Origin of the sequence: Arthrobacter sp. Leaf337 (genome assembly GCF_001423745.1) — a bacterium.
Taxonomy (GTDB): Bacteria; Actinomycetota; Actinomycetes; order Actinomycetales; family Micrococcaceae; genus Arthrobacter.
Genome location: NZ_LMPC01000012.1, coordinates 566,486 through 622,932, shown reverse-complemented (window position 1 = coordinate 622,932; position 56,447 = coordinate 566,486). Strand labels below are relative to the sequence as shown.

Below are 56,447 nucleotides of genomic sequence, written 5' to 3'. Positions count from 1 at the left end.
GGGCCGGGCAGGTTTCCGGGAAGCCCGACGGCGAGTGGCTGCGGGTGCATCCTGCGTCGCCGTTCATCCGGGGCTGGGTGGCGCTGGCCGCCATCGGCTTTTTCTTCGGCCGCGACACCTTTGAGCGGCTCCTGCAGGGCCGGCCCCTGATGGATGACATGTATGCCGGGCGCGTGCCGTTCCTGCTCGCCGGCGGCGGCCTGGTCCTGCTGCTGTCCGTACTCGGGTTCATCATGACCTGGTACTTCACCCGCTACCAGGTGGCCGAAGGCTACGTCCGGGTGAACACGGGCTTCCTGTTCAAGCAGCAGCGGCAGGCCAGGCTGGACCGCGTGCAGGCCATCGACATCGTGCAGCCCCTCCTGGCCCGGGTCTTCGGCCTTGCCGAGCTCAAGTTCGAGGTGGCCGATGCCGGCGAATCGGCGGTCCGCCTGGCCTACCTCCGGATCGACGACGCCCGCCAGCTGCGGGCCACCATCCTGGCCCGCGCGGCCGGGCTGGAACCTGACCCCGAGCGGCCCGAAGCAGCCCTGCCGGAGGCGCCGGAATACCCCGTCCTGGCCGTCCCGCCGTCACGCCTTGTCGGTTCGCTGCTCCTGAGCGAACAGAGTTTCTTCGTGGTGCTGGGCGCCGTGGCGTCCGTGGTGCTCTCAGCCATCACCGACAACCGCAGCTTCTACTTTTATCTGATCCCCGCCGTCCTTGGCCTGGCCGCCGCCTATTGGGGGTCCTTCAACAAGGGCTACAACTTCACCGCCGCCATTTCACCCGACGGCATCCGGCTCCGTTACGGGCTGCTGGACACCCAGGCGCAGACCCTTCCGCCCGGCAGGATCCAGGCCCTGAAAGTTACGCAGCCGCCGCTGTGGCGGATCTTCGGCTGGTACCGGATGCAGGTGAACGTTGCCGGCTACGGCGGCCCCGGCAGCAACGGCGAAGCCGCCTCACGCACCACGATTCTCCCCGTGGGCGTCCTGGCGGACGTTATGAGGATGCTCGCCCTGGTGCTCCCCGACCCCGGAACAGCAGACCCCGCCCGCGTCTTTGGTGCCGGCCTGAGCGGCCTCGCCCCCGGGGGAGCGGTCTCCAAGGGAGGCGTCCCCGCCGGGGAGGGTCCCGCGGCCGGGTCTTCCACCGGAGCGCCCGACGGCGGTTTCGTCACCAGTCCGCAGCGCGTGCGGCTGCTGGCTCCGATGGGCTGGCGCCGCAACGGCTTCGCCGCTACGGACACGGCGCTGCTCATCCGTTCCGGCCGGCTGTGGCGCGAGCTGGTGGTGGTTCCGCACCAGCGCACGCAGTCGATGGCCCTGCACCAAGGACCCCTGGCGCGGCGCTTCCGGGTGGCGGACCTGGTCCTTCACACCACGGCCGGTCCGGTGTCGCCCCGGGTCATCCAGGCCGGGCTGGATGAAGCCCGGGCCCTGTTCGATGCCCAGGCCGCCCGCGCACGGGAAGCCCGCAAGCGCCAGACCAGCGAGCAATGGCTCGCGCAGGTCGCTCCGGCCACGGCGGCTGAGCCTCCGGTGGTCAGGGAGCGGCCGGGGAGCGAAACCCCGTATCTCCACACAACCGATCTCCGGCGTGAACCCGTCGACCTGCAAACCCGCGAGGAAGGCCCCCAACATGGCTAAGCCAGGACGCCTCGGCATCGGAATCATCGGTGCAGGCAAAGTCGGAGCCGTGCTCGGTGCAGCACTCCGCGCAGCCGAGCACGCCGTCGTCGGGGTTTCCGCCGTCTCCGACGCCAGCCGCGAACGCGCCGAAACCCTGCTGCCCGGCGTGCCGGTCCTCGACGTGCAGGACATCGTGGAACGGTCCGAGCTGGTGCTGCTCGCCGTTCCGGACGATGCCCTGGGCGACCTCGTGCAGGGGCTTGCGAAGCTGGGCGCCTGGCAGCCCGGACAAATCGTGGCCCACACCTCCGGCCGCTTTGGCGTTGGCATCCTGCATCCGGTGCGGGCAGCCGGTGCCATCCCGCTCGCGCTGCACCCCGCCATGACCTTCACCGGCATGAGCCTGGACCTCACCCGGCTGCTGGACTGCACCTTCGGAGTCACGGCGGACGCCGCGATGCTGCCCATCGCGCAGGCCCTGGTGGTGGAGATGGGCGCCGAACCGGTGGCCATTGCCGAGGGCGACCGTACCCAGTACCACGCGGCCCTGGCGCACGGCTCGAACCACATGGTCACCCTGGTTGCCCAGGCCTCTCAGCTGCTGCGCGAGGTGGGCGTCGAATTCCCTGAACGGATGCTGGGTCCGCTGCTGCGGGCAACGCTGGAGAACGCGCTTGCCTCCGGCGAGGCCGCCCTGACCGGGCCGGTGGCCCGGGGTGATGTCGGCACGGTTGCCGCGCACGCCGAGGCCCTGCGCGAACACGACGCCGGTGCAGGCGGCGATATTCTCGAGGCATACCTGGCCATGGCGCGGGCCACCGCCCGCCGCGCCGGGAGCCGGGGGCTGCTGAAACCGGACCAGCTGGACGCTATCCGGAAAGCCCTGGCCGGCATAGACGGTCTGGATGACGACGGACCGGACAACAGCGGACCGGACAACAGCGGGCCGGACAACGACGGGCCGCAGGCCACTGGAGGTAACTGACTTGGCGATCAAACTCGTGACCACGGCGGCGCAGCTGCGCGCCGAAAGCGCCCGGCTGCTGGCGGAGAAACAGGGTTCGTCACAGGGCCTCGTTCCCACGATGGGCGCCCTGCACGAAGGCCACGCGAGGCTGGCGGGCACCGCCGTCGCACAAAACGACGTTGTAGTGGCCAGCATCTTCGTCAATCCGCTGCAGTTCGGCGAGGCCGTGGACCTGGACCGGTACCCCCGGACCCTTGAAGCGGACATGGAACTCCTGGACGCCGAGGGCGTGGACCTGGTGTTCGCGCCGTCCGTGGACGAGGTCTACCCCGGCGGCGAGCCCCTCGTCCGCGTGACGGCAGGACGGCTGGCCGAGAAATGGGAGGGCGCGTCCCGCCCCGGCCACTTCGACGGCGCACTCACGGTGGTGGCCAAGCTGCTGCACTACGGGATCCCGGGGACAGGGCTGCCCGGCGGAGGCGCGTTCGTGACCGGCGCCGGCGCGGGCCTGCCCGCGTACCGCGCCTACTTCGGCCAGAAGGACGCCCAGCAGCTGGCGCTGGTGCGTCGCATGGTGGCGGACCTGAACTTCCCCGTGGAGATCGTGGCCGTGCCGACCGTCCGTTCCGCTGACGGCCTGGCCCTGAGCAGCCGCAACAGGTTCCTGTCCGCGGAGGAACGCGGCGCAGCCCTGGTCCTCTCCCGGGCGCTGCGGCTCCTCGAAGAGCGGGCCAACGCCCACGAACCGCTCGACCTGGAATCCGCCCAGGCCCTGGTGGAATCGCAGCCCCTGGTGGGACTGGACTACTTCGACGTGGTGGATCCGGACACGCTCGAACCCCTGGCCGAGAACTGCAAGGAGACACCGTTCCGCGGCGAAGGCCTGGCCATCATCGCGGCGAAGGTGGGCCCGGTCCGGCTGATTGACAACGTGCCCCTCAGCTCCTGAACTTTTTTCCAATGACGGGAATTACCCCGGCGGATACACTGTTGGAATCTGCAGCGACGAAGCTCGCCGGAAACCACTTCACATCTCCCTGAGGGAATCCCCATGTCTACAGACGTCTCTTCCAACGCCCACGGCGACCCCGTGGCCCCCGCCGCGCCTGCGTCTGAGACGGTAACGGCGACCGGCCCGGTCAAGATGTCCCGCGAGTCCGTCACCATCATCGTCACCCTGCTGGTTGCCACCTTCGTGGTCATCCTCAACGAGACCATCATGAACGTCGCCCTCCAGCGGCTCATGGTGGACCTTGGCGTCGACGCCCCTACGGTGCAGTGGCTGTCCACGGGCTTTATGCTCACGATGGCCGTGGTCATCCCCACCACCGGATTCATCCTGCAGCGGCTGTCCACCAGGGCCGTCTTCATGCTGGCCATGGGGCTGTTTTCGGGCGGCACCCTTCTGGCGGCGCTTGCTCCGGGATTCGAAGTCCTCCTGCTGGCCCGCATCGTGCAGGCCGGCGGCACGGCCATCATGCTTCCGCTGCTGATGACCACCATCCTGACGCTCGTGCCCATCGAACGGCGCGGTGCCGTCATGGGCAACGTGAGCATCGCCATTTCGGTGGCCCCGGCCATGGGCCCCACGGTGTCCGGGCTGATCCTCGAGCACTTCACGTGGCGCTTCATGTTCGTATTCGTGCTGCCGATCGCCCTGGCAGCCTTCGCCATTGGAGCCCGCTACCTCACCAACATCGGCGAATCCGAGAAGACCCGGCTGGACATCCTGTCCGTGCTGCTGACTGTGCCTGCCTTCGGCGGCCTGGTGTACGGGCTTAGCCAGGTCGGCGGTGGCCACGGCGGGCAAAGCGGCCCCGGAACGACAGCCCTGGCTGCGCTGGCAATCGGCCTGGTGGCCATGACGGCGTTCGTCTTCCGCCAGCTGAAGCTGCAGAAATCCGACGGCCCGCTGCTGGACCTGCGCGCATTCAACTTCCGCATGTTCACCGTGTCCGTGCTGCTCCTGGTCGTGGCCATGATCGCCCTGTTCGGTGCCGTCATCCTGCTCCCGCTGTACCTTCAGGAAATCCGCGGGCTGAAGTCCTTGGAGACCGGTCTGGCGCTCCTGCCCGGCGGCCTGGCCATGGGCCTTTTGGGCCCGTTCATCGGCCGCCTTTTCGACAAGGTTGGCCCCCTTCCCCTGACCGTTACAGGATCCGTCATGATGGTGCTGTCCCTGTGGCAGTTCTCCATGCTGAATGCCGAAACAGCCGTCTGGTGGATTGTGACGCTGCACGTGGTCCTCAGCCTGGGCCTGGCGCTCCTGTTCACCCCCGCGTTCACCACCGGACTCAACCCGCTGCCGCCGCACCTCTACTCGCACGGTTCAGCCATTATGAGCACCCTGCAGCAGGTTGCCGGTGCGGCCGGAACCGCGCTCCTGGTCTCGATCTACGCGGTCGTGTCCGCAGGATCGGGCATCGTCGCGGGCATGCACGCAGCGTTCCTGACTGCGGCAATCATCGCCGTGGCCGCCGTCGTGCTTTCCGCCATGATGCGCAAGACCGCCGGTGCGGAACACCCGGTGCCGGCAGCGCACTAGCTCAACCTTCTAGCGCGAAGACTTAAGCGCGAACGGACACTTGAGGCCCCCTTTCCGAGGGCCCCAAGTGTCCGTTCGCGTTTGCCGCAGGGAAACCGGGGTCAGCCGGCGAAGAATTCGCTGAGTTCGGTGATCAGCTTGTCCGGGGCGCGGTTGACGCCGTCATGGCCGGAGCCGGGCAGGATGGTGTAGCTCGACCCGGACAGGACGTCGTGGATCTGGCCGCACGCGATGCCGAAGTAGGCGGGGCTCTTTTCGCCCACAATAATGAGGGTCTCCAGGGGCAGGGCCAGGAACGGCTCGGCCGGCATGTCCGCCGCGATGATCGCCTTGATCTCCCGGACCCCGGTCTTCATCAGCTCGCGCTGCTGCTTGCCGATTGGTGTCCCGGCAATGAGCTTGTTGGCCAACGTCAGCATCGAGAGCGGCATCCGTGAGGACAGGGCCCCTCCCGTTTCGAGTCCCCTGACCAGCACGGCGAGGGCGCGGTCGTCGTCGCCGGTAGCGGTGGCGCGTTCGTATTCGGCAATCCAGTCAGCCTTCACGCTGTGGTTGACGGAGACGGCGGGATCGTAGACTGCGAGTCGTTCCACCGGCAGCGTGCGGGCGGCGTGGAGTGCCACGGCGCCGCCGAAGCTGTGGCCGAAGACGTCCGTGCTGGACGTGTGCCGCATCACGGCATCCAGGTCGCGGATGTCCACGTCCAGGGTGTAGTCCTCGGGCTGCGGTGACGATTCACCCCGGCCGCGCCGGTTGAACGTGTGCACTGGCCGGCCCAGCGAGGCACTCAGTTTCTGGGCAAAGCGCGTGTAGTCCGCGGCGGTGACCATGGAAGCCTGAACGACGACGACGCCCGAGCCCGCCGAAGCCAGCTCGGCCCCCGTGGTGTAAAGCTCCAGCGTTCCGCCGTCGGGTGTTTTGATGTTCTCGCGCGTCATGTTCCGAGCCTACCCGGGGCGGCCGGAACCGCGCAGCAGCTTCGGCCCGGCACGCAGTGCGTCAGCCCCTGTAATACGCGGAGATGTCCTCAACCAGTTCCTTGACGGCCGCGGGAATGGAGGCATGGACGCACTTGGGTGAAACCTGGAGGGCGCTGCCGGGCACGGCACGGTGCAGCAGTTCCGCCGTTACCTTGTAGTACCGGGGGCTCTTGGCTCCCACCATGAACCGCGTGTTCGGCGGTAGGACGGAGAAGTCGCGGACGTGGTCGGCCTCGTCGAACACCGCCTTCAGCTCGCCCACCCCGCTGGGCATGAGCTCCTTGAAGAGACGGTTCACCTTGGTCCGCGATACCAGCGCCATCAGCCCGGCGAGGACCGGCTCCGGAATCCTGGCCAGCGCCGCGTTTGGCTGCATGCCCTTCTTGAGCTTGGCCAGGGCGTGCGGGACGTTCCCCTCGTTGACTGAGCGTTCGAAACCGTCCAGCCAGGAGGTATCCACGCTGCCGTCGATGTTTACTGCGGCGTCATAGACCGCAAGCTTGTCCGGCTGGTGGGCGGTGCCGATGAACTCCTGCACCGCGTTGAGCGCCACGGAGCCGCCCAGGCTGTGGCCGAACAGGTTGCGGGCGCCGGTGGCATCCATGATGGTCCGGACGTCGGCAATCTCGGTGGCCATGGAGTAGTCCGCCGGCTGCGGCGTGGAATCCCCGCGGCCGCGCCGGTCATAGACGTCCACCGCCCAGCCGTCGCCGAGGCCCTTGGACAGTGCCTCGGAAAACGGCCGGTAGATCGATGCCGTGAGGAAGGCTCCGCCGATCACCACCACACGGCGCTCGCCGGGGGCATCGACGGTTCCGTAGCTGTACATAGCCAGCCGTCCGCCGTCGTGCGTGGGGATGACCTGCTGTTTGACTGTTCCCTCACGGGCGCGGGTTTCCTTCACCGGCCCATCCTAAAACGGTTACCCAGGGGAATCCCGGCGGCGCGGAGGCGCTGGAGCCGCAGCCCGGCGTCGTCGGCCAGGAACCGCGCGGTGGTGAGGGCCAGTCGCGCCCCCGGACGGAGCGGGCCTTCGTGCAGCTGCCCGGGTACAAGGGCGAAGTCGATTGCTGGGACTGCCGCTGCGAGCTGCCGGCCTGTTTCGGCGAAGTACGCCGGGCTCCAGCCGCCGCTCAGCATCAGGGTGGGGGTGGTGACGCCGGCGAAATCCCCAAGTTCGGCGTCGGCCTGGAGCACCGCCCGCATTTCGACGACGGCGGTGGGCAGCAGTTGCCGCATTTCCGCGCCGAGGCGGGTCCGGGCCGACAGGATGCTGAGCATGCGCAGGGCCCCGAGCGGGAGTTTCGACACCGGCCCGGCGGTCTCCAGGCCCTGGACAAGGTGCGCCCACGCCTGGTCGAGCTGCCCGGCCGCCATGGAGTGCTCCAGTTCCGGCCGCCACCGGCGGCTGAGGCTGCCGGACAGGGAAACCGCGGCGTCGTACGTCACGAGCCGCCGGATGGGCTCCGTCCTGGCGGCCTGCAGTGCCACGAAGCCGCCGTAACTGTGGGCCACGACGTCGGCGGCCCCGGTTGCCCGCATGACGGTACGGAGGTCGCTGACCTCCGTCGCGGCCGAATAGTCTTCCCGCTGCTCCGAGGAACCTGCCCGGCCGCGGCGGTTGTACGTGTGCACCGGCCGCCGCAGCAGGCGTGCGATCTTCAGCGCGAACGGCCGGTACAGCGCGTCGGTCACCAGGGTTCCGTGAATTACGACGACGCCGGGTCGCGCCGCGCCGTCCGCTGCGGGAGGTGCCGGGACGGGAAGTGCGGTGGCGGGAGCAGGACTGAAGGAGTGCACCTGAAGGTGGCCTTCGCCGTCGTCCGTCCTGATCGTCCGAGTTTCCACAGCCCCGAGTCTATGCCCCGCTCTTCGATGCGCTCCCGCGGGAGGGGGGATCGAAGTGTGGTCGGAAAACATGCCGGAGAACTCCCGGTAAACTTAGGGATTGTGACTTCCCAAAACACCCCCACCCCGACCAATGCTGCCGAACCGGCGGACGCCAGCGAGCAGATGCGCATCCGCATGGAGAAGCGCGCCAAGCTGATTGAACGCGGCGTCGAGGCCTACCCGGTGGGTGTTGAACGCACGCATTCCCTGAGCGAAATCCGGGAGAAGTACGCGCACCTCCAGGCCGACGAGACCACCGGGGACACCGTGGGCGTCACCGGCCGCATCGTCTTCATCCGCAACACGGGCAAGCTGTGCTTCGCCACGCTCCAGGAAGGCGGCACGGACGGCAAGGGCACCCGCCTCCAGGCCATGCTGAGCCTCGCCAACGTGGGCGAAGAAGCACTGGCTGAATGGAAGGCCCTGGTTGATCTGGGCGACCACGTCTTCATCAAGGGCGAGGTCATTTCCTCCCGCCGCGGCGAGCTGTCCGTGATGGCCGATTCGTGGTCCATGGCGTCCAAGGCGCTGCGCCCGCTGCCGGTGCTGCACGCCGGCCTGAACGAGGAAACCCGCGTCCGCCAGCGCTACGTGGACCTGATGGTCCGGGACGAGGCCCGCGAAATGGTGTACACCCGCGCGGCGATCACCCGCTCCATCCGGGAAAGCCTGCACCGCCGCAACTACGTCGAGGTGGAAACCCCGATGCTGCAGCTGGTCCACGGCGGCGCCCTGGCCCGGCCGTTCGAGACCCACATGAACGCCTTCGACCAGAAGATGACCCTCCGCATCGCCACCGAGCTGTACCTCAAGCGCGCCGTGGTGGGCGGCATCGACCGCGTCTACGACATGGGACGGGTGTTCCGCAACGAAGGCGTGGACTCCACGCACAGCCCGGAATTCACCACGCTGGAATGCTATGAAGCCTGGGCCGACCAGTTCGTCATGGCGGACCGCATCAAGGAGATCATCCTCGACGCCGCCGACGCCGCCGGTGTGGGCCGCACCCTCCAAACCGAAGCCGGGGAGATCAACCTCGACGGCGAATGGAAGTGGCTGGCTGTCTACCCCGGACTTTCCGACGCCGTGGGCCAGGAAATCACACCGGACACCACTGTGGAGGAACTGCGGGCTGTTGCGGCCAAGCACGAGGTCAAGGTGGATCCCAAGTGGGATGCCGAAAAGCTGGCCGTTGAACTGTTCGGCGAAATCGTGGAACCCACGCTGCTGAACCCCACCTTCGTGTACGACTACCCGCCCTCCGCGCAGCCGCTCGCACGCCAGCACCGCGACGACGACCGCCTGATCGAGGCCTGGGACCTGATCATCGGCGGCATGGAGCGCGGCACGGCCTTCTCCGAGCTCATCGACCCCGTGATCCAGCGGGAGCGCCTCACCGAACAGTCCATGCACGCCGCTGCCGGTGATGTCGAGGCCATGCAGCTGGATGAGGATTTCCTCCGCGCGCTGGAGTACGGCGCTCCGCCCATGGGCGGCATCGGGCTGGGCATCGACCGCCTGGTGATGCTGTTCACCGGCGCAGGCATCCGCGAGACCATCCTCTTCCCGCTGCTGAAGCCCGAAGGGCACTGACCGTGGAGTACGTTGCAGTCCTCCTGCCGTCCCTTGTGGTCGGGTTGCTGTTCTGGTTCGCCATGAAGTCGATCTTCAACGCGGATAAGTCGGAGCGCCAGGCAGAAGCGCGCGCCCAGGCCGAGGCGGACGCCCGCGCGGCTGAAACCAATCACGGACCCAATGGCGCGCCGAATACCGGGACGAATGCCGGCAACGGGAACGGCACAAACTAATACTCCCTGTATATTCCTGCCCACCATTCACAGGAACCTTTTGGCGCTTTGACGCGTTGCCATAAACCGGGGGATACTTTTTACAGATACATCCTGCTTTTCTGCATACCCGTCCTTTCCAAAAGAGAGAATTTATATGGCACAGAAAGTAAAAATCATCCTTGTCGATGATCTGGATGGGGGAACCGCGGACGAAACTGTCCGATTTGGCCTTGACGGTGTCAGTTACGAAATTGACCTGTCGGGTGCCAATGCTGCAGAACTCCGCTCCTCCTTGGAGCGGTTTGTTTCAAGCGCCCGCAAGACGTCCACCGGCCGCGCCACCCGCACCAAGGTCTCAGGCGGCAGGAACCAGGACTCTGCACAGATTCGCCAGTGGGCCAGGGAGAACGGTTACGCGGTTAACAGCCGCGGCCGCATCCAGGCTGAAATTCAGGAAGCCTACCAGAAGGCAAATTCCTAGCACTGCCGCAGTTTTGCGTGGAAAATCAATGCCCCTGCCAATCGGCGGGGGCATTGCCTTTTGAATACCAGTGCCTGCCGACGAAGCTGCTCGGGTAAAGCGGTACCCGCTATTCCGGGGATATTGCGCCCGGGAACAAGGCAGTTGCAAGCCAGGGGCGAGTTCCGCGTTCAAGTTCGGGGCGGCCGAGCTGCAATAAGAGTCGTGCAAGTGGCGGGATTCCGGACTGAAAACAAAGCCAATAGGCGCGGAGTTCGGGGGCTCCTGCTGCCTTGATGACCTGCGCTGTCAACCCGGGAGGACGACCCCGGGTTTCCCCTGTGGCGAACACGCTCCACAAGTCCGGGTCTGCCACGTAGCATCAAAGTACGTCGTAGCTAGGAGTGTGGCGAAATGTTTGAGCGATTTACGGACCGTGCCCGTCGCGTAGTTGTGCTTGCCCAAGAAGAGGCACGCATGCTGAACCACAATTACATCGGTACCGAACACATCCTCTTGGGTCTGATCCATGAGGGTGAGGGCGTTGCCGCCAAAGCTCTGGAGTCCTTGAGCATTTCGCTCGACGGCGTACGCGAGCAGGTGCAGGAGATTATCGGCCAGGGCCAGCAGGCCCCGTCCGGCCACATCCCCTTCACCCCGCGCGCCAAGAAGGTGCTGGAGCTCTCGCTCCGCGAAGCCCTTCAGCTGGGCCATAACTACATCGGCACGGAGCACATCCTGCTGGGGCTCATCCGCGAGGGCGAAGGTGTGGCTGCCCAGGTGCTCGTGAAGCTCGGAGCGGACCTCAACCGCGTCCGCCAGCAGGTGATCCAGCTGCTCTCGGGCTACCAGGGCAAGGAGACCACCGGCGCAGGCGTCGGCACCGGCCAGCCGGAGGGAACTCCTGCAGGTTCCGTGGTCCTGGACCAGTTCGGCCGCAACCTGACCCAGGCTGCGCGCGAGAACAAGCTGGACCCGGTCATCGGGCGCGAACAGGAAATGGAACGCGTCATGCAGGTCCTTTCCCGGCGCACCAAGAACAACCCCGTCCTCATCGGCGAACCCGGTGTCGGCAAGACCGCCGTCCGGAGACCATCAAAGACAAGCAGCTCTACACCCTGGACCTTGGGTCCCTGGTGGCAGGCTCCCGCTACCGCGGTGACTTCGAAGAGCGCCTGAAGAAGGTCCTCAAGGAGATCCGGACCCGCGGCGACATCATCCTGTTCATCGACGAGATCCACACCCTGGTGGGTGCGGGTGCCGCCGAAGGCGCCATCGATGCCGCGTCCATCCTGAAGCCCATGCTGGCACGAGGCGAGCTCCAGACCATCGGTGCCACCACGCTGGATGAATACCGCAAGCACATTGAGAAGGATGCAGCGCTTGAGCGCCGCTTCCAGCCGATCCAGGTCAAGGAGCCTTCGGTGGCGCACGCCATCGAGATCCTCAAGGGCCTGCGCGACCGCTACGAGGCGCACCACCGTGTGACCATCACCGACGGCGCCCTCGCCTCGGCAGCCAACCTGTCCGAACGCTACATCTCGGACCGCTTCCTGCCGGACAAGGCCATCGACCTCATTGATGAAGCCGGCGCGCGCCTGCGCATCCGCCGCATGACCGCTCCGCCGGAGCTCAAGGCCATGGACGAGCGCATCGCCGAACTCAAGATGGAGAAGGAGTCCGCGATTGACGCGCAGGACTTCGAAGGTGCCGCCTCGCTGCGCGACAAGGAGCAGAAGCTCATTGCCGAGCGGGCCGAGAAGGAACGCCACTGGAAGACCGGCGGCATGGACGACATCTCCGAGGTGGATGAGGATCTCATCGCCGAGGTGCTGGCGAACTCCACCGGCATTCCCGTCTTCAAGCTGACCGAGGAAGAGTCCTCGCGCCTGCTGAAGATGGAAGGCGAACTGCACAAGCGCGTCGTCGGCCAAGACGAGGCCATCAAGGCCCTGTCCCAGGCAATCCGCCGCACCCGTGCAGGCCTGAAGGACCCCAAGCGTCCGGGCGGTTCGTTCATCTTCGCCGGGCCCACCGGCGTAGGCAAGACCGAGCTCGCCAAGGCCCTCGCCGAATTCCTGTTCGGTGAAGAGGATGCCCTCATCACGCTGGACATGTCCGAATACTCCGAGAAGCACACGGTGTCTCGCCTCTTCGGTGCCCCTCCGGGCTACGTCGGCTACGAAGAAGGCGGACAGCTAACCGAAAAGGTCCGCCGCCGTCCGTTCTCCGTGGTGCTGTTCGACGAAGTGGAAAAGGCCCACGCGGACCTCTTCAACTCACTGCTGCAGATTCTGGAAGACGGCCGCTTGACCGACTCCCAGGGCCGCGTGGTGGACTTCAAGAACACTGTGATTATCATGACCACCAACCTTGGAACGCGGGACATTTCCAAGAGCGTTGCCACCGGCTTCCAGTCCGGCACGGACACGCAGACCGGCTACAACCGGATGCGCGCCCGCGTCACCGAGGAGCTCAAGCAGCACTTCCGCCCCGAGTTCCTGAACCGTGTTGACGACGTTGTGGTGTTCCCGCAGCTGACCCAGGACGAGATCATCGAGATCGTGGACCTGTTCGTCGGCCGCCTCGAAAAGCGCCTCAAGGACAAGGACATGGGCATCGAGCTCACCAAGGCTGCCAAGGTGCTCCTGGCCACCCGCGGCTACGATCCCGCCATGGGTGCACGGCCGCTGCGCCGCACCATCCAGCGCGAGATCGAAGACCAGCTGTCCGAAAAGATCCTCTTCGGAGAGATCCACGCGGGCGACATCGTAGTGGTGGATGTGGACGGCGAAGGCGACGACGCCAAGTTCACGTTCGAAGGAAACGCCAAGCCGCGCATCCCGGAAATCGCTCCGAGCGTCTAAGCATTACCGCCAAGGCCCGTCAGCTCCCGAAAGGAGTCGGCGGGCCTTTTGCGTTGTCCCGGTGCCCGTTGCTGGGTCCGGCGCTGTCCCTCGCCTCCAGCTCGGCGCCGGCAAATGTCTCGGCCGACGGTGCCAAGCCAACCCCGCGCCCTTCGGCTCATGAAGGGAAGGCGGTGGCCGGGGCGTTTCGCCGGTAGTGAAGTGGTTGTGACGGAAAGCACAACTCGGGTTGAATCTCTTCATGGCTTCCCAAGACTCAGCGATCCTGAGCGAGCAACCGGCGACCCCTTTCCACGACATTGACCACTATCTCGCCATACCCCGCGTGAGCGGCCTGGCGCTGAGCCCGGACGGAAAGCGCCTGGTGACCACTGTCGCCACGCTCAACTCCAAGGGCACCGAGTACGTCACCGCACTGTGGGAACTGGACCCCGCGGGTGAGGGGCACGCCCGGCGGATCACCCGCAGCGCCAAGGGCGAGGCGGGCGCTGCCTTTGCCTCCACGGGGGATCTCTACTTCACGTCCGCGCGCCCCGATCCCGAGAGCCCCGACGATGAACCTGTCAGTGCGCTCTGGCAGCTGCCCGCCGACGGCGGCGAGGCCCGGGTGGTCCTTTCGCGGGCCGGCGGGATCGGCCAGGTGATGTCGGCCCGGGATACCGGGGCCACGTTCGTCACGGCGTCCGTCCTGGCGGGTTCCGCCGACGAGGAGGCGGACGAAGCGCGGCGCAAGAGCCGCAAGGACAACAAAGTGTCCGCCATCCTCCACAGCGGCTACCCCGTGCGCTACTGGGATGCAGACCTGGGCCCGGACCAGCCGCGAATTTTCGCTGTCGAGCCGGGGGAGCAGAAGGAGCGCGGCAAACCTGCGACGGTTGACGCCGCCGCGCCGCTGAAACTCCGGAACCTGACGCCGGACGCGGCGGGCTTGTTGCGCAACGCAGATTCGGTGGTCAGCCCGGACGGCAGGACGATCTACACCAGCTTCGACAAACCCCTCGCCAAGGCCGATTCGCGCTCCATCCTGGTAGCCATTGACGTGGCCACAGCGACGCATAGGGTCCTGCTGGACCACGAAGGCATGAGCTACTTTGCGGGGCCGGTAAGCCCTGACAATCGCACGCTGGTGGTGATGAGCGAATCCGACACCACTCCCTTCGAGGCTCCGCAGGTCAAGCTCCACCTGCTGGACGTCAGTGCGCCGGGGGAACCGGAGCCGACCCTCCGGCCGCTTGCCCGCGACTGGGACCGCTGGGCCATCAAGGCGGCGTGGTTGCCGGACGGCACCGCCCTCCTGGTGACGGCCGACGACGACGGCGCGTCGCCGGTTTTCCGGATCACCGTTCCGGCGCCTGCCGCTGAAGGGAGTGTCACCCGGGTGACCCGGGACGCCGCCGCCTACACCGACGTCGTGGTTTCCCCGGACGGGCGGAGCGCCTACGCACTGCGGAGTTCGTACGAATTTCCGCCCGAGGCGGTCCGGATCGACCTGGCGAGCGGGGACGTCACCCGCCTTCAGGCTCCGGCTGAGCGCCCGCATATCCAGGCTTCCCTGGAGCGCATTGACGCGACCGTCGCCGACGGCACGCGGGTGCCTGCCTACCTGGCCCTGCCGGATGGCGCCTCCGCGCAGGAACCGGTGCCGCTGCTGCTCTGGATCCACGGCGGACCCTTGGGTTCGTGGAACGCGTGGACGTGGCGCTGGAACCCGTGGCTGCTGGTGGCCGAGGGCTACGCCGTGCTCCTGCCGGATCCGGCCCTGTCCACCGGCTACGGACAGTCCTACATCCAGCGCGGCTGGGGTGAATGGGGCAAGGCGCCCTTCACGGACCTCATGGAGATTACGGACGCCGTCGGGGAGCGCCCCGACATTGACGCCGGCCGGACTGCTGCCATGGGCGGCTCGTTCGGCGGTTACATGGCGAACTGGGTGGCGGGCCAGACGGACCGCTTCGACGCCATCGTGACCCACGCAAGCCTGTGGGCCCTGGACCAGTTCGGCCCCACCACCGACGCGTCGCAGTACTGGCTGAAGGAAATGACGGCCGAGATGGCCATGGCTAACTCGCCCCACCTGCACGTCGAGAAAATCGGCACGCCCATGCTGGTGATCCACGGCGACAAGGACTACCGCGTGCCCATCGGCGAAGGCCTGCGGCTCTGGTACGAACTGCTGTCCAAATCGCGGCTGGCAGCGGACAGCAATGGCCGGACGCCACACCGTTTCCTCTACTACCCGGACGAAAACCACTGGATCCTTCAGCCGCAGCACGCCAAGGTCTGGTACGGGGTCGTCGAGCACTTCCTGGCGAAGAACGTGCTTGGCCGTGACCTGCCGTTGCCGCCGGAACTGGGGCTCTAGCCGGACCAGGTGCGGCCGTAAGATGGGGGCTGTGACTGAGACCTTCCGCATCCGCCCTGCCCGCACCAGCGATGTAGCTGCCATCAAGCGCCTGGTGGCTCCGCTGGCGGACAAGAGGATCCTGATGGCCAAGGAGACGGTGGCCTATTACGAAAGCCTGCAGGAGTTCAGGATCGCGGAGTCGGCCGACGGCGAGGTGATCGGCTGCGGCGCCCTGCATGTCATGTGGGAGGACCTCGCCGAGGTGCGAACCCTGGCGGCCTCGGACGCGTGGCGGGGCAAGGGCGTGGGCCACGTCCTGGTGGAAAGCCTGCTGGAAGAGGCAAGGGCATTGGGCGTCTCGCGCGTGTTCTGCCTGACGTTCGAGGTGGATTTCTTCAAGAAGCACGGCTTCGACGTCATGGCTGACCAGACGGCCGTTGACCCTGTCGTCTATTCCGAGCTTCTGCGCTCGCATGACGAAGGTGTGGCGGAATTCCTGGACCTTGCCCGGGTGAAGCCGAACACCCTGGGCAACACCCGGATGATCAAGGCCCTCTAGCCCCGTCCCGGCACCGCCCATAATGTCGTATTTCTAAACTCTTCCCATATATCGAATCGATGTATAAAATTAATCACGCCTGCCAGTACCACCAGAATCCCGAAACCACTTCAGAGGACAGAAATGCGCGAACAAGCCATTTTTCCGGATTTTTCGGCGTTTCAAATGGACCTGCCGACAGTACTGACTCGAAGGGATCCCCTGAGTCAGCCCAGTGAGTCGTCGGCATTCCACATAGGCGCCGCGGCGTGGCCGGATTTCCTCCCGGCCTCCTGGGGGAAGCGCTGAGCCCGGCCGGGGGACACAAACCTGGAAGGGGAAGGGACAGTCTATTGGGGGCTGTCCCTTTCTTTTGCCCTCGCCGAACGGTCTCTGGCGCAAGCTGAACCAGCCGAATCGACAGAGCGCTACCGTTGCCCGGGCCGCGGTAGTACTGTCAAGACAAAGCCGCCAGGACACTCCAGGGAGCACTCCAATGAAGAAGCTGATCAACGATCCCCGCGCTGTAGTGGACGAGTCCGTGGAAGGCTTCGGCCTGGCCCACGCAGACCTCGTGACCGTCAGTGCCGAGCCGAAATTCATTACCCGGAAGGACGCCCCGGTGGCCGGGAAAGTGGGCCTCGTCAGCGGCGGCGGCAGCGGCCACGAGCCACTTCATGGCGGATTCGTGGGCCTGGGAATGCTTGACGCCGCTGTGCCGGGTGCCGTCTTCACCTCGCCCACGCCCGACCAGATCATTCCGGCCACCCTTGCCGTGAACTCCGGCGCCGGCGTGGTGCACATCGTCAAGAACTACACCGGCGACGTGCTGAATTTCGAAACAGCCGCCGAAATGGCGGAAGCCGAAGGTGTGCAGGTCCGCACCGTCCTGGTCAACGACGACGTCGCGGTGGAGGACTCACTTTATACGGCCGGCCGGCGCGGCGTGGGCGGCACCGTCCTGGTGGAGAAGATCGCCGGCGCGGCCGCAGAACGCGGGGATGACCTGGACGGCGTCGCCGCCATCGGGGACCGCGTCAACCAAAACGTGCGTAGCATGGGCGTGGCACTGACTGCCTGCACGGTCCCGCACGCAGGGGTGCCCAGCTTTGACCTGGAAGAGAACGAAATCGAAATCGGCATCGGCATCCACGGTGAGCCCGGGCGGCACCGGATCCCCATGGAAAACGCCGATGGCATCACCGACCGCCTCCTGGAGCCCATCCTGTCCGACCTCGGCATCGCCTCGGGCGACAAGGTCCTCCTGTTCGTGAACGGCATGGGCGGCACACCGCAAAGCGAGCTGTACATCGTGTACCGCCGCGCGGCGCAGGTACTCGCGGAGAAGGGCGTTACGGTGGAACGGTCCCTGGTGGGCAACTACATCACCTCCCTCGAGATGCAGGGCTGCTCCATCACGGTGCTGCGGCTCGACGACGAACTCACCACGCTCTGGGACGCGCCGGTCCACACCGCGGCGCTGCGATGGGGCATCTGACAGTGGGACTGGACGTTGACTGGGCGGTGCGGTGGCTCACCCTTTCCGCGCAGGCCATGGCGGACCACCGCGTGGAACTGATCGAACTGGACCGTGCCATCGGGGACTCCGATCACGGTGAAAACATGGACCGCGGCTTCAAGGCCGTGATGGAGAGGCTCGCAGACGCGCCGCCCGCCACGCCGGGAGCGGCGCTGAAGCTCACTGCCATGGCATTGATGTCCAAGGTTGGCGGAGCGGCGGGACCCCTGTACGGGACGGCCTTCCTGCGTGCCTCCACCTCGCTGGGCGAAACCACGGATATCGACCCCGGGGCACTTGCCGCTGCCATTGAGGCCGCCCGCGACGGCATCGTGGCCCGCGGTAAGGCCGAATCCGGCGACAAGACCATGGTGGATGCCTGGACCCCCGCCGTCGACGCTGCGGCAGCGGAAGCCGCCGCAGGGGACGGGGACGTCCTCAAGGTCCTCCTGGCGGCGGCAGAAGCCGCCGAGGCGGGTGCCGTTGCCACTGATCCGCTCATCGCGCGCAAGGGGCGCGCCAGCTACCTCGGGGAGCGGAGCGCGGGCCACCGCGATCCCGGCGCCGTGTCCACCGCCCTCATCCTGCGCGCTGCGGCCGGGGCGGCCGAGTGACGGTCCGGCTGGTGGTGGTATCCCATAGCGAAAAGATCGCCGCCGGCGCGGTGGAACTGGCCGCCCAAATGGCACCCGACGTCGTGATCCTCCCGGCTGGCGGGACCGACGACGGCCGGATCGGAACCAGCCTGGAGAAGGTCATGGCCGCCCTCGAACAGGCGGCCGGCGACGACGGAATCGTGGTGCTGACGGACCTCGGCTCCGCCGTGATGACGGCCGAAGCAGCAGTGGAGTTCCTGCCCGACCCGGACTCGGTACTCCTGGCCGACGCGCCGCTGGTGGAGGGGTTGGTGGCGGCTGCCGTTGCCGCGCAGGCGGGGGCGGACGCCGCCGGAGTAAAGCAGGCGGCGGAAGCGGTCCGCCGGGCGGCTGCAGCGGAGATTCCGGCCGAGGCGGAAACACTCGGGCCGCCCGACGCTTCGGGCGATTTTGAGGTGGTCAACCAGGCCGGCATGCACGCACGGCCCGCAGCGAAGATCGCCGGAGGGCTCTCGGGGCTGGAGGCCGAGGTGACCGTCAACGGCGTGGACGGCGCGTCCATGACCGGCCTCATGACCTTGGGCGCGGGCAGGGGATCGATCCTCCACGTCGAGGCCTGGGGGCCGGACGCGGCCAAAGCTGTGAAGTACGTCGGAGGCCTGGTGGAGGCCGGGTTCGGCGAGCCCTGACTGCTCGGCAAGCCATGACTTCGAGCCTCTGTTTACGGTGACTGCCTGAGGCCGTCGGCATCCAGCACTGCGCCTGCCGTGATGAACTTTCCGCACTGTTCGCCGTACGGATACTCAGCCCTGGGCAGGAAGCTCAGCTTGCGCTCGGGCAGCGGCGTCCCCGCCGTGGACGTGCCGGTGGCCGTGGCGTCGATGCGCGATTCAGTCAGGACGTCCATCATCAGCATGCCCGTCAGCGTGCCGTCCGGGGAGGACGTTGCGGAACACGTGCCGTCCGGGCCGGCCGAGGGTTCGCAGCCCTGGTCCACCGTGGTGCTGCCCCGCATCAGCTCAAGGTCGGCTTCCCGGCAGGTTCCGTCCTGGCAGGCTTTAAGATGGATGGCCTCGACCACGGGGGCGTAGCTGGAAGCCACGGTCAGCGCCACCACAGACGCCTGCGCGATTGCCGGGCACGGCACTGCCTCGGGCATGCAAGCGGACGGGATCAGCGACGTCGTGACCGCTGCCAGAAGTACCCCCAAGCTGCGCATGCTTCAGGGTAGATCCGCCGGCGCCGGCCGCACCAGCACAGGGTGATTCCAGTTCCGGAACGAATGTGTAACGGACGTCAGGCGGGGAGCCTCAGGCCGCCCAGGTGCAGCTCGGCCAGGCCGTCCCTGAGCAGGCCAGCCAACGCGCGTTCCAGCTGTTCCGGCGCGGAATTCAGCCGGTGCAGGGCCGCAAGCGGGACGCCGATGCCGTCGGCTTCGAAGCCAAGGTCCGCGGCGGGCTGATGGAACATTTCCGGTGCCACCGGTGAGTCCGCCAGGCGTAGGACAGCCATCACGGCACCCCGTACCTGCCGGTCGGTGCCGTGCCAGGACTGGCCTTTCGGGGTGTACGACGGCGGCGGTTCGCCGGCCGCCAGCCACGCGCACGCGCTGCGCACCGGGCATTCGCCGCATTTCGGCGCCCTTGCCGTGCAGACCAGGGCGCCCAACTCCATGACCGCCGCGTTCCAGCGGACTGAAAGTCCGACGTCGGCCGGCAACAGTTCGGTGGCGAGCCGCATCTCGGCGGCTGTCAGCGACTGTGACGGCAGCGCCGTGCCCGAAAAAAGCCGTGCGTGGACGCGGCGGATGTTGGTGTCCACCACTGTCTCGCGGCGGCCGAAAGCGAACGCGGCGACGGCGGCCGCCGTGTAGCTGCCCACCCCTGGAAGTTCCAGCAGTTCCGCGTACGTTCCAGGCACACCGCCGTCGTGCTTCTCCACGATGGCGACGGCGGCGGCATGCAGGCGCAGTGCCCGCCGGGGGTAGCCCAGGCGGCCCCAGTGCCGGACAGCCTCACCGGACGGTTCCGCAGCGAGGTCTGCCGGTGACGGCCAGCGGCGCAGCCAGTCTTCCCACACGGGCAGCACCCGGACAACCGGCGTCTGCTGCAGCATGATTTCGCTGACCAGGACGCCCCAGGGGGAACAGCCGGGTTCGCGCCACGGCAGCTCCCTGGCGGTGTCTGCGAACCAGGCGGCCAGGGTGTTGTGGAGACCTGCCAGCGGCGCCGGCGCGGGGCGACTCGCCGGGGAAAGGGCAGTGGGTAAGGCTAAGGCTTCGATGCAAATACTGTAGTGGATACTGGCCAAGGTCCGTCTTCGCGGCGTGGTGGTGCGTCAATGTGCCCGGCGTTCTTTAGCCTAGAAGGATGGTCAGGCAAGGCACTTCAGGAAAGAACAGCTCGAAACCGAAGGGCACCCCCGGCCGTCAGGCGGGACGGCCTCCGCTGAAGGCCGTCTACCGTCGTCGCAGGCTGTTTGTTGCCGTGGTGCTGCTTCTCGTTGCCTCGGTGGCGCTGGGAGGCTTCGCCGCCGTGTCTGCTGCCATGCGCTCCTCCGAGCAGGCCTCCTCCACCGACCCCGCGGGCCGCGACGGTTCAGACGGGGCGGCAGCGAAGCCGGAGGCAACGCCCTCCGCGTCCGCTATTCCCAGCACACCGGCCACACCGACATGCGACCAGAGCCTTGTGACCGTTTCGGCGTCCACCGACAAGGCTGCCTACGCGGCGGGGGAGAACCCGCTGCTCAGCCTGAAAGTCACCAACGGCGGAAAAGTGGCGTGCGAGGTGAACCTGGGCACGTCCCAGATGGAGTACACGGTCACCAGCGGCTCCGACCGGATCTTCTCCTCGGTTGACTGCCAGGTGGAGAGCGGTGACCTGGTCAAGACCATCGCTCCGGGCCAGAGCGAGACCGCCAACTTCCCGTGGGAGCGCAATCGCAGCGTTCCCGGATGCGGCGCGGTGTCCGCGAAGCCCGGCGCCGGCGGAGCGTATTACATGTTCGTCGCGAGGCTCGGGACCAAGTCCAGCACCAAGGCCGTCTTCCAGCTCCTCTGACCCTTTTTTGACCATCGATTGCTCCGTGGTTGCCCTTATGGACGCCCAAAACGGCAGTTGTGGAGCAACCGACGAGGAATTAGAGGAAGCGGTCCAGCAGGCTCGCTTCGGCCATCCGGCTCAGTCCCTCCCGGACGGTGCGGGCGCGCTGGTCGCCGATGCCGTCCACGGTCATGAGGTCATCGATGGTGGCCGCCATCAGGTACTGGAGGCCGCCGAAGTGGTCCACAAGCCTGTCCGCCACGGCCTTGGGCACTGCCTTCAGGCCGGACAGCAGGCGGTAACCGCGCGGCTGCACTACGGCGTCGAGCGTGTCCACGCCGCCGGCGAAGCCGATAATGCCGGCAATCTTGCTGAGATCGATCAGTTCGGTGGGGCCGAGGCTGAGCAGGGCACTGACGGCGCCGTCAATGTCCTCCGGGGACGCGTTCGGGCCGGCGTAATCGCGGATGATCACATCGCTGCCGGGTCCGCGGCCCACGGTGAGCTCGTCCAGCTGCAGCGACAGCAGCCGCCCGTCCTCGCCGAGTTCGAGGACGTACTGGGAGATCTCCTCGGAAATCCGGCGCACCATCTCCTGGCGCTGCAGCGTCACGGCGACGTCGCGGACGGTGACCATGGCTTCGATTTCCAGGGCGGAGAGTGAACTGGTGACCTGGTCGAGGCGGGATCGGTAGCGTTCCAGCGTGGCCAGCGCCTGGTTGGCGCGGGCCAGGACCTTCTCGGAGCCCTCCAGGACGTGCCGCAGCCCGTTCACGTACAGGGCGATGATCTGCATGGACTGGCTGACCGAAATTACCGGGACGCCGGTTTGGATGGCGACGCGCTCGGCCGTGCGGTGCCTGGTGCCGGATTCCTGGGTTTCGATGCTCGAGTCCGGAACCAGCTGGACGGCCGCCCGGAGGATGTTGCCCGCGTCCTTGTCGCAGATGATGGCGCCGTCCATCTTGGCGAGTTCGCGGAGCCGCGTCGGCGAGAAGTCGATTCCGATGTCGAATCCGCCGGAGCAGATGGACTCGATGGTGCGGTCCGAGCCCAGAACGATCAGCGCGCCGGTCCTTCCGCGGAGGATGCGTTCCAGGCCGTCACGCAGAGCGGTGCCTGGAGCCACCCTGCCCAGAGTCGCCTTCAGCGAATCTTCAGGGCTCCGAGCCATAGGTTGTCCCTTCAAAGGTGCAGGCCGTTGCCTGCAAGTATGCCGGTTTTACGATTCCGCCGACAGGATCAAAAGTACTCAATTTCCCACTGGCTCCATCCTAGAGGCAAAGGAGTGCATTAACCGCACGGACAAGCCTCAAAGTGGCCCATTTGAGCTGCGCCGGGAACGGTCCCGAAGGCACCGGTTGGCGACGGCGGGAGGCGGCAGTTGGGCGCCCACCGGCGGCCTCCTGCCGCCCTGCGATAAACTGGGAACCTTGGCTGCACAGTTCACGCCTGCCGGCCCCACGTACACAACGCACGTCCACGTCACGCATAAATCCCAGCCCACCCCCTGTCGCAGCGAAAGTAGCACCGTGTCTCAAGAAGTCCTTAGCCCCGCCCGAGTCCAGGAGATTCACAAGCAGGCGGCCCGGCGTCGGACTTTCGCGGTCATTTCCCACCCTGACGCCGGCAAGTCCACGCTCACCGAAGCCCTGGCCCTGCACGCGAAGGTGATCGGCACGGCCGGCGCGTCCAGCGGCAAGGCCAACCGCAAGGAAACGGTCTCGGACTGGATGCAGATGGAAAAGGACCGCGGCATCTCCATCAGCTCGGCCGCCCTGCAGTTCGCCTACCGGGACACCGTGATCAACCTGCTGGACACCCCCGGCCACGCCGACTTTTCCGAGGACACCTACCGCGTCCTGGCCGCCGTCGACTGCGCCGTGATGCTGGTTGATGCCGCCAAGGGCCTGGAAACACAGACCATGAAGCTCTTCGAGGTCTGCAAGCAGCGCAACCTGCCCATCATCACCGTGATCAACAAGTGGGACCGCCCCGGCCTGGATGCCCTGGCGCTCATGGACGAAATCACCGAACGCACCGGCCTCCAGCCCATGCCGCTGACCTGGGCCGTGGGCATCTCCGGTGACTTCCGCGGCGTGTGGGACCTCCGCAACGACCGCTTCGCCAGGTTCCAGCGCAACAACGCCGGCGCGAACATCGCGCTGACCGAGTACTTCACCCCGGAAGAGGCCGCCGCCAGCCAGGGCGACAACTGGTCCAACGCCGTGGACGAAGCCGGGCTGGTCATCGAATCTAACCTTGAGTTCGACACCGACGCCTTCTACGCGGGCAAGGCAACTCCCATCCTCTTCAGCTCCGCCGCCCTCAACTTCGGCGTCAAGGAGATCCTGGACGCGCTGGTGGACTTCGCCCCGCCGGCGGCGCCGCGGCCCGACGTCGACGGCGACCCCCGGCCCGTCGATGCCCCGTTCGCGGGCTTCGTCTTCAAGGTCCAGGCCGGTATGAACAAGGCCCACCGCGACCACGTCGCCTTTATCCGGGTGTGCTCCGGCGTGTTCGAGCGCGGCATGGTGGTCACGCAGACGCGCACCGGCAAATCCTTCGCCACCAAGTATGCCCAGCAGGTGTTCGGCCGTGAGCGCGAGGTCATCGACGAAGCCTTCCCCGGCGACGTCGTGGGACTGGTGAACGCCTCCTCGCTCCGGGTGGGCGACAGCCTGTTCCTGGAAGAGCCCGTGGAGTTCCCCGCTATCCCGCTGTTCGCGCCGGAACACTTCCAGGTGGCACGCTCCAAGGACCCCAGCCGGTTCAAGCAGTTCCGCCGCGGCATTGAGCAGCTTGAACACGAGGGCGTCATCCAGGTGCTCCGCTCCGACATCCGCGGTGACCAGGCGCCCGTGCTTGCCGCCGTCGGCCCCATGCAGTTCGAAGTGGTGGAGGACCGCATGGCGCACGACTTCAGCGCCCCCATGCGCCTGGAACGGCTCCCGTACTCGATGGCCAGGATTTCGACGGCGGACGCCATGCCCACGCTGGCCAACGTACCCGGCGCCGAGGTGCTCTTGAGGTCCGACGGCGAATACCTCGCCTTGTTCAACGACGTCTGGGCCCTGCGCCGGATCGAGAAGAACCACCCCGACCTGACCCTCGTGCCCATCGGCACGCACAACCCCGCCAAATAGCGGGTTCCCTCCCGGGCTTCGGCACGGAACCGACGACTTCCGGGATATCATAAGCATACTTATTAATTTATAGCTGAGAGGCCAATCATGGCTGCGAGCATGGCACCTGGTTACCTCCTCAGCGGTCGGTACCGGATTGGCGACCTCATTGGCCGGGGCAGCCAGTCGGGCGTCTACAGCGCCTTCGACGAACTCCTGCAGCGGGAAGTGGCCGTGAAGCTTTTCCGGGACGACCCCGGAAACACGGACCATGCGCGCCGGCAGGACGAAGAAGTGCGCATTCTCGCAGGCCTGAGCCATCACGCGCTGGTGACCCTGCTGGATGCCGGGGCGGATCTTAGTGACCCGCAGCAGCGCCGCACCTACTTGGTGATGGAACTGGTCCGCGGCCCGGACCTGCGTGAACGGGCGGCCCACGGGCCCCTCCCGGCCGCGCACCTGGCCCTGATCGGCCACGACCTTGCCGACGGACTCGCATACATCCACCATCACGGCATCGTGCACCGCGACGTCAAGCCCGCCAACATCCTCCTGGTGGATTACAGCAATGACGACCATCGGCCGCGCGCCAAGCTCAGTGACTTCGGCGTCGCCATGATCCTGGGCGACGGCCAGCTCAGCGGCTCCTCCGAAAGCTCGGGAACCCCGCAATACCTCAGCCCTGAACAGGCCGCCAGCGAGCCGGTGGGGCCCGCCAGTGATGTGTACTCCCTCGGGCTGGTCCTGCTCGAGGGGCTGACCGGCAAACCGGCCTACCCCGGGGCGCCCATCGCCTCAGCCCTGGCGAGGCTTCTGCGCGACCCGCACATCCCGGACGGCGTGGCACCCAAATGGGCAGCGCTGCTCTCCTCGATGCTGTCGCGTGAGCCCTCCGCCCGGCCCGGGGCGCGCGAAGTTTCCCTCGCCCTTCGGCAGGAGGTCATCAACGCCTCAGGACGCCGCCGGAGCGCCGCAGCGGTCACGGAAGCGCCGCCGTCGCACGCATCGAATGAGCGCGCGAACGAAGAGGCGCGGATGCGCGCCGTCGAGCGTTACCGGATCCTGGACACGCCCCAGGACGGAACGTTCGACCGGATCGTGGGCCTGGCCGCCCGGATGTTCTCTGTGCCCGTGGCCATCGTCAGCGTGGTGGACCATGACCGGATCTGGTTCAAGGCCCATCACGGCACCGACGTTGGCGAGATCGGAAGGGACCCCGGGCTTTGTGCATCCGCCATCCTCCAGGACGACGCCTGGGTGGTCCCGGACGCACGGACGGACCCGCGCACGCTGGCGAATCCGCTGGTTGCAGGTGAGTTCGGCCTGCAGTTCTACGCCGGTGTTCCGCTGCGCACTCCCGACGGCTACAACCTGGGGACGTTCTGCATCCTGGACCGGGAGCCGCGGGAGTTCACTGCGGAGGACACCCGCACGCTGGAGGACCTGGCCGCCATCGTGATGAACGACCTTGAGCTGCGGCTGCAAAGCCGGAGCGCGCTGGCAGCCGGCAGATGACCGGGCTCCTAGCGCCGCCCCGCATGCAGGGCCAGTTCCAGCTCGAACCGGGCCCGCGGGTCTTCCAGTGCCTCCCCGAAGAGCTCGCGCAGCTGGGCCGCGCGGTAGCCCACGGTCTGCGGGTGGATGCCGAGCTCGGCGGCCACCGGCGCCCGCTGTCCCCAGTGCCGCAGCCAGGAGAGAAGGGTCTCCGCCAGCCTCTCGCGCTGCGCCGGGCGCAGGCCTTCCAGGGGCGCCAGCCTGCGCTCCGCCAGTTCCGCGATGGCCGCGGGTTCGGAGCCGAGGACAATCTTCGCCAGGTGGTCGTCCGCCCAAATGGGCGGATCTTCGGGGCCCTCCCGCGGCGGCAGCACGGAGGCCGCGAGAACGGCGAGCCGCAGGGAGTCGGGCACTTTTTCCCAGCCGCCCGCCGGACCCACGGCAGCGGACCTGCCCTTCAGTGCCTTCTCCAGCGCAGCGCGGGCGGCATCGGACTTCCGGGCCGGAACAAGCGCCACGGCATCTGTTTCGCGTTCAACCACCAGTGTTCCCGGGCCCAGCTGCAGCCGGAGCCCTGCCGACCGGTCCAGCGGGAGCGTGACCACGACGAGCCTCGGCGGCAGGGACCAGTCGGCCATGGATGCCGCCTGCCGCAGGGCGGCCTCGTCCGCCTGGCCCATCAGCAGCAGCTCCAGCAGTTCTGTCCTGCGCCGGTCCACCGCTCCCGCCCGCTCCGACTGTTCGAAGGCGTAGGCTTCGGCGCTCACGGCGGACAGTTCGTCGATGTAGGCCAGGATCGATTCGCCCAGGTCCACAACGACGCTCAGGCCCAGGTCCTTCTCCATCGAGATCTTCGACATTTCCCGGAACGTCACGCGGGCACCCATGCGGTAGGCGCTCAGCAGCGCGTCCATGCTGCGCCCCTGGCGGAATTCGCCGCTGCCAAGCCCTGCCACGAGCTCCCGGCTCTCCTCGGACAGGGCGGGCAGCCGGGTGCCGGGGAGCTGCAGGAAGCGCTCCAGCGCCGCGGCCACGCCGCGCCGCAGGCCGCGTCCGAAGCGGCCCTCGATGGGCCTGGCGTAGGCGGGAACCAGTTGCGGAACAGCGTCGATGATGGCCTCCACAATGCCGGGCATCCTGGGTCGCAGCAGGTCGCTGACCTCCCGGGGCAGGGCCAGCCACGGCGGATCGTAGGCGGGCGCTGCAGGACTCTTCGAGGCCGGAGGGTTCATGAGAGACTTCCATAAGTTGTTTCGGGGGAACAGTTTAGAACGTTCGATCGTATGCCTTGGGAGAAGAAATATGCCTCGATCCAACATAAGGTTAATAACATGATCCGGCTCCGTAAGCTGGCGCGCGCCGCATCTGTACTGACCACCCCGCTAGCTCCAGAAGATATTCTGTCGCTGTTCAATCCTGTGTTCTCTGCCCGCCAGTTGCGCGGCATAGTCACCAAGGTGGTCGCCGAGACGGCCGATTCCGCCACCATCTTCTTCCGTCCTGGCCGCGGCTGGAAAGCCCACCAGGCAGGCCAATGGGCGCGCATCGGCGTCGAACTCGACGGCGTGCGCCACTGGCGTTCCTATTCCCTGAGCGCTCCCGCCGGCCAGGACCCCGCCATCACGGTGACCGACGTGGGCGCCGTTTCCGGCGTCCTGGTCCGCGACACCAGACCCGGCGACGTCCTGTTCCTGGCGCCGCCGCAGGGCGACTTCGTCCTCCCTGAGCACCCCCGCCCGCTGCTGATGCTCACCGCCGGCAGCGGCATCACCCCCGTCATGTCCATGGTGCGCACGCTGGTGCCGCACCGTCCGGATGCCGACGTCGTGCTGATCCATTCAGCCCGGACCCCGCAAGACAGCATCTTCCGGGAAGAGCTGTCGGAGCTTGCCGACCAGTTCCCCAACTTCAAGGTCACGCACTGGTTCACCGGCGAACGTGGCAGGGTGGACTTTTCCTCTGCCGCCGTTCTGGACGAGCTCTGCCCGGACTGGCGCCACCGTGCAGCCTATGCCTGCGGGCCAGAGGGCTTCCTGGACGACGCCGAGGCGCTGTGGTCCGCAGAAGCAGCCGCAGCGGCGGCCGAAGGTTCCGCCGCTGGCGAATCCCACCAGCCGGAAGGGCCGTTTGCGGCCGATCCGATCAACCTCATCATCGAACGCTTCACCACCAGCCTGGCGGCCGGAGCAGGGCACGACGGCGGGCTGGTCACCTTTGAAGCCTCCGACCGCGAGGTGGAGGCAGACGGAAGCACCCCGCTGCTGGACGTCGGCGAAGACGCCGGCGTGCTGATGCCCAGCGGCTGCCGGATGGGCATCTGCCACAGCTGCCTCACCCCCCTTCGGGCGGGGCATGTCAGAGACCTCCGCACCGGCGAAGTCCACGGCGAGCCGGGCCAACTAATCCAGACGTGTGTATCGGCAGCCGCCGGACCCGTTAACCTCGACATTTGAGGAGCACCACCGCATGGCAATAGTTATCAACCACGAAGCCGAGACCACGGAAGACGCCGTTGTGCCGTCCGCGAAGACGCGGCGGGGTGCGCTGGCCACTTCCGGCAGCCCCCTGGTCCGCCCGCCGGCCGCGGCGCACCTCTCCGACGAGCAGGTGGCCGAGCTGGGCCGCGAACTTGATGCCATCAAGGACGACATCCTGGCCAAGCGCGGAGCCTCCGACGCCGCGTACATCCGCCGCATGATCAAGATCCAGCGCGGACTGGAGATCTCCGGCCGCGCGACGCTCCTGGTGAGCCGGAACAAAGGCGCCTGGATTGCCGGCACCACCCTGCTGAGCCTGGCCAAGATCCTCGAAAACATGGAGATCGGGCACAACGTGCTGCACGGCCAGTGGGACTGGATGCGGGACCCGGACATCCACTCCACCACCTGGGAATGGGACTTCGTCACCCCGGCCCGCGCCTGGCAGCACACGCACAACGACCTGCACCACCGCTGGACCAACGTGGTGGGCAAGGACAACGACGTCGGATACAACCTCCTGCGTATGGACCCCCAGCAGGAGTGGAAGCCGTTCAACCTCGGCAACCCGCTGTACAACGCCATCCTGGCGCCGGTCTTCGAGTGGGGCATCGCGATCTACGACCTCGAGCTGCAAGACTTCAAGGACGGTAAAAAGTCCAAGGAAGCCCTGGTCAAGGACCTCAAGGCCCTCGGCGTCAAGGCGCTCAAGCAGTTCACCAAGGATTACGCCGCCACCCCCGCCGTGGCCATGCTGACCGGTTCCGGCAAGCAGGCGCTTTACGGCACGCTGACCGCCAACGCGGTACGCAACGTCTGGGCACACGCGGTGATCTTCTGCGGCCACTTCCCCGAGGGAACGGACACCTTCACCGAGGAAATGGTGGAAGGGGAGACCCGCGGGGACTGGTACGTGCGGCAGATGATCGGTTCGGCCAACATCTCCGGCTCCAAGTTCATGCACCTCATGACCGGCAACCTTTCGCACCAGATTGAGCACCACCTCTTCCCGGACATTCCGTCCAACCGTTATGCCGAGGTGGCGCCGAAGGTGCAGGAAATCTGCAAGCGTTACGGCCTGCCGTACACCACCGGCCCGATCTGGAAGCAGGTCGGCTCCACGTGGGCCAAGGTCTTCAAGCTGGCGCTCCCGCCCAAGAAGGCCTAACAGCACTACGAGAAGGGCGCCTGCCATTGCGGCAGGCGCCCTTCCTTTGTCATTTGGCGGCTTCCTATCGGCGGGGCCTATTCTCGGGGTTTGGCTGCCGTGCCAAGAATGTGGGCGACTCGCGGGTTGCCGGGGAGGGCTGAGAAGCCGAAGCGCTCCACGTTCTGCAGCGTGAGGCCCGCTGCTGCGATTCCCGCGGCGGTGTCGCGGTTCAGGTGGCACCCTCCTCCGAGCCGGCTCCACAGCGGTGTGAACAGGTCCTCGACAGCCGCGAGCACCCGGTGTGCCGAGCGGACATGTTCATAGAACAGCAGGAGACCGCCGGGCCGGAGAACCCGCAGCACTTCCGCCAGGGCAGCCTCCTGGTCCGCCACACTGCACAGGACCAGGCTCGAGACCACCACGTCCACGGATTCGTCGGCCGCCGGAAGTTCTTCCGCCACGCCGTCGTAAACCGTGACGGGAACCGGCGCCTTGATGGCTTCGGCCAGCGCCAGCGCCCGCAGCGTCGGGTCCGGTTCGAGCGCCAGCACTCCCGCCACGGCTGGGGGGTAAAAGGGGAAGGTGGCCCCGTATCCCGCCCCGATTTCGACGACGGCGCCGTACGCCGCTTCGACGAGGCGCCGGCGGTGGGCCCCTGCTCCGCGGGCATCCATGCGCGGTCCCACGCGGGCAAAGTATTGCCCGAAGGAGGAACTTCCGCGGCTGGTTTCCGGCATTAGTGCCTCCTTGGCTCAGCGCTTGGGCGGGATTGCGTCTGACGTTCTGGCCGTGAATATGGGCGTCCCGCCGACCGTGGCTGTCACGAATCCGGCCGGAGCCGGTCGCCGGCGGGTCTCCTTCCCGAAATTTCGGTGCTCCTCAAGCGTCAGGCCGAAAGCCCGAACGTAGTCCGCGGCGCGCTTCCTGGCCGGGGGAGTGTTGTCGATCCCGAACGTGAACGGCTCGCCCGCGAACTTCGCCGTTTCCCGGAGGTAGCGCATATAGGGTGTCGGCGATGCGATGGACCCAGCGTCGTAGTAGTCAAAGGCAATTACGCTGCCGGGGGCCGTCAGTGCGATTCGTTGGAGCGTTGCCTCGACGGAGGTGCGGTCCAGGTACATGGTCACTGCCTCCCAGAGGAAGAATGTCGTCCGGGCAGGGTCGAAGCCTGCCTTGGCAAGCTTCTCGAACCAGTCCTCCGCCTGGAAATCGGCGGCCACGTATGTGGCCTGGTTCGTGGGAAGCCCCGCGGTCTCCATCATCTTCAGCTTGAACGCCTGGGTCTCGGGCTGATCGATCTCGAAGCACAGCACACGGTCTTCTCGGGAAATTCTGTGGACGCGGGTGTCCATGCCGGCGCCGAGGATGACCAGTTGGTTGATGCCGGGGAGGTGCCGGGCGAGGGCGGCGTCGTAGAAAGTGGTCCGTGCGCTTTGTTGATGATGCATGGGGGGTTCGCCCTCGTACGGATAGCGGTAGATCTTGGGAACGTAGCCGGTGAGGAAATGAGCCGCCATCGTCGGTGTGGTCTGCAGCCCGAACCCGGCACGGGAAACATTGGGCATGACCGTCATGAGCCGCGATGCTGGGTCATCCGCCCTGGCCCCCAAGCGGTGCTGCATGTATCGCGTGTAGAGCGAAGCGAACAGGGTCGCCGACACACGCGTCTGCCGGGTGAAGCAGAGCAGCTTAGGCACAGCCCACAAGTAACCGATCGTCCCCACCGGGATGAGCGCCACCTGGATCACGCGAAATGAGGCAGCCGATGCTGTTCCCCGCATTCGCCGCATCTTGCCCCGGTTCCTCTTCTGTGCCCGCCCCTCATGCTCCTCCGGCGGCCAGCGGCGGTCAACGCTTCGTGTGATTCAGTTGCGCGGGACCTCGTTGAGGAAGGAAACTGCAGCAATGATGAGTGCCGGCTACTGGAAAAGCCATTACGTTCTTGACACAGACCCGGAAGTGATCGATTGAATCTGCGTACATCGTTTTTCGTATCCGGCTCGGAGCGTTTTGAACTACTGACGTTCGAGAGGAGCAAGGACGCCCCCAATATTCTGATCTCGCCAGGGTCAGCTGGCCACGCCCACGTCTTCGCGGAGCTGGGTTACCAGATGCATCTGCGGGGTTACAACGTCTTCGTCATGCCCAAGCACGGCGGTGCTACCGTCGGCGAGCTCGTGCGACGGCACCGTGATGCCATTGAACATATCTCGGGTACTTACAGCGAGAGGGTCGGGGTCTTTGGTGAAGGACTCGGCGGGTTCGCGGTCTTCTATCTGGCCCTGTCCCAGGGGCCGATCAAGAGCGCTGTGTATCAAAATTCCCCTGCAGTTGTGACCGAGGCACAGTTTCTCAGGGCGGTCTCAACAGGCAGAGGTGCCGCCCGACGACGAAAGCTGTTTCTTCCCGCCCTCCGCATACTGACCAGGATTGCTCCTTGGGTCCCCGTACCCGTCTCGCTCTACCTGGACTTCGAAGACCTGATCGACATGGAAGGGAGCCGGGAGCGCGAGACACGTCTCGTGAAGGACGGCTACCTAAGAGATCCTGGCTTCGACCGGTGGTACCCGCTTTCCGCAGTCATGTCTCTGGTTTCAACGGCGCCCCCTGGCCCTCTCTCTGCCTTGGATATCCCCACGATGTTTCTGGTCCCCTCAAGGGGATGGGCCGATCCGTCGTATCTGACGGACCTGTACCGCAGGCTTCCCCCGATAAAGAAGAAGTTTGTGGAAGTCAACGGAGGAGTGTTCTGGATGTGTTCGCACCCAGAGCAAGCGGCCACAATCATCTGCGACTGGTTTGACGACACGGTATAGTTCCATGTTTGCCGCTGGCCGCCGCGTTCAGGTCACGGAGCGTCAGCGGGCCAGAACGTGGCCCCGCCGTCGGTGGAGACGACAAGCCCGTCGGCCGTGGCAGCCCAGATCGAGGGGTGTTCGCCCTTGACCGCGGCCACAGCCTGTACTGCACCTTGGATTTGGCCTTTTCGGGTCCAGGTCGCGCCGGCGTCTTCGGAGTAGTGGACTGTCCCGTCGGGTTCGACGCCGACGGCTTCGGCGGGGCTGGCGAAGGCGGCGAACTGAATCACCGGTCCGGTGTCCACCGTGTTCCACGTTTGACCGGCATCGGTGGAGCGTCGGATCCCTTGCGGGGTGGTGGCCAGTACGGTGTCACCGGTCGGACTGCCGGCGAGGGCCGCCGGGACGAAATCCGCGTTCACGGTGCTCCAGGTCTTCCCGTCCGGGCTGGTGCGCAGTGTGCCGTCGAAGCCGATGATTCCGGATTTGGTGGCGGTGAGTGCGTGGAAGTCGGATTCGCGTTGCCGGGAGAGCTGTTCCCAGGTCTTCCCGCCGTCGGTGGATCTGATCAGCCCGAGCGGGTTGGGCAGGTCGGAGTCCGCGCCGGGGTGTCCGGAGGCGTAGAGGACGCCGTGGTTGGTGCCGCCGGTGAAACCCATCAGGTCGTTGGTGGCTCCGATTTTGGCGGCGGGCTTTTTTGTCATGTCGAACAGGCCGTCGTGGGTGGCCAGGAGCACCTGGCCGGTTTTGCTGCTGACGCTCAGGCCGTGAATGTGGGCGTCAGGCATGGGGCTCCCTGTGCTGCTGGCCGGGGCGGGTCCCGCCGGGACTGAGGACGGGCTGCACGCTGACAGGGCAAGGATGAGGCCGGTACCGGCAGCCAGGATGGCTGTGGCGCGGACCCGGGGACGGGAACGATCGGGCATGGGGGCTCCAGGGATTCAGATTGTGAGAGGGCAGGGATGGCGCCGGCCCGTGCGGGCCGGCGCCGGAGAGACCGGTCAGAGGGCGGCCAGCAGGTCCTGCATTTCCTTGATTTCCGCTTCCTGTGCGGTCACGATGTCTCTGCTGAGTTTGATCGCGTCGGCGTTCTTTCCCTGGGATGTTTCGGTGTTGGCCATCATCACGGCGCCTTCGTGGTGGGCAATCATCTGCTTCAGGAAGAGCTGGGCCGCTTCGGTGCCTTGGGCCGCTTCGAGCTGCTTGAGGTCATCCTCGCCCATCATGCCGTTCATGGTGTGGCCTGCGCCCATGGTCGCGGATTCGTTCCAGCTCTTGAGCCAGCCGGTCATCGCTTGGATCTCGGGTGCCTGGGCTGCCTTGATCCTGGTGGCAAGGTCGGTGATTGAGGCCGGGATATCCTTCTTCTGAAGCATCATTTCGCTCATTTCCACGGCCTGTTCGTGGTGCGGAATCATTCCTTGGGCGAACACGGTGTCGGCCGCGTTGTGTTCGGTCGAGGCGGCCGGTGCGCTGCTGGACATCATCCCCGAGCCTCCGTGGTCCATGCCCGGCACGGAGCTGCTGGTGGACGCGGAACTGCTGGACGTGGCGGAGGATCCGGAGGTCCCCGTTGAGCATCCGGCGAGGGCGAGTGCCGCGGCGATGGCGGTGGCGGAAAGGGTCAGAAACTTCGTGTTCATCATGGGTATTTAAGTCCTTCAAGACATCAGCGGGGGAGCGCGGAAGCGCCGCGCAGGAGTGGGTGAATCGGTGATGCGCCCGACTCAGAGCAGAGTCAAGGCAGGGATAGCGCGCTGGTCAGTTCACAGCGCAGGCCGGCGTTCTACGTTCTGCTGATGCAGAGCTCGCCCGGTGAAGGACTGCCGGGAAGGTAGGCCCACCTCGCGCTGATGGTGGCGAGGGTCCCTGTGTTGGTGTTCCGGCCGATGATTCCGGTCCCTGGCAGCGGAGCGGCCAGGGAGCCGGTCTTCGCCGACGGGGTGCAGGAGCCGGTCATGGCCTGCATGCTGGTGCAGGTGCCCGAATCCGTGCACTGGACGGTCCGGGTACCTGCCTCACCGGTCGCCGGGGGCATGTCCGGGGCAGAGGACGGGCCGGGAGTATGGTCTCCGGTGTGGCCGGCGCCGGATGATGCGTGATGGGCGCTGACGGCCCGCTCCGTGGCCGGAGAGTGCACGGCATGGGTGGTCGTCATGACATGCATACCGAAAATCCCGGCAATAAGCGCCAGGACCGCGGTGAACAAGCCCGCACGACGAAGGAACGCGATCGCAGGGGCGTGCGCCGGCGCGGTCATAACGGTCCTCCTTCCCGTTTCGGGCTTTCCGTTCACAGCTGGTTTCGTTCGTTCAAGGCTACCGGCCCTGTGGCCGGGCACTTACCGCTACAACGATCCGGCACCGAATTCTGTTTCCTCCCCCGGCCGGTGCATGTGATCGGGCGGGGATCTTCGGCCCTTGCGGTGAAATTCATGTGGGGAACACACTAAGGGCACCACGTTAAGAACCTGACGGAGGGTGGCACTGATGGGCGGCGACGGAGGATTCAGGGTCCTGGCTGGCGTGGACGGTTCGGCACCGTCCCGTCTCGCGCTGGAATGGGCAGTCACGGAGGCGCGGCTGCGCCACGGACAGGTCAGGGCTGTGACCGCTTGGGAGTTCCCGCCGGTCACGGTCGGGACCGAAGGCCTGGTCCGGGACCCGGACGTCTTCCCGCAGACCGCGCGCCTCCTCCAGAACGAGGCCCTGAAGCGTGTGGAGAGCGAGGGCGTGATGGTCACCGGTGATGTTGTTCAGGGCAATGCGGCCGCCGTGCTTTTGCGGGCGGCAGAGAACGCGGACCTGCTGGTTGTGGGTTCCCGCGGTCTTGGCGGATTCACCGGGTTGTTGCTCGGTTCCGTGTCGACGCAGGTCCTTCATCACTCGCCTTGTCCGGTGCTCGTGGTCCGGTCCCGTTCCCGGACCGGGGGCGAGGAATGAGTCATCCCGTGATCCCCCGGTGGAACTTCTGCGCGGGAAGCAGCGGCCGTGACCGGTGACCACTCCCATCTGCACCCGGTGCCCGGCCCCCATGGAGGGGCGGTTCCAGAGCGGACCGTCCGGGGCAGGCTCCACGCGCTGTGGCACACAGTCGTCGGCGCCGTGGGGCTGGTCATGGGGCTCCTGCCGCACGTCCTGCACCACATCGGGCTGCTCGCCGGGACCGCATTGGTGGCAGGTTCCGGCGGCACCGCACTGTTCGGGGTCCTGGGGCTGCTGGCGTCCATTCCCATGTTGGTCCGCCTCTACCGGCGGTTCGGCAGCTGGGTGGCCCCGGCGCTGGGACTGCTGGTGTTCTCCGCCATGTTCTCCCTGTCCGCGTTTGTCATCGGCCCGGCGATCAGCGGTACCGGGGGCGATGTGACCCCTGGTCCGCTGCCCACTGTGGACCACACCGGCGATCACACCGGAGGCCACTGACCACCCGGGAGCTCCGTCGCACCCCTTGAATCCAGTCCTGGGCGGGGCCGGAGGATCGTGTGGGCGGAGGCTAGTTCGCGCCAGCCAGTACGTAGCCGGAGGAGCGTACGGCCTCAGCCAGCGCCTCCCGGTCTGCGGTCCCGGTAACGCTCAGCCGCGACATTCCGCCTGGGACCAGGTCCACCGCTGCGGACTCAACCCCGGATACCCCGGACACGGCCTGTTCAACGGTCCGTACGCAGTGACCGCACGTCAGCCCTTCCAGGGAGTACTGCGCGGAGGATGCCGGAACCTCCGGTTTGGCGGCGGCGGGAGCCGCAATCCGCGTTCCGGCGGCGGGCGAGCAACAGCTGCAGGCGTGCTGCGCCGTGGAGGCCAGGGGTAGCTGGGTTCGTGATTCGGGTGTTCCGCACATGTCAGTTTTCCTTCGAAGCGAGGGATGGAAAGAGCTGTTGCGGTTGAACGGCTGTAACGGCGGGGGCCTGGACAAACCACGTCACTGGCAACACCCAAAGAATACCCCCTAGGGGTATGTTGCGCAAGGGGCTTCAGCACTGGGCAGCGCCGTCCGGATCCTGCCCGGCGGGCCGTTAGGCTCTACCCGTCCGGTCGCGCCGGGCGGGAGACTCAGGGCATGAGCAATCTTCCCGCCCCGCCGCAGGTCCCGTCCCGGCCTTGGACGCAGGGCCTGCTTACCGTCCTCATTGCCGCAGCGGCGGTCTATCTGATCGCCAACCATTGGCTCCATGTCCTGGATGCGCTGCCCTATCTGGGTGTGGTGTTGGTGATGAGCCTTTGTATGTTCGGCCATGGTGGCCACGGCGGACACGGTAGCTCTACCCCTCAGGGGCACGGCGAGCAGGAAGCCCCGGGAGGTCCTGCCCGCCCCGGGCCCGGGGGAGGTGGCGGGCATGTCCACTGATTACGGCTATGACCTCTGGTGGCTGGTGATCATCAATTCAGCGGTGTTCATCATCTTCGCGTTCAGTTTCGTCCGGCCCCGGACGAAACTGGACTGGCGGGCGCTCGGCGGATTTTCCGCGTTCATCGTGGCGCTGTTCACCGAGATGTACGGCTTCCCGCTGACGATCTACCTGCTCTCGGGATGGCTGGGGAACCGGATCCCGGGCGTGGATCTCCTGAACCATAACTCCGGTCATTTGTGGCAGGACCTCACCGGCTGGCAGGGGGACCCGCACCTGAGCCCGCTCCACCTGCTCAGCAACGTGCTGATCGCGGCAGGGTTCATCCTGCTCTACCGGTCCTGGCAGATCCTCTTCGCTGCGCAAAGGGACCACCGCCTCGCGATCACGGGGCCCTACGGTAGGGTGCGGCACCCGCAGTACGTGGGTTTTTTGATCATCATGGCGGGGTTCCTGTTGCAGTGGCCCACGCTGCTGACGCTGGTCATGTTCCCGGTCCTGGTGGTGGTGTATCTTCGACTGGCCAAGAGGGAAGAACGCATGATGGAAGCTGAGTTCGGCAGCGAGTACGCCGCTTACCGGGACGAGGTCCCCGGCTTCGTTCCCCGCTTCGGACGGCGGCCCGCCGGCAGTGGAGGGCGGACCCCGCAGGAGGGGCTGTAATGTCCGGGCAGCCGGAGGCAGCCCGGGAAGTGGCGCCATGCTGTTCCTGGCGATAAAGAACTTGGTCGAGGAAAAGACCCGGCTGTTGATCAGCGTCGGCGGGGTGGCATTCAGCGTGCTGCTGATCATGAGCATCCAGGGCCTGTACCAGGGCTGGAGCAACAAGATCGGCGAGTACATCCGCACCGTTCCGGCCGATTATTGGATCACCCAGACCGGCGCGACGGACATGTTCCACACCCCGTCCGTGCTGCCCCTGACCGTCCGGGACTTTCTCACCGGTGTTCCCGGGGTTGCCACTGCCAAACCGTTCAGCGGCCGCCGCGTCGCGTTCGCGCACAACGGCAGGGACATCAACCTCTATGTCATCGCCGACGACACGGAGAACAACGTCGGGGCCCCCGCGCGGGTGGTGGAGGGCAAGGCCGTCCCGGATAAGGGAGAGATCATCATCGACCGGGTGGTCGGGCGCAGCGAGAACATCAGGATCGGGGACACCATCCCTGTCGCCGGCAGGGAACTGAAAGTTGCCGGCTATTCCGAGGGCGGATACATCCTCAGCTTCTCCTTCGCCTTCGCCACCAAGGAAGACGCCGAAAGCATCCTGCAGTTGCCCGGAGCCACCAACTTCTTCCTCGTCACGGTGAAGGAGAACGCGGACGCGTCCGGGGTCGCCTCCCGGATCGAGGCCGACCCGGCGGTGGATGCCATCACCAAGGACAGGTTCGTGGAGAACAACACGAACATCGTCCGGGACACCTTTCTGCCCATCATCCTGGTCCTGCTGCTGATCGGGATCGCGGTGGGCATGACCGTCATCGGCCTGACCATCTTCACCTCAACGATCGAAAAAGCCCGTGAATACGGGGTCCTGAAGGCCATCGGGGTGAGCAACCGCCAGCTTTACACCGTCGTGGTGGAGCAGGCCGTCACTGCAGCCGTGCTCGGGTACCTCGTCGGGGCGGCCCTGGCCCTGGCCGTCAGCGCCGCCGCGGGTACCTATGTTCCGGAGTTCATCACGGAAATCCGCTGGCTCGATGCCGCCTGGATCTTCGGCGTCACTTTTGTCATGGCCGTGGTGTCCTCGCTGCTGCCGGTCCGCCGGCTGGCCCGCATCGACCCGGCGGAAGTGTTCCGCGCATGAACGTCGTCGCAGTCCAGGACGTGTCCAAGACCTTCGGGGCCGGCCACACCGCCGTGACCGCCGTGGACCACGTATCCCTCAACGTTGACGCCGGGGACATTGTGCTCATAATGGGTCCCTCCGGGTCCGGAAAAACAACCCTGCTGTCCATGATCGGCACCCTCATGTCCCCTACGACCGGGCGGATCCTCATCTCCGGGCAGGACACCTCCACCCTTGCGCCCGCACAGCTCTCCCGGCTTAGGCTGCAGGAGTTCGGTTTCGTCTTCCAGACCTTCAACCTGCTCTCGGCACTTACCGCGGAGGAAAACGTCATGATGCCCCTGATCACGGCAGGGGTGCCCCGGAAAGAGGCCCGGGCCAAGGCCCGGACGGCGCTGGAACAGCTCCAGCTCGGGCACCGGCTGCGAAACCTGCCCCGGGACCTCTCCGGCGGGGAGAAACAACGCGTGGCCATCGCCCGGTCCCTGGCGAACGACCCCCGGTTGATCCTCGCCGACGAACCCACCGCCAACCTGGACGCGAAGACCGGCCAGGACGTGACCCTGCTCCTGTGCGAAACAGCCTGCCGGGAAAACCGGGCCGTCATCATCGTCAGCCATGACCAGCGGCTCCGGACCGCCGCCAAACGGGTCATCACCATCGAGGACGGACGACTTACAGCCGAAGAAGCCGGCGACCACAACCTGAACTGCCGTATGCATCCGGAATCGGTGCAGTCATGAAGATGACTGATGAAGAACTGCTCGCAGCGCTGGCTGACCAGTCCGAAGACCCTGCCCGGATGGAGCGGATCAGCACCGAAATCGACGCCGGTTTCCACCTGCTCTCGGGCCGGCTCGGCAAAGCAGTCGCGGTCTTCGGATCCGCACGCCCCGGACCGGACGATCCCCGCTACACCGCGGCCCGGAGGATGGGGGCACGGTTCGCCGAGGCCGGGTTCGCGGTCATCACCGGAGGCGGCCCGGGCCTGATGGAAGCGGCCAACCGCGGCGCCACGGAATCCGGAGGCACCTCCGTCGGTCTCGGCATCGAACTCCGGAGGGCGCAGCCGCTAAACCCCTACGTGGATGTGTCCATGACCTTCCGGTACTTCTTCGCCCGGAAACTCATGTTCGTCCGGTACGCTGCGGCCTTCGTCGTCCTTCCCGGCGGATTCGGCACCCTGGATGAACTCTTTGAAGCCCTCACCCTCGTCCAGACCGGAAAGATCCACGAATTCCCCGTCGTCCTGATCGGAACCGACCACTGGGCGGGGCTCATGACCTGGATCCGGGAGCGGCTCCAGGACCAAGGATTCATCGCCCCCGATGACATCCGGCTGCTGCGGTGCACCGACGACATCGACGAAGCCGTCGAACTGATCCAGCAGTGCCACCTCCGCCAACTCGCCCTATGACCCTCGGCCCGCGATGAACGGGGCGGCCCGAGGACTGGACAACGGGCACCCCGTCCCTGGACAGTGCTCTGGATCACCGCGGTGTGGGGCCTGTGCTTCCTGGCCATCAGGCTGGGCCTGCAGGATGCACCCGTCCTCTGGTTCGCGGCCCTGAGGGCACTCATCGCGGCAGCAGCACTGCTACTGCTTTGCCTGGTTCAGCGCAGGGCCCTGCCCCGGGGACGCCGGACCTGGGTGCTGATCACGCTGATGGGGGTCACGAACGTCACTGTTGCCTTCGCCGCAATGTTTGCCGGGACCGCAGGGATGGCCATCGGAGCCGCCGCAGTCCTGGCGAACGCCCAGCCCTTACTGATCATCCTGCCCGCCTGGTGGGTCTACGGAGAGTCCCCTCTCAGCACGGACACTACTCGGGATCAGCATCGGATTCACCGGACTGACGGTCGTCGGACTGAGTGCCGGCGGCGGAACAGGCGCCTGGCTGTCCCTGCTCGCCGCCGCAGCCGTCACCGCAGGAACCCTACTCGCCCGCGGTCTCGGCCGCGGGGACCTCGTGGCGGCCAGTGCCTGGCACTTTCTGATCGGCGGGGCGCTGCTCGCGGCGATCACTGCCGTCCGGGAACCGGCACCGGCAATCCACTGGACCCCGCAGTTCATCACGGCCCTGCTGTTCCTGTCCCTCGTCGGGACCGCGGCGGCATTCCTGGCCTGGTTCACAGAAGCCACACGATCCCGACTGGACCTGCTGACCGCCTGGACCTTGCTCGTGCCCGTCATCGGCATCGGCGTCTCCTTATTTCTGCCCGGGGAACGACCGCCCCCGGCGGCCGCGGCCGGCATTGTCCTGGTCCTGACCTCGCTCTGGCTTGTCCTGCGCCGGCCCCGCCGCGGGGCAGGGAAGAACGGGGGGACCAAAGACTCTGACGCCGCCCACCGCGCGGGACGATAGTGAACACAGAGGTGCTGGTACATCCGTGCGCAGGGAGGAGCGGCGATACTTGACGCATACCCCTGGGGGGTATAAGTTCGACGTAACCGGAAAACGACGTCGCGGGCAAGAGCCTCTACGCAGTGAAGGTCTGACGGCGGGCGAAGCGCGCCGCTGTCCTCTTGGACACCTCTGCGAAAGGAAGCACGATGACCACTGACCGGAAGTCTGCCGCCGGAGGAGCAGCGACCCCGCCTCTGAAGAGCACTGTGGTGGAAGTGCGCGGCTTGCACTGGGCTACCTCCAAAGCGGTGGTGGAACGCGTGCTGCTGCAGCGGCCCGGCGTTGCCGCCGTCGACGCGAACCCGGTAGCGCAGACCGCCACCGTGAGTTTTGACCCGGCCGTGACCTCGGTGGAGCAGATCTCCGGGTGGGTACGGGACTGCGGGTACCATTGCCGGGGCGAGTCGGTCCCGGACCACGTCTGCTACCCGATGGACGAAACCATGCGCACGCCCGGATTGAAGCATGCGCATTCGGCGGAGGATGATCACCGGGCCATGCTTGCCGGTCATGCGCCGGTGACAGCGGAACCGCACGCCGGGCACGCCCATCCGCCGGCGGACAGTCATGCCGGCCATGGCCCGGGAGGTCACGGTGAGATGCCCCGGACCCCGCAGGACATGATGGGCCACGGCGGACACCATGCCGGAATGTCGATGGATGACATGGTCAAGGACATGCGCAACCGGTTCCTGGTCGCCGCGGTCCTGTCCATTGGCGTGACGCTGTGGTCGCCGATGGGCCGGGACATGTTCGGCTTCACCGCCCCGACGCCGTTCGGGCTCCGTGACGACGTTATGGCCCTGGTCCTGTCCCTGCCGGTCATCTTCTACTCGGCCTGGATCTTCTTCGACGGCGCCTACCGGGCGCTGAAGGCCCGCACCCTGGACATGATGGTCCTGGTCGCGATCGCGGTCGGCACCGGCTGGCTCTACAGTGTCTGGATCACCCTCACCGGCGGGGGTGAAGTGTTCTACGAGGCCGCCACTGTCCTTGCCGCCTTCGTGCTGCTTGGACACTGGTTCGAGATGCGGGCACGGGGCGGCGCGAACGAGGCCATCCGTACGCTGCTCGAGCTTGCTCCGCCGGTCGCGGTCGTCATCCGCGACGGCGACACGGTCGAGGTCCCCACCTCCGACGTCCAGACCGGGGACCTGCTGCTGATCCGGCCGGGATCGAAAATCCCTGTTGACGGGGAGGTTGAGGACGGCCAGTCGGAGGTCGATGAGTCCATGGTCACGGGCGAGAGCCTTCCGGTGACCAAGACCATCGGCTCGGAGGTGATCGGGGCGTCCATCAACACCACCGGCACGATGCGTGTCCGCGCCACAAAGGTCGGAGCCGACACCGCCCTGGCCCAGATCGTGGCCCTCGTCCAGGAAGCCCAGAACTCCAAGGCGCCAGGCCAGCGGCTGGCAGACAGGGCCGCGTTCTGGCTGGTCCTGGTCGCCCTGATCGGCGGGACAGTGACGTTCGCCGCCTGGCTCGCCCTCGGCGCCGGCGTCCAGGCGGCCCTGCTGTTCGCTATCACCGTCGTTGTGATCACCTGCCCCGACGCCCTGGGGCTTGCCACGCCGACGGCCATCATGGTGGGCACAGGGCTCGGTGCCAAGCGCGGCGTCCTGTTCAAGAATGCCACCGCCCTGGAAGTCTCCGCCCGGATCGATACCGTCGTCATGGACAAGACCGGCACCCTGACGAAGGGCGAACCGGAAGTGACCGACGTCGTCGTCGAAGGCATTAGCGAAAGCGAACTTCTGGCGCTGGCCGCCGCGGTGGAGCAGGAATCCGAACACCCGCTCGCTGCAGCGGTGGTCCGGCATGCCCGGGAGCACGGCGCATCCGCATTGGCGGCCTCGGATTTCCTGAACGTTCCCGGCCATGGTGCCGTCGCGACCGTGGACGGGCACCGGGTGTTGGTGGGCAACCGCAAGCTCATGACCGACGAAGGCATCGACCTTGGACCGCTGGCTGCGGTGCGCGATGAACTTGCCGCCACCGGACGGACCGCCGTGCTGGTCGCCGTGGATGGAAGTGCTGCGGCGGTGATAGCGCTGGCGGACGCCGCGAGGGAAACCGCGGCCGCCGCCGTCGCCGCCCTGCACGAGGCCGGGATCGAAGTGGTCATGCTCACCGGAGACAACGAAGCGACCGCCCAAAGGATCGCCGGCCAGCTGGGCATCGACACCGTCATCGCCGAAGTGCTCCCCGGCGACAAGTCAGCGAAGATCGCCGAGCTGCAACAGCGCGGCCGGGTCGCCATGGTCGGCGATGGCGTCAACGACGCACCGGCCCTGGCCCAGGCCGACCTCGGCATTGCGATCGGCGCGGGCACCGATGTGGCCATCGAAACGGCCGACGTCGTGCTCATGCGCTCGGACCCGCTGGATGTGCCCATCGCCCTGCGGATCGGAAAAGGCACTTTGCGGAAGATGCGCCAGAACCTGGGTTGGGCCGTGGGGTACAACGCGATCGCACTGCCCATCGCGGCAGGAGTTTTCGCCTTCGCCGGGATCGTCCTCAGCCCGGAAATCGCGGCGCTGTCGATGTCCGGGTCCAGCTTCCTGGTCGCCGTCAACGCCCTCCTGCTCAAGAGGCTGCGCCTGCCCCGGCCGGAGACGCCCGAGGCCACCACCGCGCGCGCTTCGCGGCCGCTAGCCCCGGCCGGGACCCGCTAGGCCACCGCGCCATGGACCTCCGCCTCATCTCCCGTGTGCTGTACCTGCGGGCCGCATGGCGGAGGCGGGACCACTGGAAGGCCGCGCGGATCACCGCCCACCAGGAACGCGCCCTGCAGGAGCTGCGAAGGGCAACTTACGCTGGATCGGAGTTCTATCGGCGCCATCACGCCGGCCTCCACGATGCACCCCTGGACCGGCTGCCGTCCGTGACGAAAGCGGACCTGATGGACCACTTCGACGAGGCCGTCACTACCGCGGACCTGAGGCTTGCTGATCTGGAGAACCACCTGCGGTCCCTGACGGAGCGCGGAGGAGACCCGGGAACGCCGTGGAAAGGCCGGTGGTGGGCTGCGGCAACGGCCGGAACCACGGGCCGGCGCGGAACTTTCGTCTGGAACCGCACCGAATGGGCGACCGTCCTGGCGTCCTACGCCCGCGCGAACGACTGGGCCGGTATCCCCGCCGGGCTCACGAAGCCCCTGAAAATGGCCCTGGTCAGCTCCCGGGTCCCCACGCACCAGTCCGCCGTCGTCGGTGCATCCCTTCGCTCCCGGCTCGTCCCCGCCCTCCGCCTGGACGTCACCGCGCCCATGGATGAGACGGTCGCGGCGCTGAACCGCTTCCAGCCCAGGATCCTGGTGGGCTACGCCTCAGCACTCAAACCCCTCGCGGCAGAGCAGCGGGCCGGACGTCTGCACATCTCCCCGCAGGGGGTGATGTCCGCCTCCGAAGTGCTCAGCCCGCACACAGCCGCGGAACTGCAGGCGGCCTGGGGAAGCGCCCCTTTCGACGTTTACGCCGCCACCGAAACGGCCGGAATCGCCTCACCCTGCACGTACCGGAACCGCCATGTCTACGAGGACCTGCTGATCATCGAGGCCGTGGACCAGGCCGGCAACCCCGTGCCGCCCGGGACAACGGGGGCAAAGCTCCTGGTGACCGTCCTGTTCTCCCGGACCCTGCCGCTGATCCGCTACGAAATGTCCGACACAGTGAGGCTGGGCGGGCGGGGCTGCCCCTGCGGACGGTCCTTCACTCTTCTGGAGGACATCGAAGGAAGGCTTGAAGATGTCCTGCGGCTGCCGGGCAAAGCAGGAAATGTGAATGTCCATCCGATCGTGTTTCACCACGCACTCGATGAAGCCGGGAGTGCGGGGTGGCAGGTCATCCAGGAGCCGTCCGGGCTTCGCGTCCTCCTCGCTGGCCTCGCACCAGGGGCATCAATCGAGGGAGTCCGCGCAGCTGTGGTCAGCGGGCTCACCGTGGCTGGCGTTGTGGAAACCCGGGTGGACGTCCACGTTGTTGAACACCTTGAACGGACCGCTTTGGGCAAGGCGCCGTTCGTTCGGGGACTGCCCCGTCCCCTGTAACCGCGCCCTATCAACGTGCAGGAACCACACCTAACGGACTTCGATCACGCCCATCATTCCGAGGTCCTCATGGTCAAGGATGTGGCAGTGGTAAACGGAACGGCCGGCGAAGTCCTTGAACGCCACCCTGACCTTCACGCGACCCTGCGCCGGAACATTGACCACGTCGCGCCATTCCGGCCGGTCCAGCGCACGGCCGCCCTCCTCAACGACCTGCATCGGCCAGACGTGCAGGTGGAACGGATGATCCATGGGACTGGGGTTGGTCAGGGTCCATTCCTCCACGCTCCCTGCCGCCACCGTTGTGTCCGTCCGCGCCGTGCTGAATTCCCGGCCGTTGATGGTGAAGCCCATCATTCCCCCGCCCATGCCCATTCCCATGCCTGCGCCGGAGGAGAGGGTGAGTTGCCGGTGCGCCGCCACGGCAGCTGACCTGAGGTCGTCCGGTTCCCGAACCGCCGGCACGGGCGCCGGGGGTGAGGGGGACGGCGCTAGCTGGGACGGCGAGGGGGAAGGGGCGGTGCTTCCCGCCACCCGCAACGTCGCGAGTGCCACGCCTGCGGCACCCGGCTGGTTTGTCTGCCGGGGATCGGGTCGCTGCCCCATCATGCCGGCCATGCTGCCCCGGTCGTAATACGCGGCACGCAGGACGGAATTTCCGGCGGCTGTGGTCACCAATACATCCGCCCGGTTGCCGGGTGTCAGGAACAGTTCCTCCACGTCCGAGGGCGTGCGGTACCGGCCCGAGTCCATTCCCAGCAGCTGCAGTTGCTGGCCGTCGAGCCGCAACGAGAGATACCGGGCTACGCAGGCGTTGATAATGCGCCACCTTTCGCGCGTACCCGCCACTGCCGTGAATTCCGGATTGCTCTGTCCGTTGACCAGGACGAGTTCGCCTTCCCTGCCCAGCATCCGCTCCATCTGCGAAACGGGGACAACGTTCCCGCCGGCGTCCAGCGTGGTATCGGAAATGACCAGGATGCGTTCGGAGCTGACTGCCATGGGTTCCGGATCCTCCACGATGATCGCGCCAAAGAGGCCGGCGAATATCTGGTCAGCAACTGTGCCGTGGTGGTGGGGGTGGTACCAGTACACACCCGGAGGGTGGTCCGCGGGGAGCCGGTACTCGTACTCATGGACGGCACCCGGATTCACCATGACGAACACGTTGTCCCCGGAGCCCTCGGGGGAGACGTGCAGTCCGTGGACATGCAGGTTTGTTGTCTGGTCCAGGCTGTTGGCCAGCCGGATGCTCAGCAGGTCGCCCGGCCGCAGGCGGAGGGTGGGACCCGGAATCCCTCCGTTATAGCCCAGCGCCCGGGACTGCCGACCGGCGAGCTGGAACTGGCCGGGCCCGGCCTCGAGCCTGACCTCCAGCCGTCCGCCGGAGCTGCGCAGCTCGGATGGCTGGGACAGTTCGGCTCCCGTTACGGGGGCCGTCCGGGATGATGACCGGGTAGCCAGCGACCACCACACCCCTGCTCCGCCAACTGTTGTGGCAGCCGCGCCGAGACCGCCCAGGAGCAATGCGCTGCGCCGGCTCAGGGGCCGGGTGACGGGACGACGCACCGAGGGTTGCGGTCTGACGGGCGGTGGCGGGCCGGCAGATTGTTGCGGGCCGGATGGCGGGCCCGGGCTTGGGTCCGAGGGAGGCATGCTGGCAGTAGGCACTACGGTTCCTCGCCGAGTACCCTGACCTGCTCGCGGTACTGGTCAGCGGTCAGTTCCCCTTTCGCAAACCGTTCGTCGAGGATCTGCCGGGCCCGGCTGCGTCCCCCGGGCCCGCCAAACCCGGGACCGCCGGATCCCGGCCACGGGCCGCCCGCTCCCGGGTGGCCGGAAGGGTTGAACCCGCCGCCTTGGAACCCGCCCCGGCCGCCGCCGGTAAACAAGCGCACGGCGACCAGGACCAGCAGGGCAACGCCCGCCAGCATCAACACGCCCCACAGCCACATCCAGCCCATATCCGGACCGTAACCCCACATCATGGCTGCTCCCTCCGTGGACTGCAGTTTCGTGCCTGCAGTTCGTACGCCAACTCCTACCCCAAGGGTGCACCTGGTCGGCAGGCTCCGCTAGGGTCCTAAGTCGCTTGTGCGGTCCCGTCTTCAGGGCGGAGCCTGTAACCATAGCCACGCCCCGCCCGGGGCCACAGCCGCCCGAGGAGCAGGCCATGCAGCCAGCCGCGTACCCGTCCCGCTTTTCCGGGAAGACTGTCATTGTGACGGGAGCCGGGTCCGGAATCGGACTGGCCACCGCCACCCGCCTCGCACGCGAAGGCGCGAGGGTCATCGCTACGGATGTGGTGGAGCGACGGCTGGCGGACCTTGCCGCCGGACTGGAGGATTTCGACGTCGTCACGGTCATCGGAGATGTCGCCTCAGCGGAGACCACCGCTGCGATTGTGGCCGCGGCCGAGGGCCGGGTGGACGGACTCGCCAACGTGGCGGGGATCATGGACGCTTTCCTCCCGCCCGCCGAGGTGGACGATGCCACCTGGGACAGGGTGTTCAGCGTCAACCTGACGGGTCCCATGCGCCTCACCCGGGCGGTGCTGCCGCTGATGCTGGCTGCAGGAACGGGCACGATCGTAAATGTTGCTTCCGAGGCGTCGTTCAGGGCGTCCGCTTCAGGGGTGGCCTACACGTCGTCGAAGCATGCGCTGGTTGGCTTCACCAAGAGCGTGGCGTTCTTTTACGGTCCCCAGGGGATCCGCGCCAACGCCGTGGCGCCCGGGGCTGTCGCCACCAATATCGAGGCTCCGTGGAAGTCGGACTTCGCGGCCGGGCGGATCGGTCCCATCCTGCAGGCCACTGTGGGCTCGGTGGCGCAGCCCGCCGAGCTCGCCGCCGCCATCACCTGGCTGCTCAGCGACGACTCAGCCAACGTCAACGGGGCCATCCTGCCCAGTGACGGGGGCTGGTCCACCATCTGAGCCTCAGCCGATGAGCAGCCCCAAAGCCTCGGCCAGGTGCCCCACTTCCCGGACGGAGAAACCGGCAGGAACGGGTCCCGGCCCGTTGGGGCTGGACGGAACCACGGCGTGCGTGAAGCCCAGCCGGTGGGCCTCCTGGATACGCTGGTTGATGCCCGGAACAGGGCGGACTTCACCGGCCAGGCCGACCTCGCCGAAGGCGATCAGCCGGGTGGGCAGCGGTTTCTTGGCTTTGGCCGAGGCCACGGCCAGAGCCACCGCCAGGTCGGTTGCGGGTTCGCTGAGCTTCACGCCGCCCACCGTTGCCACGTAGGAATCATCCTTGTGCAGCAGGCAGCCCGCACGCTGCTGGAGCACGGCAAGCAGCATGGCCACCCGCGAACTGTCCAGGCCGCTGGTGGCGCGGCGCGGCTGTGAACTGGCGCTCTCGGCCAGCAGCGACTGAACCTCGGCCAGCAGCGGCCGGCGGCCTTCCAAGGTCACGGTGATGCACGTCCCGGACACTGGCTCCTTGGTCCGGGAAACAAACAGGCCGCTGGGATCGGCAAGGCCCACGATGCCGTCCTCGTTGAGGTCGAAGCAGCCGACGTCGTCGGTGGGCCCGTAGCGGTTTTTCACTGCCCGCAGCAGCCGGAGCCGTGAGTGGCGCTCGCCTTCGAACTGGCAGACCACGTCCACCAGGTGCTCCAGGAGGCGGGGGCCGGCGATGGAGCCGTCCTTGGTCACGTGCCCCACCAGCAGGGTGGTCATGTTGCGGCGCTTGGCCGCGGCGATGAGGGAGGCAGCCACTTCCCGTACCTGTGAGACGCCGCCGGCGCTGCCGTCGACGTCGGCGCTGCTGAGCGTCTGGACAGAGTCCACCACCAGCAGCCGCGGCTCCAGCTTCTCCACCTGCCCGAGCGCCTGGCCCAGGTCCGTTTCGGCCGAAAGATAGAGGGACTCCGCAACAGCATCGATGCGGTCCGCCCGCAGCTTGACCTGCGCAGCGGACTCCTCGCCCGTGATGTAGAGGACGTCCTGCGCTGTACGGGCGAACTTGGCCGCAACATCCAGCAGCAGAGTGGACTTGCCCACGCCGGGTTCGCCGGCGAGCAGGATGACCGCGCCCGGAACCAGGCCGCCGCCCAGCACGCGGTCCAACTCGTCCACACCGGTAGGGAGGAAAGCCGCTGTGGTGGCATCGACGTCGGCAATCCGGCGGGCGGGCTCCAAAACGGTGGTGGCCGCCGTCGTGCGTGCAACGGCGGCGCCGGTTTCCTCCACGGTGCCCCAAGCCTGGCACTCGCCGCAGCGCCCCACCCATTTGACGGCGGTCCAGCCGCATTCGGCGCATTTGTAGGCCGGGGCCTTGGACGCCCGGGAAGTCTTTGTTGCCATTGGTCCACCCTATCCGGGGGCAGTGACACTCCTGGTGATCGAGCGTGCCGAGATCATGGTTTCGACGGGCTCAACCACCGGTCCCGCGCTACAGCGGCGGCAGGATGTCCCTGGCTTCCTTGGAGTCCATCCCGGTGGCTTCGAGCAGGTCCACCATCAGCGGGCGGAACAGCATGACCACCGTTTCGCCCTCGAGCCGCTGCACGTCCAGCATCCGGGGGTGCAGCCGGCCGGCGATTTCGGTCAGCTCCAGCCGGGATGTCCGGAGGTGGGCGCGCCGGACTCCTTCGTGCATTTCAGCGAGGCCCAGGGACAGCTCGTCGATGGCGGCCGCGGTTTCCTGCAGGACCTCCGCGATGTTCTCCGTGGCCTCGTCCGAGAGGGCGGCGTGGTTGATGGCGCTGGTCAGGCGGCGCGCGAAAACCCGGCTGTTACGGAGCGCCAGGTCGATGTAATCCAGCGATTGCTCCAGCCTGCCGATCTCGTCTCGGTGGCGCCGGTAGGCCGGGGCCAGCGTGGCCACCTCACCGGAGGCGCGCAGCGACTGGCGCATCGCGTCCACCAGCGGCTGGCAGTTCCGGCCGCGGACCAGGGCGTGCCACGCCTCGGTGGAGTCGCTGTTCGTCAGCGCGGACGCACAATCACGCAGCACCTCCGCAAGTTCGTGCAACAGCTTCTGCACATCCTTCCGGGGTTCTCGCCTGGGATCCTTCGGCACGAGGACAGTGAAGAGCAGCGCGAACAGGCCGCCCACGATGGCGTCGATACTCCGCGTGAACGGCCCGCCGGCCGGGGCCGGGAGCAGCACCACCAACAGCGACTGCAACCCCAACTGCGTGGTGAAGATGTTGCCGCTGTCCAGGAAACGCGCCAGCAGGATGGAGACAAGAAGTACGACGGCGGCAACCCAGATATCGCCGCCCAGCCAGTGTCGGAGCAGATCACCTACCGCGATGCCGATGGTGCAGCCCAGCCCCACCTCCATCACCCTGCGCAGCCGTGGCTCGCGGGAGAATCCCAGCGCAATGAGGGAAGACGTGGCAGCGAACAGCGGGCCTGAATGGCCGAGGACGTATTCGGCGAACGCATACGCGCCCACGGCGCAGACTGTCATCTGGATGGCCGGCACCAGGGAATTCCGGCTGCGGACCACCCCGGTGCGGATCCTGGTTCGCAGGAATCTTCTGCTGGCGGAAATTCCAGTCGGTTGGGCCATGCGTTCCAGTCTATTCACTGGCATTGCACTACGGCCGGAGATGTGATGTGCGCAATGGTGACGCTGCACATGTAAGCCGATGTCCCGCCGTCGTTAACCCTCCGTTCACCTTCGTCCCCACATCCCGTTACCTAAGGCCCATACCTTCGATAAAGGTACAAAAAGTACCCAACTTCTTCTGTTCGGACGTCTCCGGTCCGGCACGCATCAGAAAATCCCTGGAAGGGGTACATCTAGTGAAGGCACTCCGCTTCGGCCGCCACGCGGCTATCGCTGTCATCGCAGCCGGCGCACTCGCGCTCACCGCCTGTGGTTCCGACAACGCCACGGGTACGGCACAGTCCGGTACTCCGTCTGCCTCGGGCGCCAGCGTCACCGGCACGCTGACCGGCATCGGCGCATCCTCCACCGGCGCAGCCATGGATGCCTGGAAGGCCGGCTTCGCTTCAGCCAACCAGTCCGCCTCCGTGCAGTACTCCCCGGATGGATCCGGCGCGGGACGCAAGGCCATCATCGACGGTTCGGCACAGTTCGCCGGTTCCGACGCCTACCTCAAGGATGAGGAGCTCGCCAGCTCCAAGGAAAAGTGCGGCCCCGAAGGCGCCATCAACATCCCGGTTTACATTTCCCCGATCGCCATCGCGTTCAACATCCCGGACGTCAAGGAACTGAACCTCGACGCCACCACTGCTGCCAAGATCTTCCGCGGCGAAATCGCCAACTGGAACGACCCCGCGATCGCCGCCCTCAACCCGGACGCCAAGCTGCCGGACCTGAAGGTCACGCCGGTCAACCGCTCCGATGACTCCGGCACCACCAGCAACTTCACCGACTACCTGGCTGCCGCCGCTCCCGAGGTCTGGACCGACAAGGCTGCAGGCATCTGGCCCGCTTCCCTGAAGGGCGAGAACGCCAAGGGCACCTCCGGCGTCGTCAAGACCGTCACCGATACCCCGGGCGCCGTGACCTACGCTGATGACTCCGCTGTGGGCGGCAAGCTGGGCACCGCCGCCATCAAGGTGGGCGAGGAGTTCGTCAAGATTTCCCCCGATGCCGCTGCCAAGGCTGTAGAAGCCGGCAAGCCGGTTGACGGACGCGCCGCCACCGATGTTGCCATCAAGCTGGACCGCAAGACCACCGCCGCCGGCGCCTACCCGGTTGTCCTGGTTTCCTACCACGTTGTCTGCACCACCTACGACAAGAAGGAAACCGTTGACCTGGTCAAGGCCTTCGAAAGCTACGTAGTGTCCGACGCCGGCCAGCAGGCCGCCGCCGACGCCGCGAAGTCCGCGCCGCTGTCCAAGACCCTGCAGGACAAGGCCGCTGCTGCGATCGAATCCATCAAGGTCAAGTCCTAGGGAATTCGCTGCACAGCAAGGCATAGTGGAAACACGAGCCTGAACCTGGTTCCCTGTCCCGGAGGGGCGGTCACAGACCGTCATTCCGGGGCGGGGAACCTAGGTGTTTGTCCGAAGTAAAGCCAGTTTCACCGCTGCTTGCCGGATTATCCGGACGAGGCAGTCGGTTCTATTCGAACCCAGAGGATCGTTTGTGACCACCACCTCCCTGACAAAGTCCCGGGGCGCAGGGCGCGCCGGAGACAAGGTCTTTTCCGGAGCCGCCCTGGCCGCAGGATGCCTGATCCTTGCCGTGCTCTTCGGCGTTGCCCTGTTCCTGGTAGTCCAGGCCATCCCGGCCCTCGTGGCCTCGCCGGACAAGATCCAAGGCGGCGAAGGCTTCTTCGCCTACATCTGGCCGATCGTCATCGGCACCGTGATCGCAGCAATCATCGCACTGGTCATTGCCACCCCCGTGGCCATCGGAGTCGCGCTCTTCATCTCGCACTTCGCCCCCCGCGGCCTCGCCTCCGGTTTGGGCTACGTGATCGACCTCCTGGCCGCCATCCCGTCGGTGGTCTACGGCGCCTGGGGCGCCGCGTTCCTGGCCAAGGAAATCTCCCCGGCGTACGACTGGCTGGCCAACAACATGGGCTGGCTGCCCATCTTCCAGGGTCCCGCGTCAGCCACCGGCAAGACCATCCTCACCGCCGGCATCGTGCTGGCCGTGATGGTCCTTCCCATCATCACGTCCCTGAGCCGCGAAATCTTCCTGCAGACCCCCAAGCTGCACGAGGAAGCCGCACTAGCTTTGGGTGCCACCCGCTGGGAAATGATCAAGATGGCGGTTCTGCCGTTCGGCCGCCCGGGCATCGTAAGCGCCGTGATGCTTGGCCTGGGCCGCGCCCTCGGCGAGACCATGGCCGTGGCGCTGGTGCTGTCCTCCGGCGCCCTCACCGCCAGCCTGATCCAGTCCGGCAACCAGACCATCGCCGCTGAAATCGCCCTGAACTTCCCGGAGGCCAGCGGCCTGAAGGTGAGCACGCTGATCGCGGCAGGCCTGGTCCTGTTCGTCATCACGCTGGGCGTCAACATGATTGCCCGCTGGATCATCAGCCGGCACAAAGAATTCTCGGGAGCCAACTAAATGACCTCCACCCTTACTCCGGTCCGCAAGCGCTCCGCCCTCACCAAGGGACAGCTGCCCAAGTTCGCGCCGTACGTCGTCCTGGTACTGGCCCTGGTGGTCGGCGCCGCCATCATGGCCGTGGTCGGCTTCAACGCCTTCGGCTGGGGAATCGTCTCCGCCATCCTGTTCACTGCCGGCCTTGTGGGCTGGAGCGCCGCCGTCGAAGGGGGGCGCAAGGCCAAGGACAAACTTGCCACCTGCCTGGTGGTCGGTTCCTTCCTCGTCGCCCTGCTGCCGCTGATCTCCGTGATCCTGACCGTCCTCATCAACGGGCTCCCCGGGCTCCTTGATCCTGGCTTCCTCAGCACTTCCATGAACGGCGTCACCGGCGCCTTCGACAACAAGAGCGTGGAACAGGGTGCGCCCGTTATGGGCGGCATCTACCACGCCCTGGTCGGCACCATCCAGATCACGCTGCTGGCCACCGTCATCTCCGTCCCCGTCGGCCTGCTGACCGCCGTCTACCTCGTCGAATACGGCGAGGACCGCCCGCTGGCCCGCGCCATCACGTTCTTCGTGGATGTCATGACGGGCATCCCGTCGATCGTCGCCGGCCTCTTCGCCGCCGCGTTCTTCTTCGCAGTGGTGGGGCCGGGCACCAAGACGGGGGCCGTGGCCGCCGTCGCGCTTTCCGTCCTGATGATCCCGGTGGTGGTGCGCTCCAGCGAGGAAATGCTCAAGATCGTGCCGAACGAACTCCGCGAGGCAGCGTACGCCCTGGGCGTCCGCAAATGGCGGACCATCCTCAAGGTGGTCATTCCGACGGCGATCTCGGGCATCGCGTCCGGCGTCACGCTGGCCATTGCCCGCGTGATCGGCGAAACCGCTCCGATCCTGGTGACCGCGGGCTTCGCCACCAGCATCAACACCAACGTGTTCAGCGGCTGGATGGCCTCGCTGCCCACGTTCATCTACACCCAGATCCTGAACCCCACCTCGCCGTCCAACCCGGATCCCTCCTCGCAGCGGGCATGGGGTGCCGCGCTGGTGCTCATCATCCTGGTCATGCTGCTGAACCTCGGCGCACGGCTCATCGCCAGGATCTTCGCACCCAAGACCGGCCGCTAGTCCGCCGGTAAAATTCAATTCGTACCCAGCAAGTGAAGGAATACCATGTCTAAGCGCATCGACGTCAAGGATTTGAACGTCTACTACGGCAAGTTCCTGGCCGTTGAGGACGTCAACATCAACATCGAGGCCAAGTCCGTCACGGCATTCATCGGCCCGTCCGGCTGTGGCAAGTCCACGTTCCTGCGGACGCTGAACCGCATGCACGAAGTGATTCCGGGTGCCCGCGTGGAAGGCGAGGTGCTGCTGGACGGGGACAACCTCTACGGCCCCGGCGTGGACCCCGTGACCGTGCGTTCGCAGATCGGCATGGTCTTCCAGCGGCCCAACCCGTTCCCCACCATGTCCATCCGGGACAATGTCCTGGCCGGCGTGAAGCTGAACAACCAGAAGATATCCAAGGGCGAGGCAGATGCCCTGGTGGAGCGCTCCCTGCAGGGCGCCAACCTGTGGAACGAAGTGAAGGACCGCCTCGCCAAGCCGGGGTCCGGCCTGTCCGGCGGCCAGCAGCAGCGCCTCTGCATTGCGCGCGCCATCGCGGTGGAGCCGCAGGTAATCCTCATGGACGAGCCCTGCTCCGCGCTGGACCCCATCTCCACGCTGGCCATTGAGGACCTCATCAACGACCTCAAGGACCAGTACACGGTGGTCATCGTTACCCACAACATGCAGCAGGCCGCACGCGTCTCGGACCGGACCGCGTTCTTCAACATCGCCGGAACCGGCAAGCCGGGCAAGCTGATCGAAGTGGGCGATACCCACACCATCTTCAGCAACCCCACCCAGAAGGCCACGGAAGACTACGTCTCCGGTCGCTTCGGCTAAGGGCTAGTTCCCTTCATCGGTTGCTCCGTAACCGCCGTTTTGGCACCTCATAACGGCATCTACGGAGCAACCGATGGTGCTTTAAAGGTCCGCGAGCGGCGAGAGGGACAGCTCCAGCACGAAAGCCGCCGCTGCCGTCAGCACGGGGGTGAGGACCCAGAAGGCGAGGATCCTGAGGACCAGCCTGCGGTTGGTCACCGGGAAGCCCTGGTTGCTGCCGGCACCCAGCACGGCTGCCGTCACGGTGTGCGTGGTGGACACCGGCCAGTGCAGCCCGATCGCGCCGAGGAGCAGGATCACCGAGCTGTACAGCTGGGCCACGAAGCCGCGGAGCGGGTCGATCCGGGTGAGCCTGTAGCCGACGGTGTAGGAAATGCGCCAGCCCCCGGCCAGGGTTCCCGCCGTCAGCATCGCCGCGGTGAGCAGGGGCACCCATCCGGGTATGGCGGCGCCGTCGGACAGCCCCGCCGCGAGGAGCGCCAGGAGCAGCACGGCACCTGTCCGCTGTCCGTCCTGCAGGCCGTGGCCGAAGGCCACTGCTCCGGCGGCTATTGCCTGGGTACGGCGGGAGCGGCTGTTCACCACGTTGGGAGGCGTGTAGCGGGCCGCCCAGGTGGCCGGCCAGACGAGCAGGTAGGCGCCCACAAATGCGATCACGGGGGAGAGCAGAAGGGGCAGCACTACCTGGAACAGCAGCGAGTTGTTCACGCCGTCCACTGCATTGCCGCCCACCAGCACGCTGGCCAGGCCTGCGCCGGCCAGCCCGCCCACCAGGGCGTGCGTGGATGAAGACGGGATGCCCCGCCACCACGTGTAGACGCCCCACACCACGGCGCTGAGCAGGCCGGCGACGAGGATGGTCAGTCCGTTTTCCCCCTGCGGCAGCGAGATCCACGTCCTGCTGACCTGCAGGGCCAGGAGCCCGCTCAGCGCGGCCCCGGCGAAGTTGAAGAGTGCTGCCAGCAGGACGGCCACGGTGGGGGTCAGGGCCCGGGTCCGCACGGCCAGGGCCACGGACGTTGACGCGTCCCTGAAACCGTTCAGAAAGGCGAACGCGGCGGCGAACAGCACCACCACGGCGAAAAAGAACAAGGTCACGTCAGGATTCCTTGACGATGATGCTGCCCACCTGGGTGGCGATACGCCGCATATCCTTCGTGACTTCCACCAGCTGGTTGGCTACGTCCCGGTTCCGTGCGTACTGGGCCCACTTCATATCCTTGATCATGTCCGCAACCCACACCCGGTGGGTCCGCTCCGCGCGCTTGGCCAGGCGCAGGATCTCGATCCAGTAATCCTCCAGATCGTCCAGGTCGTTCAGCCGCCGCATCGCGTCCACGGTGAGCTCCGCCTGCCGGCTGATGACTTCCAGCTGGTCGGCGGCCCGCTTGGAGAGGCGCTCGAGCTTGTACAGTGCGACCAGTTCCGCTGCGGCGTCCAGCTTTTCCATGGCCTCATTGAGGTAGCGGGAGAGCGCGTACATGTCCTCGCGGGGGAGCGGGTTCACGAAGCTGGTGCGCATGTGGGTCAGCAGCGCGAACTGCAGCTCGGCCGACTTGGCCTCGTGGTCGTGCATGTCTTCGACCAGGCGGTTGTGCTCTGTGGCCGGGACGCCGAGGATTTCGGCCAGGGTTCCGGTAGCGAGGACTATTTGGCGGGCCATCTGCGAGAGCAGGTGCAGCCCGGCGGGCTCCTGCGGAAAGAGGCGGAGCC

The 56,447-nt window shown here is 66.6% G+C and carries 52 protein-coding genes and 2 pseudogenes (2 of these 54 running past the window's edge); 35 read left to right on the top strand and 19 right to left on the bottom strand.

Annotation, left to right across the window (positions count from 1 at the left end):
- The 4 genes from ASF98_RS12040 to ASF98_RS12025 all read left to right on the top strand — a co-directional run.
- Positions 1 to 1,631, top strand: partial view of a PH domain-containing protein gene (locus ASF98_RS12040; protein ID WP_156372374.1) — the 3' portion only. Its footprint begins 31 nt before the window's first position; 1,631 of the gene's 1,662 nt are visible here — the last part of the coding sequence; the start codon falls outside the window, past its left edge; its stop codon occupies positions 1,629 to 1,631.
- The gene (locus tag ASF98_RS12035) at positions 1,624 to 2,598 is read left to right on the top strand and encodes a Rossmann-like and DUF2520 domain-containing protein (RefSeq protein WP_055801930.1); all 975 of its coding nucleotides are present in this window, start codon (positions 1,624 to 1,626) and stop codon (positions 2,596 to 2,598) included. Before ASF98_RS12040 ends, ASF98_RS12035 begins: the two co-directional genes overlap by 8 nt.
- 1 nt (position 2,599) lies before the next feature.
- Positions 2,600 to 3,529: a 4-phosphopantoate--beta-alanine ligase gene (locus ASF98_RS12030; RefSeq protein ID WP_055801927.1), complete on the top strand. Its 930-nt coding sequence runs from the start codon at positions 2,600 to 2,602 to the stop codon at positions 3,527 to 3,529.
- A gap of 102 nt (positions 3,530 to 3,631) precedes the next feature.
- A complete protein-coding gene (locus tag ASF98_RS12025) occupies positions 3,632 to 5,125 on the top strand; it encodes an MDR family MFS transporter (protein WP_055801919.1) in 1,494 nt (497 codons plus the stop codon).
- A 101-nt stretch (positions 5,126 to 5,226) separates the two neighbouring features.
- Here ASF98_RS12025 and ASF98_RS12020 read toward each other — a convergent pair whose 3' ends face one another.
- The 3 genes from ASF98_RS12020 to ASF98_RS12010 form a co-directional block, all read right to left on the bottom strand.
- On the bottom strand, positions 5,227 to 6,063 hold the full coding sequence (locus ASF98_RS12020) for an alpha/beta fold hydrolase (protein ID WP_055801916.1): 837 nt from the start codon (positions 6,061 to 6,063) through the stop codon (positions 5,227 to 5,229).
- 61 nt (positions 6,064 to 6,124) lie between these two features.
- Positions 6,125 to 6,934, bottom strand: coding sequence for an alpha/beta fold hydrolase (locus ASF98_RS12015; RefSeq protein WP_055802456.1), 810 nt, complete (start codon positions 6,932 to 6,934; stop codon positions 6,125 to 6,127).
- A gap of 71 nt (positions 6,935 to 7,005) precedes the next feature.
- Positions 7,006 to 7,953 carry an alpha/beta fold hydrolase gene (locus tag ASF98_RS12010; protein WP_055801914.1) on the bottom strand — a complete coding sequence of 316 codons (948 nt, stop codon included), beginning with the start codon at positions 7,951 to 7,953 and terminating at the stop codon, positions 7,006 to 7,008.
- Between the two features lie 102 nt (positions 7,954 to 8,055).
- Between ASF98_RS12010 and lysS the strand changes: the two genes are divergently transcribed.
- From lysS to dhaM, 9 genes and pseudogenes are all read left to right on the top strand, one after another.
- Positions 8,056 to 9,588: a lysine--tRNA ligase gene (gene lysS / locus ASF98_RS12005; protein ID WP_055801911.1), complete on the top strand. Its 1,533-nt coding sequence runs from the start codon at positions 8,056 to 8,058 to the stop codon at positions 9,586 to 9,588.
- Positions 9,589 to 9,590: 2 nt separating this feature from the next.
- A complete protein-coding gene (locus ASF98_RS12000; protein ID WP_055801908.1) occupies positions 9,591 to 9,803 on the top strand; it encodes a hypothetical protein in 213 nt (70 codons plus the stop codon).
- 136 nt (positions 9,804 to 9,939) lie between these two features.
- Entirely contained in the window at positions 9,940 to 10,266 is a 327-nt protein-coding gene (locus ASF98_RS11995; RefSeq protein ID WP_028270336.1) for a histone-like nucleoid-structuring protein Lsr2, read from the top strand.
- Positions 10,267 to 10,659: 393 nt separating this feature from the next.
- Positions 10,660 to 13,112 (top strand): annotated as a pseudogene (locus ASF98_RS11990) (ATP-dependent Clp protease ATP-binding subunit).
- A 241-nt stretch (positions 13,113 to 13,353) separates the two neighbouring features.
- Complete coding sequence (locus tag ASF98_RS11985; RefSeq protein WP_055801907.1) at positions 13,354 to 15,474, top strand: prolyl oligopeptidase family serine peptidase; 2,121 nt, start codon at positions 13,354 to 13,356, stop codon at positions 15,472 to 15,474.
- A 22-nt stretch (positions 15,475 to 15,496) separates the two neighbouring features.
- Positions 15,497 to 16,015: an amino-acid N-acetyltransferase gene (locus tag ASF98_RS11980; RefSeq protein ID WP_043438053.1), complete on the top strand. Its 519-nt coding sequence runs from the start codon at positions 15,497 to 15,499 to the stop codon at positions 16,013 to 16,015.
- 475 nt (positions 16,016 to 16,490) lie between these two features.
- Entirely contained in the window at positions 16,491 to 17,492 is a 1,002-nt protein-coding gene (gene dhaK, locus ASF98_RS11975) for a dihydroxyacetone kinase subunit DhaK (RefSeq protein ID WP_055801903.1), read from the top strand.
- 2 nt (positions 17,493 to 17,494) lie between these two features.
- Positions 17,495 to 18,127, top strand: coding sequence for a dihydroxyacetone kinase subunit DhaL (dhaL, locus tag ASF98_RS11970; RefSeq protein WP_055801900.1), 633 nt, complete (start codon positions 17,495 to 17,497; stop codon positions 18,125 to 18,127).
- Positions 18,124 to 18,798, top strand: coding sequence for a dihydroxyacetone kinase phosphoryl donor subunit DhaM (gene dhaM / locus ASF98_RS11965; protein ID WP_055801897.1), 675 nt, complete (start codon positions 18,124 to 18,126; stop codon positions 18,796 to 18,798). Before dhaL ends, dhaM begins: the two co-directional genes overlap by 4 nt.
- Positions 18,799 to 18,830: 32 nt before the next feature.
- Here the strand turns inward: dhaM and ASF98_RS11960 are convergent, their stop codons facing one another.
- Complete coding sequence (locus tag ASF98_RS11960) at positions 18,831 to 19,328, bottom strand: hypothetical protein (protein ID WP_055801894.1); 498 nt, start codon at positions 19,326 to 19,328, stop codon at positions 18,831 to 18,833.
- 77 nt (positions 19,329 to 19,405) lie between these two features.
- A complete protein-coding gene (locus tag ASF98_RS11955; RefSeq protein WP_235505880.1) occupies positions 19,406 to 20,224 on the bottom strand; it encodes an A/G-specific adenine glycosylase in 819 nt (272 codons plus the stop codon).
- Between the two features lie 254 nt (positions 20,225 to 20,478).
- Here ASF98_RS11955 and ASF98_RS11950 point away from each other — a divergent pair, with 254 nt between their 5' ends.
- Positions 20,479 to 21,168, top strand: a complete 690-nt coding sequence (locus ASF98_RS11950) for a hypothetical protein (protein ID WP_055801891.1) — start codon at positions 20,479 to 20,481, stop codon at positions 21,166 to 21,168.
- A gap of 79 nt (positions 21,169 to 21,247) precedes the next feature.
- Here the strand turns inward: ASF98_RS11950 and disA are convergent, their stop codons facing one another.
- Positions 21,248 to 22,324, bottom strand: coding sequence for a DNA integrity scanning diadenylate cyclase DisA (gene disA / locus ASF98_RS11945; RefSeq protein ID WP_055801889.1), 1,077 nt, complete (start codon positions 22,322 to 22,324; stop codon positions 21,248 to 21,250).
- A 358-nt stretch (positions 22,325 to 22,682) separates the two neighbouring features.
- Here disA and ASF98_RS11940 point away from each other — a divergent pair, with 358 nt between their 5' ends.
- Both ASF98_RS11940 and ASF98_RS11935 read left to right on the top strand, forming a co-directional pair.
- Positions 22,683 to 24,296: a peptide chain release factor 3 gene (locus tag ASF98_RS11940; RefSeq protein WP_055801886.1), complete on the top strand. Its 1,614-nt coding sequence runs from the start codon at positions 22,683 to 22,685 to the stop codon at positions 24,294 to 24,296.
- Between the two features lie 99 nt (positions 24,297 to 24,395).
- Complete coding sequence (locus tag ASF98_RS11935; RefSeq protein WP_235505841.1) at positions 24,396 to 25,790, top strand: GAF domain-containing serine/threonine-protein kinase; 1,395 nt, start codon at positions 24,396 to 24,398, stop codon at positions 25,788 to 25,790.
- An 8-nt stretch (positions 25,791 to 25,798) separates the two neighbouring features.
- Here ASF98_RS11935 and ASF98_RS11930 read toward each other — a convergent pair whose 3' ends face one another.
- The gene (locus ASF98_RS11930; RefSeq protein ID WP_055801881.1) at positions 25,799 to 27,001 is read right to left on the bottom strand and encodes a PucR family transcriptional regulator; all 1,203 of its coding nucleotides are present in this window, start codon (positions 26,999 to 27,001) and stop codon (positions 25,799 to 25,801) included.
- A gap of 99 nt (positions 27,002 to 27,100) precedes the next feature.
- On the opposite strand from ASF98_RS11930, the gene ASF98_RS11925 reads away from it, so the two are divergent.
- Positions 27,101 to 28,222, top strand: a complete 1,122-nt coding sequence (locus ASF98_RS11925) for a ferredoxin reductase (protein WP_055801878.1) — start codon at positions 27,101 to 27,103, stop codon at positions 28,220 to 28,222.
- A gap of 13 nt (positions 28,223 to 28,235) precedes the next feature.
- The gene (locus tag ASF98_RS11920; RefSeq protein ID WP_055801875.1) at positions 28,236 to 29,414 is read left to right on the top strand and encodes a fatty acid desaturase family protein; all 1,179 of its coding nucleotides are present in this window, start codon (positions 28,236 to 28,238) and stop codon (positions 29,412 to 29,414) included.
- A 77-nt stretch (positions 29,415 to 29,491) separates the two neighbouring features.
- Here ASF98_RS11920 and ASF98_RS11915 read toward each other — a convergent pair whose 3' ends face one another.
- Both ASF98_RS11915 and ASF98_RS11910 read right to left on the bottom strand, forming a co-directional pair.
- Entirely contained in the window at positions 29,492 to 30,133 is a 642-nt protein-coding gene (locus ASF98_RS11915; protein ID WP_055801873.1) for a class I SAM-dependent methyltransferase, read from the bottom strand.
- Positions 30,134 to 30,148: 15 nt separating this feature from the next.
- Positions 30,149 to 31,177, bottom strand: a complete 1,029-nt coding sequence (locus ASF98_RS11910) for a class I SAM-dependent methyltransferase (RefSeq protein WP_055801871.1) — start codon at positions 31,175 to 31,177, stop codon at positions 30,149 to 30,151.
- Positions 31,178 to 31,363: 186 nt separating this feature from the next.
- Here ASF98_RS11910 and ASF98_RS11905 point away from each other — a divergent pair, with 186 nt between their 5' ends.
- Positions 31,364 to 32,212, top strand: a complete 849-nt coding sequence (locus tag ASF98_RS11905) for an alpha/beta fold hydrolase (protein WP_055801868.1) — start codon at positions 31,364 to 31,366, stop codon at positions 32,210 to 32,212.
- Between the two features lie 32 nt (positions 32,213 to 32,244).
- Here the strand turns inward: ASF98_RS11905 and ASF98_RS11900 are convergent, their stop codons facing one another.
- The 3 genes from ASF98_RS11900 to ASF98_RS11890 all read right to left on the bottom strand — a co-directional run bounded on the left by ASF98_RS11900 (position 32,245) and on the right by ASF98_RS11890 (position 34,454).
- A complete protein-coding gene (locus ASF98_RS11900) occupies positions 32,245 to 33,120 on the bottom strand; it encodes a F510_1955 family glycosylhydrolase (protein ID WP_055801865.1) in 876 nt (291 codons plus the stop codon).
- 75 nt (positions 33,121 to 33,195) lie between these two features.
- Positions 33,196 to 33,840 (bottom strand): DUF305 domain-containing protein, encoded by a 645-nt coding sequence (locus ASF98_RS11895; RefSeq protein WP_055801862.1) that lies wholly within the window; start codon positions 33,838 to 33,840, stop codon positions 33,196 to 33,198.
- A gap of 140 nt (positions 33,841 to 33,980) precedes the next feature.
- A complete protein-coding gene (locus ASF98_RS11890) occupies positions 33,981 to 34,454 on the bottom strand; it encodes a hypothetical protein (protein WP_055801858.1) in 474 nt (157 codons plus the stop codon).
- 229 nt (positions 34,455 to 34,683) lie between these two features.
- Between ASF98_RS11890 and ASF98_RS11885 the strand changes: the two genes are divergently transcribed.
- Both ASF98_RS11885 and ASF98_RS11880 read left to right on the top strand, forming a co-directional pair.
- Entirely contained in the window at positions 34,684 to 35,136 is a 453-nt protein-coding gene (locus ASF98_RS11885) for a universal stress protein (protein ID WP_055801856.1), read from the top strand.
- 48 nt (positions 35,137 to 35,184) lie between these two features.
- Entirely contained in the window at positions 35,185 to 35,616 is a 432-nt protein-coding gene (locus tag ASF98_RS11880; protein ID WP_055801853.1) for a hypothetical protein, read from the top strand.
- Positions 35,617 to 35,686: 70 nt separating this feature from the next.
- Here the strand turns inward: ASF98_RS11880 and ASF98_RS11875 are convergent, their stop codons facing one another.
- Complete coding sequence (locus tag ASF98_RS11875) at positions 35,687 to 36,031, bottom strand: heavy-metal-associated domain-containing protein (RefSeq protein WP_055801849.1); 345 nt, start codon at positions 36,029 to 36,031, stop codon at positions 35,687 to 35,689.
- A 219-nt stretch (positions 36,032 to 36,250) separates the two neighbouring features.
- On the opposite strand from ASF98_RS11875, the gene ASF98_RS23710 reads away from it, so the two are divergent.
- The 9 genes and pseudogenes from ASF98_RS23710 (at position 36,251) to ASF98_RS11835 (ending at position 44,787) form a co-directional block, all read left to right on the top strand.
- The gene (locus tag ASF98_RS23710) at positions 36,251 to 36,538 is read left to right on the top strand and encodes a DUF2933 domain-containing protein (protein WP_082506808.1); all 288 of its coding nucleotides are present in this window, start codon (positions 36,251 to 36,253) and stop codon (positions 36,536 to 36,538) included.
- A complete protein-coding gene (locus tag ASF98_RS11865; protein ID WP_055801844.1) occupies positions 36,528 to 37,202 on the top strand; it encodes a methyltransferase family protein in 675 nt (224 codons plus the stop codon). The genes ASF98_RS23710 and ASF98_RS11865 overlap by 11 nt, the downstream gene beginning before the upstream one ends.
- Before the next feature lie 37 nt (positions 37,203 to 37,239).
- Complete coding sequence (locus ASF98_RS11860) at positions 37,240 to 38,346, top strand: ABC transporter permease (protein ID WP_055801839.1); 1,107 nt, start codon at positions 37,240 to 37,242, stop codon at positions 38,344 to 38,346.
- A complete protein-coding gene (locus tag ASF98_RS11855) occupies positions 38,343 to 39,071 on the top strand; it encodes an ABC transporter ATP-binding protein (protein ID WP_055801836.1) in 729 nt (242 codons plus the stop codon). The genes ASF98_RS11860 and ASF98_RS11855 overlap by 4 nt, the downstream gene beginning before the upstream one ends.
- Positions 39,068 to 39,745 (top strand): TIGR00730 family Rossman fold protein, encoded by a 678-nt coding sequence (locus ASF98_RS11850; protein ID WP_055801833.1) that lies wholly within the window; start codon positions 39,068 to 39,070, stop codon positions 39,743 to 39,745. Before ASF98_RS11855 ends, ASF98_RS11850 begins: the two co-directional genes overlap by 4 nt.
- Before the next feature lie 63 nt (positions 39,746 to 39,808).
- Positions 39,809 to 40,081, top strand: a pseudogene (locus ASF98_RS25165) (EamA family transporter); the annotation flags it as partial.
- A gap of 79 nt (positions 40,082 to 40,160) precedes the next feature.
- A complete protein-coding gene (locus ASF98_RS24545) occupies positions 40,161 to 40,694 on the top strand; it encodes an EamA family transporter (RefSeq protein WP_200939354.1) in 534 nt (177 codons plus the stop codon).
- A gap of 188 nt (positions 40,695 to 40,882) precedes the next feature.
- Positions 40,883 to 43,414, top strand: coding sequence for a heavy metal translocating P-type ATPase (locus ASF98_RS11840; protein WP_200939342.1), 2,532 nt, complete (start codon positions 40,883 to 40,885; stop codon positions 43,412 to 43,414).
- Between the two features lie 11 nt (positions 43,415 to 43,425).
- The gene (locus ASF98_RS11835) at positions 43,426 to 44,787 is read left to right on the top strand and encodes a phenylacetate--CoA ligase family protein (RefSeq protein ID WP_055801831.1); all 1,362 of its coding nucleotides are present in this window, start codon (positions 43,426 to 43,428) and stop codon (positions 44,785 to 44,787) included.
- Positions 44,788 to 44,817: 30 nt separating this feature from the next.
- Here the strand turns inward: ASF98_RS11835 and ASF98_RS11830 are convergent, their stop codons facing one another.
- Together ASF98_RS11830 and ASF98_RS11825 are read right to left on the bottom strand one after the other, a co-directional pair.
- The gene (locus ASF98_RS11830) at positions 44,818 to 46,356 is read right to left on the bottom strand and encodes a multicopper oxidase family protein (protein WP_235505839.1); all 1,539 of its coding nucleotides are present in this window, start codon (positions 46,354 to 46,356) and stop codon (positions 44,818 to 44,820) included.
- Between the two features lie 101 nt (positions 46,357 to 46,457).
- Positions 46,458 to 46,775 (bottom strand): SHOCT domain-containing protein, encoded by a 318-nt coding sequence (locus ASF98_RS11825; protein ID WP_055801828.1) that lies wholly within the window; start codon positions 46,773 to 46,775, stop codon positions 46,458 to 46,460.
- Between the two features lie 185 nt (positions 46,776 to 46,960).
- On the opposite strand from ASF98_RS11825, the gene ASF98_RS11820 reads away from it, so the two are divergent.
- Positions 46,961 to 47,722, top strand: a complete 762-nt coding sequence (locus tag ASF98_RS11820; RefSeq protein WP_055801826.1) for an SDR family NAD(P)-dependent oxidoreductase — start codon at positions 46,961 to 46,963, stop codon at positions 47,720 to 47,722.
- A 3-nt stretch (positions 47,723 to 47,725) separates the two neighbouring features.
- Here ASF98_RS11820 and radA read toward each other — a convergent pair whose 3' ends face one another.
- The gene (gene radA, locus ASF98_RS11815; protein ID WP_055801821.1) at positions 47,726 to 49,099 is read right to left on the bottom strand and encodes a DNA repair protein RadA; all 1,374 of its coding nucleotides are present in this window, start codon (positions 49,097 to 49,099) and stop codon (positions 47,726 to 47,728) included.
- An 88-nt stretch (positions 49,100 to 49,187) separates the two neighbouring features.
- Positions 49,188 to 50,315: an FUSC family protein gene (locus ASF98_RS11810; RefSeq protein WP_055801818.1), complete on the bottom strand. Its 1,128-nt coding sequence runs from the start codon at positions 50,313 to 50,315 to the stop codon at positions 49,188 to 49,190.
- Positions 50,316 to 50,551: 236 nt separating this feature from the next.
- Here ASF98_RS11810 and pstS point away from each other — a divergent pair, with 236 nt between their 5' ends.
- From pstS to pstB, 4 genes are all read left to right on the top strand, one after another.
- Positions 50,552 to 51,673 carry a phosphate ABC transporter substrate-binding protein PstS gene (gene pstS, locus ASF98_RS11805; protein ID WP_055801815.1) on the top strand — a complete coding sequence of 374 codons (1,122 nt, stop codon included), beginning with the start codon at positions 50,552 to 50,554 and terminating at the stop codon, positions 51,671 to 51,673.
- Between the two features lie 193 nt (positions 51,674 to 51,866).
- Positions 51,867 to 52,799 carry a phosphate ABC transporter permease subunit PstC gene (gene pstC / locus ASF98_RS11800; protein WP_028270368.1) on the top strand — a complete coding sequence of 311 codons (933 nt, stop codon included), beginning with the start codon at positions 51,867 to 51,869 and terminating at the stop codon, positions 52,797 to 52,799.
- Complete coding sequence (pstA, locus tag ASF98_RS11795) at positions 52,800 to 53,909, top strand: phosphate ABC transporter permease PstA (protein ID WP_055801812.1); 1,110 nt, start codon at positions 52,800 to 52,802, stop codon at positions 53,907 to 53,909. It abuts the gene before it with no gap.
- A 45-nt stretch (positions 53,910 to 53,954) separates the two neighbouring features.
- Positions 53,955 to 54,734 carry a phosphate ABC transporter ATP-binding protein PstB gene (gene pstB, locus ASF98_RS11790; RefSeq protein ID WP_011690076.1) on the top strand — a complete coding sequence of 260 codons (780 nt, stop codon included), beginning with the start codon at positions 53,955 to 53,957 and terminating at the stop codon, positions 54,732 to 54,734.
- Positions 54,735 to 54,815: 81 nt separating this feature from the next.
- On the opposite strand, the gene ASF98_RS11785 is transcribed toward pstB, so the two are convergent.
- Together ASF98_RS11785 and ASF98_RS11780 are read right to left on the bottom strand one after the other, a co-directional pair.
- On the bottom strand, positions 54,816 to 55,832 hold the full coding sequence (locus ASF98_RS11785; protein ID WP_055801809.1) for an inorganic phosphate transporter: 1,017 nt from the start codon (positions 55,830 to 55,832) through the stop codon (positions 54,816 to 54,818).
- Between the two features lies 1 nt (position 55,833).
- A protein-coding gene (locus tag ASF98_RS11780; RefSeq protein WP_055801806.1) for a DUF47 domain-containing protein crosses the window boundary here: on the bottom strand, positions 55,834 to 56,447 show its 3' portion. 4 nt of this gene lie beyond the right edge of the window; only the last 614 of its 618 coding nucleotides appear in the window; its start codon lies beyond the right edge, outside the window — the gene reads right to left on this strand; the stop codon is at positions 55,834 to 55,836.

Excerpts from the sequence above, each read along its gene's own strand:
- ASF98_RS11885 (WP_055801856.1), top strand. The coding sequence starts at position 34,684 with ATGGGCGGCGACGGAGGATTCAGGGTCCTGGCTGGCGTGGACGGTTCG.
- ASF98_RS11875 (WP_055801849.1), bottom strand. The coding sequence starts at position 36,031 with ATGTGCGGAACACCCGAATCACGAACCCAGCTACCCCTGGCCTCCACG.
- ASF98_RS11960 (WP_055801894.1), bottom strand. The coding sequence starts at position 19,328 with ATGCGCAGCTTGGGGGTACTTCTGGCAGCGGTCACGACGTCGCTGATC.
- ASF98_RS12015 (WP_055802456.1), bottom strand. The coding sequence starts at position 6,934 with ATGTACAGCTACGGAACCGTCGATGCCCCCGGCGAGCGCCGTGTGGTG.
- ASF98_RS11840 (WP_200939342.1), top strand. The coding sequence starts at position 40,883 with ATGACCACTGACCGGAAGTCTGCCGCCGGAGGAGCAGCGACCCCGCCT.
- ASF98_RS11955 (WP_235505880.1), bottom strand. The coding sequence starts at position 20,224 with ATGCTGCAGCAGACGCCGGTTGTCCGGGTGCTGCCCGTGTGGGAAGAC.
- ASF98_RS11890 (WP_055801858.1), bottom strand. The coding sequence starts at position 34,454 with ATGACCGCGCCGGCGCACGCCCCTGCGATCGCGTTCCTTCGTCGTGCG.
- ASF98_RS11895 (WP_055801862.1), bottom strand. The coding sequence starts at position 33,840 with ATGATGAACACGAAGTTTCTGACCCTTTCCGCCACCGCCATCGCCGCG.
- ASF98_RS11910 (WP_055801871.1), bottom strand. The coding sequence starts at position 31,177 with ATGCGGGGAACAGCATCGGCTGCCTCATTTCGCGTGATCCAGGTGGCG.
- disA (WP_055801889.1), bottom strand. The coding sequence starts at position 22,324 with ATGGCTCGGAGCCCTGAAGATTCGCTGAAGGCGACTCTGGGCAGGGTG.
- ASF98_RS11825 (WP_055801828.1), bottom strand. The coding sequence starts at position 46,775 with ATGATGTGGGGTTACGGTCCGGATATGGGCTGGATGTGGCTGTGGGGC.
- ASF98_RS11860 (WP_055801839.1), top strand. The coding sequence starts at position 37,240 with ATGCTGTTCCTGGCGATAAAGAACTTGGTCGAGGAAAAGACCCGGCTG.
- ASF98_RS11935 (WP_235505841.1), top strand. The coding sequence starts at position 24,396 with ATGGCACCTGGTTACCTCCTCAGCGGTCGGTACCGGATTGGCGACCTC.
- ASF98_RS11900 (WP_055801865.1), bottom strand. The coding sequence starts at position 33,120 with ATGCCCGATCGTTCCCGTCCCCGGGTCCGCGCCACAGCCATCCTGGCT.
- ASF98_RS12020 (WP_055801916.1), bottom strand. The coding sequence starts at position 6,063 with ATGACGCGCGAGAACATCAAAACACCCGACGGCGGAACGCTGGAGCTT.
- ASF98_RS12035 (WP_055801930.1), top strand. The coding sequence starts at position 1,624 with ATGGCTAAGCCAGGACGCCTCGGCATCGGAATCATCGGTGCAGGCAAA.
- ASF98_RS11835 (WP_055801831.1), top strand. The coding sequence starts at position 43,426 with ATGGACCTCCGCCTCATCTCCCGTGTGCTGTACCTGCGGGCCGCATGG.
- ASF98_RS12025 (WP_055801919.1), top strand. The coding sequence starts at position 3,632 with ATGTCTACAGACGTCTCTTCCAACGCCCACGGCGACCCCGTGGCCCCC.
- ASF98_RS11820 (WP_055801826.1), top strand. The coding sequence starts at position 46,961 with ATGCAGCCAGCCGCGTACCCGTCCCGCTTTTCCGGGAAGACTGTCATT.
- ASF98_RS11980 (WP_043438053.1), top strand. The coding sequence starts at position 15,497 with ATGGGGGCTGTGACTGAGACCTTCCGCATCCGCCCTGCCCGCACCAGC.
- ASF98_RS23710 (WP_082506808.1), top strand. The coding sequence starts at position 36,251 with ATGAGCAATCTTCCCGCCCCGCCGCAGGTCCCGTCCCGGCCTTGGACG.
- ASF98_RS11865 (WP_055801844.1), top strand. The coding sequence starts at position 36,528 with ATGTCCACTGATTACGGCTATGACCTCTGGTGGCTGGTGATCATCAAT.
- radA (WP_055801821.1), bottom strand. The coding sequence starts at position 49,099 with ATGGCAACAAAGACTTCCCGGGCGTCCAAGGCCCCGGCCTACAAATGC.
- ASF98_RS11950 (WP_055801891.1), top strand. The coding sequence starts at position 20,479 with ATGGTCAGGCAAGGCACTTCAGGAAAGAACAGCTCGAAACCGAAGGGC.
- ASF98_RS11920 (WP_055801875.1), top strand. The coding sequence starts at position 28,236 with ATGGCAATAGTTATCAACCACGAAGCCGAGACCACGGAAGACGCCGTT.
- ASF98_RS11850 (WP_055801833.1), top strand. The coding sequence starts at position 39,068 with ATGAAGATGACTGATGAAGAACTGCTCGCAGCGCTGGCTGACCAGTCC.
- ASF98_RS11930 (WP_055801881.1), bottom strand. The coding sequence starts at position 27,001 with ATGAACCCTCCGGCCTCGAAGAGTCCTGCAGCGCCCGCCTACGATCCG.
- ASF98_RS11915 (WP_055801873.1), bottom strand. The coding sequence starts at position 30,133 with ATGCCGGAAACCAGCCGCGGAAGTTCCTCCTTCGGGCAATACTTTGCC.
- pstA (WP_055801812.1), top strand. The coding sequence starts at position 52,800 with ATGACCTCCACCCTTACTCCGGTCCGCAAGCGCTCCGCCCTCACCAAG.
- ASF98_RS11925 (WP_055801878.1), top strand. The coding sequence starts at position 27,101 with ATGATCCGGCTCCGTAAGCTGGCGCGCGCCGCATCTGTACTGACCACC.
- ASF98_RS11855 (WP_055801836.1), top strand. The coding sequence starts at position 38,343 with ATGAACGTCGTCGCAGTCCAGGACGTGTCCAAGACCTTCGGGGCCGGC.
- pstB (WP_011690076.1), top strand. The coding sequence starts at position 53,955 with ATGTCTAAGCGCATCGACGTCAAGGATTTGAACGTCTACTACGGCAAG.
- ASF98_RS11810 (WP_055801818.1), bottom strand. The coding sequence starts at position 50,315 with ATGGCCCAACCGACTGGAATTTCCGCCAGCAGAAGATTCCTGCGAACC.
- ASF98_RS11995 (WP_028270336.1), top strand. The coding sequence starts at position 9,940 with ATGGCACAGAAAGTAAAAATCATCCTTGTCGATGATCTGGATGGGGGA.
- ASF98_RS11985 (WP_055801907.1), top strand. The coding sequence starts at position 13,354 with ATGGCTTCCCAAGACTCAGCGATCCTGAGCGAGCAACCGGCGACCCCT.
- dhaK (WP_055801903.1), top strand. The coding sequence starts at position 16,491 with ATGAAGAAGCTGATCAACGATCCCCGCGCTGTAGTGGACGAGTCCGTG.